Source organism: Paraburkholderia unamae, from assembly GCF_003096875.1.
Lineage (GTDB): Bacteria > Pseudomonadota > Gammaproteobacteria > Burkholderiales > Burkholderiaceae > Paraburkholderia > Paraburkholderia unamae.
In genome coordinates this window covers 1-56,040 of the sequence record NZ_QEOB01000022.1, presented here as the reverse complement: position 1 = coordinate 56,040, position 56,040 = coordinate 1, and the positions used below count along the sequence as shown (strand labels likewise).

The window sequence follows — 56,040 nt, the reverse complement described above, 5'->3', positions numbered from 1 at the left end:
CTCGCGCAGCAATACGCCGAAGTCGATGGACATGCCCACTGCAATGAAAAACAAGCCGAGCAGCAGCCCCTTGAATGGAGCCATGTCGACTTCTATCTGATGACGATGTTCCGAATCGGCGAGCAGTACACCTGCGACGAAGGCGCCCAACGACATCGAGAGATGGACGGTCTGCATCAGCAAAGCAATGCCAATTATCCAGAGCAGCGCAAACGCGGTGAAAATCTCGGGGACTTCGATGCTGCTGATCACGCGCAGCACCATATTCAGCAGATAGCGGCCGGCAAGCGCCACCGCGACAAGCATGACGAGCGCTTTCAACGCCAGCAGCCACCCCGGTTCCGATGCGGAAACGGCGACCTTCGGGGCGAGCAATGGCAGGAGAGCAATGAGTGGAATGGCTGCCATATCCTGGAACAGCAGAATGCCGAAGCCGGCCCGTCCGGTTGGCATGTCCATCAGTTCGCGGTCCTGAAGTTCCGACATGACCATTGCGGTGGACGACAGCGACAGCGCGAGACCGCCGGTCAACGCAATGCGCCATGGCAACCCCAACATCACGAAGACGCCCAGCAGCGCGGCGGCACACACGGTCATCTGCATCGTGCCGTAGCCAAATATGGTGCGACGCATTGCCCAAAGCGCGTCGACCCGCATTTCGAGTCCGATCACGAACATCATCAACACGATACCCAATTCCGAAAAATGGAGAATCGCGTCGATGTCGGTCACGAGCCTCAGCGCCCACGGACCGATCATGATGCCCGCCACCAGATAACCGAGCACGGCGCCAAAGCCGAGGCGCACGGCGAGCGGTACCGCAATCAGCGCGGACCCCAGAAAGATGACTACATCGATCAGCATCTTTGTCATGCGATGTCCCCAATCAATGCCGCCACATTGCCCCGATTCACGGCAGGCCGGCCATTTGAGTCAGGCAGGATCCAGGTGAACGGACCATCACATGCCTGAATGCATGTTCGCAAGCCAGTCACGTTCCGCCATGTTGCGTCCCGCGCATCCTGCTTTACGCCGATAAAGGAAATCCGACTCAACCGCCCATTCGGCATCAATATGTCAGCCATTCTATGATGGCACGGTCAGCCAGTTTTCAATTGGCGATCTTCACATCCCGAATGCCGCGCCCTTTTCGCCTGCGCGCCCCTGACGACGGAGTCAGTCATGCTACACAATCTACTAGCCGCCGCGCCGGCCATGATCCTGTGCCTGTTGCTGCAAGCCGTGGTGGTCGCGGTCTGCCTGCGCCGGTACGCGCGCTTCCGGCGCAACGTCAAGGGACAGGATTTGCTGTGGGTGGACGTCCTGCTATTGGTTACCGTGATGCTGCTGACCTTGCTCTGCAATTTTGCCCAAATGGCAATCTGGGCCGCGCTGTTCATGGTATTAGGCGAATTTTCTGATTTCGCCACCGCGCTATATCACTCCGCGGTCAATTTCATCACGCTGGGCTACGGCGACATCGTCATGTCCAAGGAATGGCGCATGCTCGGCCCAATTGAAGCGGCCAATGGCATCCTGATGTTCGGCGTTTCCACTTCGGTGATGACGGCTGCGGTCATGGATGTGATCAAGTACCACCATGCCCGGCTCCAGCAGGAATAGCCGGGAAAGCAGGCACGTGCCTGGCGCGGCGTGGAGATATCCCGTTCCCGCATGGGCCGTCATGCGTTGAAAGCTTCCCGCTAGTCAAGCTTCATGAGACCCATGTGCATGGCCGTGTCGGCGCACATCACGACCAGTTCGTCGTGGGATACGCCTTCGGTCAGCCGATGGTTGAGTACCTCGTCGAAGGTCCCGGCGCACTCGGAGACCGCGCTCATCGCGTCGCCCTCGGTGCGGTTATAGGCCCCCGCGATGAGCGATCGCGCGCGGCATTTGGCGGCGGCGATGGTTTCCTGAGTCGAGGCGCCGGAACTCGCGGCCTGACATTCCGGAACAGGGACAGGCTGGAACGCCAGCGCCAATGAAGGGATGAGAAAGGCAGCAGCAATGTATCGGCGGGACATGGCGTATCCTTTCGTGAGGATCTTCGTACCGACATTACCCGATAGTCACCAACTCTAGCCGCGAACGGCTCATCGCCGATCTTCCCCTGGCGTGAGCCTGTTAGCAATCTATCACCTCCACGACGCGGCGTCAGTGATCGGCCACTATGAGATACCCTCATTGGCCCTTTGCCCCGATTTGGCACGCTGCCCCGATTCGGTGCTTACCCTAAGCCATGATGTGGACGCCACCGTCCACATAGAGCGTCTCGCCAGACAATCGCCGTGCGTACGGCGTCGCGAGATAGGCACAGGTGAAGCCCACGTCCATGATGTCGACCAGTTCGCCAAGCGGCGCACGTTCGGCCGCCTGCGTGAGCAGCACGTCGAAGTCTTTCAAACCCGATGCCGCACGCGTTTTCAAAGGCCCGGGCGATACGGCGTGGACCCGGATCTGCTGCGGACCCAGTTCATACGCGAGATAGCGCGCGCACGCTTCCAGCGCCGCCTTGACCGGCCCCATGACGTTGTAGTTCGGGACCACCTTGTTCGCGCCGTAATAGCTCATTGCGAACAGGGAGCCGCCGTTCTTCATCAACGGCGCGGCGAGCCGGGCCATGCGCACGAACGAATGGCATGAAATGTCCATCGCCGCCGCAAAGCCCTCGGCGGAGCAGTTGAGCAGCCCTCCCTGCAAATCGCTCTTTGGCGCCCATGCGACGGAATGCACGAGTATGTCGAGTTCGCCCCATTCGTTCACAATCCGCTCGAATACCGCTTCCAGCTCATCTTGCCGCGACACATTGAGCGGCATGAAAATGGACGCGTTGAGGTCTTTTGCCAGCGGTTCGACGTATGCCCTGGCCTTTTCGTCGGCGTAGGTAATCGCGAGATCGGCGCCTACTTCATGGAACGCCTTCGCGCAGCCATAGGCAATCGAATGGTCGTTGGCGACGCCGGTCACAAGCGCTTTCTTTCCCGCCAGCACCGGATGTTGAATGCTCTTCATCGGACTCCTCCTCGGCGATCAGGCCATCTCACGCAATGCCCGCCACTTCCCGCGTATGACGGGCGATCATGAGTTCTTCGTTGGTCGGGATGACCCACACCGCGACTTTGCTCGACGCCGTGCTGATGCAGGGCGCACCGGCCTCGTTGGCGCTGCCGTCGATTTCCACGCCGCACCAGCGGGCCTGTTCGCAGGCCCGTCGCCGGATCTCCGGCGAGTGCTCACCGATACCCGCCGTAAACACCAGCGCATCGAGTCCCCCGAGCGCGGCGGCGAGCGACCCCAGCTCGCGCCCGATGCGATACGCGTATAAATCGATGGCGAAGGCCGCCCGCGCGTCGTCGCTGGCCAGCAGCGTGCGCATGTCGCCCGAAATACCCGATACGCCCAGCAGCCCCGAGTGGCGGTACAGCAAGTCCTCGACACCGCGCGTATCCATTTTCAGTTCGTCGAGCAGATAGAGAATCACGCCGGGATCGAGATTGCCGCTGCGCGTGCCCATCGGCAGTCCATCGAGCGCGGTGAAGCCCATCGTGCTCGCGACACTGCGGCCTGCGTTCAGCGCGCACATGCTCGCGCCATTGCCGAGGTGGGCAACGACCGTGCGGCCTCTCGCTGCCTCGGGCGCGATATCCGGCAACGTTCTCGCGATGTATTCATACGACAGGCCGTGGAAGCCGTATCGCCGCACGCCTTGCGCCGTCAACGCCGCCGGCAGCGCAAATGTGGACGCAAGCGCCGGCTGCGTCGCATGAAACGCGGTATCGAAACACGCGACCTGCGGCACATCCGGGTTGCGCTCCGCGATGACACGAATTGGCTTCAGGTTGTGTGGCTGATGCAGTGGCGCGAGCGGCGTGAGTTTCTCAAGTTCATCGAGCACGCCGGGTGTGACGGCCACGGGCTTCGAGAAGCCCTGGCCGCCGTGAACCACACGATGCCCGACCGCGACGAGCTGATTACCGTCGCGATGACCGCGCAGAAACTGGGCGATGTATGCGACCGCCTCCTCATGCCCGATGGGACTGTCGCGCCAGTTCGCCTCGCCGGTCTGACTGCCTTTCCCGTCGAACGCGACGAAATGCGGTGAAGAAAGCAGTCCCTCGATCTGCCCGCGCATGACAAGCGGCAGGTCTGCCGACCCTGCATTGAACGCACTGAACTTGATGCTCGAAGAACCCGCGTTGAGAACGAGAATGACATCGGCCATTGGCTTCCCCTTTATCCCATCAACCGCGCATCTTCCCGGCGCTTTTCGGCCACGAACCGGTCGCACATTGCGTGTTCGCGATTCACGATGCCTCCTTGAGGCCAGGCGCCACGCGCGCGGGCGGTGCATCCGGTGCCGGATGCTTCGAAGCGACAGATAGCGCCACCGGTCCGCTTTCCACAGGCAGGGACGAACGGATCTTGTCGAGCATGCCGAGTTGAGCGGCGGTCGGCCCCGCTTCCTGAACGCGCCTGTCGGCCAGAAGCTTTTCAGCCAGCTCTAACAGCTTCTCCCGGTCTTTGCGGTCTTTCAGCAGATCCGGCAGCGTCGCAAGCGCCTGCTCCGGCTCGTAGCGCACGATGATCTCCTGCTCGCCGCGCACGCGTCTCCACTGGTCGCCGGGAAGTTGGGGCAGCCAGGCGGCATAGTCCTTCGCAAGTTCGTGGCGCAGGGCAAGCCGCGCGAGCGGCAGCGGCTCGCCCCGGCGCGCGAGCAGGCAAGCGGCGCGCGCGAGCGCTTCCGTATAGCCGCCCTCGCTCATCGAGGCCAGCGCATCCCTCACGTAGGGCAGATTACGGTGATCGCCCGCCGGCTCCGCGGGACGGGCGCTCGCCTCTTCATCGTGTTCGACGCAATACAGGTTTCCGTACAGCGAGAAGAACGCGCTTTCCGTCATGGCGTCGCGCATCGCGCGGTAGAAGTCGAGCGATGCGCTGAGCATTTCCGAGCCACAGTGCTCGACCGCCCTCAACCGGGTGTCATCATGCGTTTCGGCATGCCGCTTCGCCCGGACCGCCTCGGCGGTCGGGCCGAGCCACGCGAGCCACGGATTCAGGTCGGAAAACGCCCAGCGTTGCGCGCGCAGCGGATGAAACTGACGCTGCAACTTCGCCGTCGTTTCGTTCGAGAACGCCCGCACCCACGGTTGCAGGAAGAGTTCGTACGCACGCTGGTTCAGTTCCGACACGCGCTTGACGGCCTCGAACGGCTGCTCATCGCTGCGCTCGAACCGGTTCAGGCGCGCGGCAATATCTTCGAGCCGATACTCCTGGAACGACACGTCGTATTGCGTTTTGCCGTCCTCACCCCGGCTCTCGGCAATCTCCATACCGTAGAGGCCGGGCGGGAAGGATTCGATCGCTTCGAGCACGGATGCGATCTGCTGATGCTCCTTCTTCGCCACCTTGCCCGAAACAAAAATGCCGAGATGACCGATGCTCTGGTGCACGAGCCCGACAATCACCTGACCGCGCGCCTTGATTTCCTCCGTGCTTCCGTAAATGTCGGCGACCCAGTTGAATGCCTGTTGGGGCGGCGTGATGTTGTCGCCGAGAGACGCGAACAGGACGATCGGCGACTTGATTTCCCGCAGATCGAACGCCGCACCGTCAAGACCGCGCACCTCGCCCGACCAGAGCTTGTTGCCCACGAACAGGTTGCGCGTGATCCACTCGATCTCCTCGCGGTTCATCAGGTAGTAGCCGCCCCACCAGCGCTCGAAGTCGAGAAAGCGCGGCGGTTCGGTATCGACGTTGTCGAACAGGTGATAGTACTTGTCCCACAGGCTGTTCGCGGGATTGAGGTTCTCGAAGTTCTGCACGAGATGCGCGCCGTCGAACTTGCCGTTGCCGAGGTCCGCCGTCAACGACGCGAGCCAGGTGCCTCCCAGCATGCCGCCGGAATAGCGCATCGGATTGTCGCCTTCGCCTTCGCTCCACGCGCCGCTCCAGTAGGACATTGGAGCGCCATTGATGACGAGCGGCCCCGTATGGTCCGGATCGGAACTCGCCAGCATCATCGCAGCCCAGCCGCCCTGGCAGTTTCCGACGATGGCCGGCTTCGGGCTGTCGGGGTGCAGTTCGCACACCTTTCTGATGAACTGCTCTTCCGCCGCGCACACGTCGAGCATCGTCTGGCCAGGTTCCGGATCGCGAAAGAAGATGACGAAATACACGCAGTGGCCGGCCTTTAGCGCCACGCCGGCCTGCGAGTCGTCCTTGAAACCGCCTATGCCGGGGCCGTGGCCCGCGCGCGGGTCGATGATCACGTAAGGACGCTTGCTAACGTCCACGACAACGCCTTCGGGCGGCAGCAGGCGAACGAGCGCGTAGTTGACTGGCCGGGCGAGCGTGCGGCCGTCGACAACGAGTTCATGGTCGAAATGCAGAACAGGCTGAAGACCGTGGCGCGCCTGGTCGACGAAGCCGTTTCCGCGCTGACGCAAGGTGTCCCAGAAGAGTACGGAACGCTCGGCGACATCCATTGCGTAGCGGTAGCCGGCCCAGGGATCCAACGCCGTTGCCCATGCCGGACTGCCCTGCGCGCGCTTGTCCGTGTCGTCCAGCCGCTCTGCCGCGTCCGCGACGCGCTGCCTGAATTGCGATTGCGCGAGTTCCGATCGTTTTGCGAGGAGCCGGGCAACCTTGCTTCCGACTTCCTGGCTACGTGCATATCGATTGGCTAGGTCTGTCATTGCATCACCTCGTGAACCGGGAACGAGTGGGACGGGACACGTCCGTGGTCTGAAGATTCAGGCGGACGAAGACATTTGCGGCTCGCACACGGCGAGCCGTTTCGCATAACCGGCGAGCTATCTACAGGAAATCGGGTGAAAAAGCAGCTAAATACAGATCGTTGACACGGCGATCAGGATCGCATCATGAAAATAGTGGAATCACAGGAATACTTACTAATATTTTTGATAAGAATTCTCATTGTTATTACAGCGACGAGGGGCGTCTCCCTCTGTCACACTGGCAGACCAGTGTGACAGATTCGTTACCGCATGCCATCTTTGACCGCCCGCCGGTTATGCGCCGCGACGTACGTTGAGAGCATGGAGACCGGCAGGCCAAAGAACCCCTGGCCGGTGTGCGGGTCCGCCTCAATTGTGCTGCGCCTGAGGGCATTCCGCCTGATACCAGCGATCGACCTGATGCTGCGCCGCATGCAGGTTTTGCGGATAGTGCGGATCGAACCTTCTCGGGTCATAGCCCGCCTTCCTCAGCGCGGCCAGTTCGCTCTGGTTTTGCTCTTTTGTGACAGGCGCGTGGCTCTTGATCGCGGCGAGATCGCGGCATTGCTTTTCGCTCAGATGGGTCGCGCCTTGCGCCATCCCCCCGGCGGCCATGCCAGCGAACGAGATCGTCAACGCGCAAATCATCGGCCAGATCTTCGGTGAATGCTTCATATCACGTCCCCTTTTTGTTAGGCCACGCAGCACAAACGATGATACCAGCGCCGACACGGCGGCTCATGCGCAGCTGTCGGTCTCGACGCACACACCGGCGCACAGCGTCCAGCCCAACCGCGCATTCGGCGCATAACGCCGTTAGCGCGTGGACCGACACGTGGCGATAATGGGGGCTTTGCTCCCGCACCGACGATACCCACATGAACGATTCAAGCGACATTCGTTTCCTGATGACGATACGAGAGGCCGGCAGCCTCGTTGCGGCGGCGAGAACACTGGGGATTTCGCCACCCACGGTCACACAGCGGCTGCAACAGATCGAACGGAAGCTCGATACGCGCCTCATCGACCGCACGGCTCGCCGGTTGCGCTTTACCGAGGAAGGCACGCTGTTGTGCCAGCGCGGCGCCGACCTCGTGCAGCAATTCGACGCGTTGTTCGACGATGTGCGCGCGCGCCAGGGCGGGCTCGCTGGCACCGTGAAGATTCGCGCGCCGCTAGGGTTCGGGCGGCGCCATCTCGCTTCCGTCGTTTCCGCCTTCCAGCGGGACAATCCCGATGTCGACATCGAACTGACCCTCACCGATCAACCCTTGAGCGAAACGGCCGAGCGCTACGACATCGTGGTTCACATCGGCGAGCTGCCGGCGTCGAATCTGATCGGTTATGCGATCGCGCCAAATGCACGCTTCGTCTGCGCCGCCCCGGCGCTTTTGAAGCGTTTCCCGAACCCCGAAACCCCGGACGATCTGCGGCAACTTCCCTGTATCGTGCTGCGCGAGAACAACGAAGACGCATCGCTCTGGCAGTTCCGCAAGGGCCGGACGACGCGCAGCGTCAGGGTGTCGTCGAAGCTGTGCTGCAACGATGGCGACGTGGTTCGGCAGTGGGCGTGCGAGGGCCGCGGCGTCATTCTCCGCTCGGAATGGGATGTCGCCGACGATCTCGCAAAGGGCGATCTCGTGCGCCTGCTTCCCGCCTGGAAAGCCGGCGACGCCGACGTGATCGCGCTCACCCGCAATCGCGCGGGCTTGCCCGCCCGCACCCGCCAGTTCATGCGCTATATGCAGGCGCGATTCAAACCGCAGCCGCCGTGGCGAAGCTAAACGGCGCATCAACCGGTATTCGGCTTTTGTGAATCATTGATTTCATCTGGCCAAATCGGCAATGCGTGTTCAAACTCTATACTGGGTGGCACGAACGACATCAAGGGAGTTGCCTCGCTCATGAGCCATCCATCCGTGCCGGACGCCTACCCGAAGGCGGTCCTCTTCGATCTGCTCACCGCGCTACTCGACTCATGGACGCTCTGGAACAGCGCCGCCGGTTCGGAGCAGGCGGGCAAGGTGTGGCGCGCCGAGTACCTGCGTTTGACCTACGGATGCGGCCGATATGTCGACTACGAACAACTCGTGCGGCAAGCGGCAACCCGCACGGGCCTGCCCGAGTCCGCAGCCTATGCGCTGGAAGCCAACTGGCTGAACCTGGCGCCGTGGAGCGGGACGGTCGAGGTATTGCGGCAACTGCAACCCCATTGCAAGCTCGCCATCGTCACCAACTGTTCGATACGGCTTGGCCGCCAGGCGGCGGCGCTCATGCCGGTCAAATGGGATGCCGTGGTCACGGCCGAAGAGGCCGGCACATACAAACCGGATCCGGCGCCATATCGCCTTGCGCTCGCCGCGCTTCGCGTGGCGCCTTCGGACGCGGCTTTCGTCGCGGGGTCGAGCTACGACATGTTCGGCACCGCCGCAGTCGGCCTGCGCACTTACTGGCATAACAGGGTCGGTCTGTCGTTGGTAGAGGGCGCGCCGCCGCCTGAAATCGAAGCGCCCACGCTTGATGCGCTGGTGCCCTGGTGCAAGCGTTTCGGCGCGCCAGCGCACACCAATCTGTCTGCCTGAAACCATGAAACTCGACGAACTCGATACCCCCGCCGCCCTCATCGATGTCGCACGGATGAACCGGAACATTCAACGCATGCAGTCGCGCATGAACGCACTCGGCGTGAGGTTCCGGCCGCATGTGAAAACGACCAAATGCCTGGAGGTGGTGCGCGCGCAACTGGCGGCGGGTGCGAGCGGCATCACGGTATCCACGCTAAAGGAAGCGGAAGCGTTCTTCGCGGCTGGCATCGCCGATATTCTCTATGCGGTCAGTATCGGGCGTTCGAAATTGCCAAGAGCGATGGCGCTGAAACAACAAGGCTGCGATTTGAAGCTGGTGGTCGATAACACACTCGCCGCAGCCGACGTCGCGAAGTTTTGCGCCGCGCAAGGGGAAACTTTCGAAGTCTGGATCGAGGTCGACACGGACGGACATCGTTCGGGGATCGACCCGGAGCAGGATGCGCTGCTGGAAGTCGGGCGCATTCTGCACGACGGCGGCATCAAGCTTGGCGGGGTAATGACGCATGCGGGGTCCAGCTACGAACTCCATACGCCTGATGCGCTATCCGCGCTGGCCGAGCGGGAGCGCTCAGGGTGCGTTCGCGCCGCACAGCGCCTGCGCGACGCGGGTTTTCCTTGCGAGACGGTGAGCGTCGGATCGACGCCCACCGCGTTGGCCGCAAGGAACCTCGATGGCGTGTCCGAGGTGCGGGCGGGCGTGTATGTCTTTTTCGATCTCGTCATGCACAACGTCGGTGTATGCTCGACCGACGATATCGCTCTGAGCGTGCTCGCGACCGTGATTGGTCATCAACCCGAGAAAGACTGGGTGATTCTGGACGCGGGCTGGATGGCAATGAGCCGCGATCGCGGAACGTCGAAACAAACGCGGGATTTCGGCTATGGTTTGCCCTGTACGCTCGATGGCACACCGTTGAACGACTGGATATTAAGCGGCGCGAATCAGGAGCACGGCATTCTGTCGCCGGTGCAGGGAACGCAGGGAAAGCGCCTGACGTCGCTTTTCCCGATCGGCACGAAGCTGCGCATCCTGCCCAATCATGCCTGTGCGACGGGTGCGCAGTTCCCGGCGTATCACGCGCTGTCCGACAATGACGAAACGACTTTATGGAGCCGCTTTCATGGCTGGTAACGAATCGGGCGCGCGCTTGCCGCGCATGGAAAACCCGGCAGGACTCGCAACGCCGGGAGGCCACTATAGTCACGTGGCGATCGCAAACGGGCTGGTGTTCGTGTCCGGCCAGTTGCCCATCGACGCGCAGGGCCGAAAGCTGACCGACGCGTCGTTCGAGGAGCAAGCCCGCCAGGTGCTCGCGAATCTCGAAGCGGCGCTGAACGGTGCGGGCAGCAGCATCGCGCAACTGGTGCAGGTTCGCGTGTATCTCGCCGATATCGAGCATTGGCCGGGCTTCAATCGGATCTACGCAGACTGGGCGGGCGAGGCGCGACCGGCCCGCGCGATCGTGCCGGTCGGCCCGCTCCACTACGGCTTCAAGATCGAGGTGGAAGCGACGGCGCTGGCATAAGCTCCTTCCGGCGCATGGACGCAAGCGCGCTCGCAACGCCAAAGTCGACGGAACAGGAAGGCTCAGAACCCCTGCGCGGTGCCCGTGGAGTGCGCGACCAGCAGCACGACCCCGAGTAGGCAAGCACCAATGAAAACCGCCAGCCCAACCGCCACGAATGGCAGCCAGCTGAAGTTCACATTGGCGAAGTCGGCTTCGTGGGCCGCGCTCTTGCGCACGCCGAAGAAGCTCCACAGAACAATGCGTACCATGCGCAGGACTTCCATCATTTTCTCCATTTCGCTCGATCGACTCGATCGTATGGAGCGATGTTGAACCCTCTCGGGGTACAGAAAAAGCAGCAGACACGAACGATTTGACCGGTGCAGCCGGGACGGCTTTGCCACCGCCACGAGACCGGGATCCTGCACATCATCTACGTACAGCCTCTGCTGCGCTCATTTAAGCGCCATCTGCTGCTTGAGGCGCCAGGTAGCGCGCGATAAGGTCTTGGCTCCGTGTTCACCCAGGGCCTAGCCTTTGCGCCGTCACCATGTACCGCTACAACGAATTCGACAAGGCCTTCGTGGCGAGCCGCGCGGCGCAGTTCCGCGATCAGATCGAGCGCTGGCAAGACGGCACGCTGAGCGAAGACGCATTTCGCCCGCTTCGCCTGCAAAACGGCTGGTATGTGCAGCGGCACGCGCCCATGTTGCGCGTTGCGGTTCCCTATGGAGAGCTGTCGAGCGCGCAGCTTCGGGTGCTCGCCCGCATTGCCCGCGAATATGACGCGCCTGAGGCCGAGGTCTACCGCAGTGCGCTTGCGGCCCAGCGCAAGCTCGGCACCGTGCGCCTGCCGACGCATCACGCGCACTTCACGACGCGCACCAATGTCCAGTTCAACTGGATTCCGCTGTCGAAAGCCGCCGATGTGATGGACCTGCTCGCCACGGTCGACATGCACGGCATCCAGACGAGCGGCAACTGCATCCGCAACATCTCCTGCGATGAGCGCGCGGGCGTGGCGCCCGACGAGATCGCCGATCCGCGCCCTTTTGCCGAGATCATGCGTCAGTGGACGACGCTGCATCCCGAGTTCGCGTTCCTGCCCCGCAAGTTCAAGATCGCGATGACAGGCGCCACGGAAGATCGCGCCGCGACGGGCTGGCACGACGTCGGCTTGCGTCTCCTGCACGACGAGAACGGCGAGTTGGGCTTTCGCGTAGCGGTGGGCGGCGGCATGGGCCGCACGCCGGTCATCGGCGTCGTGCTGCGCGAATTCCTGCCGTGGCGGCACATCATGAATTACATCGAGGCGGTCGTGCGCGTGTACAACCAGTTCGGCCGGCGCGACAACAAATACAAGGCGCGCATCAAGATACTCGCGAAAGCCGAAGGGCAACGCTTTATCGACGAAGTCGAAGAAGAGTTCCGGCAGATCGTGGAGTGCGACGGCGGTCCGCACACCATTCCGCAGGCCGAGTTCGACCGCATGAGCACGCACTTCGTCGTGCCGCCGCAGGTGGCCGCGTGCACGCCTGCCGACCCGGCCGCCGCTGCTGCGCTCGAAGCGGCCGCCCTCCAAACGCCTCAACTACGGCGCTGGCTGGAGCGCAACGTCGCGCCGCACAAGAACCCGTCGATGCGTATCGTCACCCTCTCCTTCAAGCGCCTGTTGCAGGCGCCCGGCGATGCGTCGGCGGAGCAGCTCGAACGCGTGGCGGATCTCGTGGACCGCTTCTCCGCGGGCGAAGCGCGCGTCACGCACACGCAGAACATCGTGCTGCCGTGGGTGCATGCCGACGACCTGCTGCCGCTCTGGCAAGCGGCTGTCGAAGTGCAGCTCGCGAGCGCCAACGTGCATCTGCTCACCGACATGATCTCGTGTCCCGGCGGCGACTTTTGCGCGCTCGCCAACGCGCGCTCGCTGCCCATCGCGCAGAGCATCATGGCGCGCTACCAGGACCTCGACGAACTCAATGACATCGGCGAGATCGATCTGCATATCAGCGGCTGCATCAATTCGTGCGGCCATCATCACAGCGGGCATATCGGTATTCTCGGCGTCGACAAGGACGGCGCGGAGTGGTACCAGATCACGCTTGGCGGCGCAGACGGCTCCGCGCGCAGCGGCGAGGCACGGCCCGGCAAGGTCATCGGCCCGTCGTTCGCCGCGCATGAAGTGACGGATGCCGTCGAAGCGGTGATCGGCTGCTATCTGGCGCTGCGCGAGCCGATTGGCGAGCGCCGCGAGACGTTCATCGAAACCGTGCGCCGCGTCGGGCTCGATCCCTTCAAGGCCGCCGCTGACACGGTGCGCGCAACGGCGGTGGAGGCTGTATGACGAAGGCTTCGCGTATTCGGCTTCTAGGCGCCGCAGGGCATGCCGACGATCACCCGGCAGTCGTCTTGACGCTGCCTAACAACGCGGACCCGCTCGCGCATGCCGCCGACATCTCGGGCGCCACGCGCGTCGAGTTGCAGTTCCCTGCCTTCACCGACGGGCGCGCCTTTACCCAGGCCTATCTCATCAGACGCCGGTTGGGTTTTCGCGGCGATTTGCGCGCAACGGGCGACGTGCTCGTGGATCAACTGCTTCAGATGGAGCGCATGGGCTTTTCCAGCGCGGTGTTGGGCGATGGCGTTCGCGTCGAGGATGCGCTTCGGCAACTGGAGCGCTTTCCGGCGTTCTATCAGGGCGATGTGCTGCGTGACGCGCCCTGGCGCTGGCCAGCGTCACGTTAGCGGCGTCTTCGTCTGGCTCGCGACGCGCAAGAGATCGTCGTAGCAGGTCTTGCGCGGCGGCGTTTGAGGATTTCAACGAAAAGCGGGCACAAGCTTCCACAAACGACGAGGCGCGGCAGTGCTCGCCGCACCGCCGCGCCTCATTCTCGAACGCCGTTGCTTTGTTAGTGCGCCGCGCTCACCTGGGTAGCCGGCTCACCGTGACGCGTCCGCTGCGACACCAGGATCGCGATGGCCGCGAGCACGGCCGGCACGGCCAGCATCGCGAGAATCGCACCGAACTGCCAGCCGAGGCCGAGCAGCGCGCCGCCAATGGCCGAGCCGAAGATGCTGCCGAAGCGGCCCATACCCAGCATCCAGCTCACACCCGTTGCGCGCGCAACCGTCGGGTAGCGGCCCGGCGCATAGGCGTTCAGGCCCGTTTGTGCGCCGCTCATGCAAAAGCCCGCCGCGAACACCAGCAATGCGAGCGACGAAGAGAGCGCCCCCATGCCCGCCAGCACCAGCACGCAGATGCCGCCGCCCAGGTACGCGGCGCTGATGACGCGCGCCGGACGCACCTTGTCCATGATCCAGCCCACCAGCACCGCGCCGATCGTCCCGCCAATCTGGAACATGGCCGTGACGTTCGCCGCCGCCGTGATCGACAGACCCGCGTCCTTGATGAGCGTGGGCAACCAGCCGGTGAGCAGGTAGATCACGAGCAGGCCCATGAAGTACGTGACCCACAGCGCGAGCGTCATCACGCCATAGCCTTCCGAGAACAGCACGCCAAGCGGCTTGCGCGTGGGGAGCGGCGGTTCGTTCGAGACGAAAGTCTCGGCGCCCGTGAAGTTCGCGCCCGTCACGCGGTTCAGAATCGCGCCAATGCGCATGCTCGGTGCGCCACGCACGGCGAGCAGGCGCGCCGACTCGGGCAGGAGCCACGCCTGGAGCGGCACGAGCACAAGCGGAATGGCGCCGCCGAAAATCAGCACGGCGCGCCAGCCGTGGTTCGGCACCAGCCAGCCCGCGGCGAAGCCGATCAGCGCGGAGCCCAGGTTAAAGCCCGTGAACATGATCGTGATGAGGAGCGCGCGCTTGCGCTGCGGCGAATACTCGGAGAGCAGCGTGGTGGAATTCGGCATCGCCGCGCCAAGACCGATGCCGGTCAGCACGCGCAGCACGGCCATCGAAACGGGCGATTGCGCGAACGCCGTGAGAATCGTGAACACGCCGAAAAGGAACACCGAGGTAATCAGCACCCATTTGCGCCCGACGCGATCCGAAGCCGGGCCTGCGGCCAGCGCGCCGATCACGAGGCCGATGGGCGCCGCGCTCATGACGAGCCCGAACTCGGGGCGCGAAATGGCCCACTCGTGAATGATGGAGGGCGCAACGAACCCCATGATGGCCACGTCCATGCCGTCGGCGGTCACCGCCAGAAAGCACAGCGCCACCAGGAGCCATTGATAGGCCGAAATGGGGCGTTCGTCGATGAACGCCTTGATATCGATTGTTTTGCTGCCAGACATCTGTAGTCTCCTGTCCGTTTTATGGTCAGCCGTTCGCTCGGGCCCGGGTCGCCCGGGTCGCTTACGTATCCGGACTGCGATCCGTCGATCGGGACGATAGGGGGACCGCTCCTCGCGTGAAAGTGCGGGTTAACCACATATTGGGTGCCGGCGCGCTCAGCCGGAGGCACTGGCGGCGGGCTCGCGCCGCCGCGATCGTGCCGCTGAGCCGCGCCGCGCCTGGGTCCGGCCAATTCCGTGCGCGCTGTGCCTGCCAGGGCGCGCGCGTGGAATCGGATCCGGCGGGATAAATAAAACGGATGCCGTCCGAAGGGATTCGCAAACGCGGCACAGGCACGGCACAAGCGCGGCACAAGCGCCCCGAAAACAACCGGGCGATCGCGCGGAGTCGGGCCGCCGCGCCAACGGCCACTGCCTTTCGGATTTTCCGTCAATCTCCATGCGATTTATTTATCGCATGCCTCCTGTACCACAGGATCGACACCGACCACCATGCCGCGCCGTGTCTTCGCGACGATCAAGCCTCGCGTCACGGCGTCGCGCATCGCCCGGTTGACCGTATTGACATGCACGCCGATGAAATCGGCCATATAGCGCTGCGAGGGCAAGCCGTCGCCGCTGCGAAGCTCGCCCGAACCAATGGCGGCTTCAAGCGCGCAGACGATTTGCCGCCATATCGGCATGCCGTCGCACGAAAGATACGGGATCCATTTGACACGAGCCGGCACGAGCGCTCTCCTTCCTTGTCCAGCAGGTAAAAAGCAAACCGGCCCCGCAGGGCCGGCCGGTTCAACATCTACTGTGGACTGCCCTTCACGGCGCCGCGACGCCCTGCGTAGCCGGCGAGTACGACGTGTAGAAGCTCGAGCCCGCCCAGGTGTGCGTGGGCTCGTTGTACAGCGGCGAGCCTTGCGTCCAGTTCGCGCCGCTGTGCCAGTCGCCCGTGCCCGAGAATTGCGCGACGGCCGGGTACGGATAAACCGGGCGGCTCGCCGTCACGTTGTTCGACGAGTCGGTCTGGTAGGTCATGACCGCGTTCGGCGCCGTGCCCTGCTCGGCCCAGGCCGTGATCTGCGAAACCAGGTCGATGTTCGGGAAGCCCTCGCCGCCGCCGCAGTGTCCCACGCCGGGCACGAGGTACATGCGCGCGAAGTCGCTCACGTTCGAGGCGCCCATGGTGTTCTGCATGGCCTCGAAATACTGGATCGTGAAGAGCGGCGAGATATGCTGGTCGGCCCAGCCGTGCCACAGAATCAGCTTGCCGCCCGCCTTGTGGAAGGCCGAGAGGTCGGGGCTCGTGGCGTCCATCAGCGGGTGATTCGCTTGCAGGTAGGTCGGGTAGAAGCTGGCGTCCGTGTAGCCGAACGTGTCGATGGTCGGCATGGTGGGCGAGCCCGTGAAGATCAGGTTGTAAGCGCCCGTCACGATCATGTAGCTGAACAGCTTCGTCACCGGCACCGGCGCGTCCGTCGAATTCGTCGTCGGCACTTCCACGCCCACCCAGTTCTCTTCCGAGCCCGGCTGCGGGGAGCCCGCGAGCATGCGCTCGCCCGTGGTCGCGTCCACCGGGCCGCCGTAGATCTTGCTAGCGGTGGCGACTTCGGCGGCGGTGAGGCAGCTGCTCGTGTTCGTCGCGCCTTGCGGACACTGGATCGAAGCCGGATCGAAATTGCAGGTGCGCGGATCGGCGATCAGGCCGTCGGGCACGCCTGCCTGACCGCCGCACGCCGCCACCACGGCCTTGTGCAGCACGAGCGCCTTGTCGGCGTAGAGCACGGCGTTGCCGGTGCTGTCGCCCGTGGTGCTTTGCGACTTCACGCTCCAGCCGTGATACAGCGAGTTCTGGATCTGGAAGTGCGCAGCCGGTGCGCCCGCGATGATGCCGTTATAGTCGTTCGGGTAGCGTTGCGCGGCCATGAGCGCTTCGCGCCCGCCGTCCGAGCATCCCACGAAGTACGCGTACTTCTGCGCCTGACCGTAGTAAGTCTTGATCAGTTTTTCCGCCGTGAGGGTCGTGATGTGCTGACCGCGATACGCAAAATCGGCCTGCTTTTGCGGGTCCGTGGCCCAGCTCGCGTCATTGCCCGAGTGGCCCATGTCGGTTGCCGCCGTCGCGAAGCCGCCTTGTTGCACGAGCGGGCACGTGTAGCTGAAGCTGAACGACGACTGCTGGGTCGGGTCGCTCACGTTGCCGCACAGGCCGCCGCAGCCCAGCGCGGCGAAGCGTTGCGTCCAGCCGCTCACCGGCAGCGCCACCTCGAAGGTATTCGAGGGCGCGAGCGTGCCTTTCACGGTACAGAAGTTGACCGAAGCGCCGTTCACGGTTGCCGTGGTCACCGTGGCCGACGTAATCGTGCTGCCCGCGCCGCCGATATCGGTGATATCGATCGCCGCCAGCTTCGAGCAATCCACCACGGGCGTCACGACCGCGAGCGGCGCTTTGGCGGCGTCGCTGCTACTGGTGCTGCCACTGCCGCCGCTGCCGCACGCGGCCACGAGCGTGGCCGTCGCGCACACGGCGAGCAGCCCGAGCAACGAAGCCGCACGGGCCCTTGCGCTCGCGAAAATTCGCTTTGAATGCAGATGACTCATCTTTGCCTCCTGACGTTGTCCATATCGTTGTCCGTATTCGAGTTGTCCCGATTCACTTTTCACGCCTCCACTTCTCTTTCTTTTAATTAGGATTTCTAATTACAACCGATGCATGAACCGGACGATGCCGCGTGTCCGATCCTCCTGCTGCGCCTTGCGTCTTGCCTCGCGCCGCCCTTTACGCGCGACGGCCTGCGATCAACCGCCGGCCGCCGTCATGCCAAATGCCCGTTTGGTCGCCTCGGCCTGATCCGAAGCGAGGAACGCCAGAAAGTCCCCGGCAGCCGTTTGCCGCGTGGAGACCGCACAAACCGCGGCGGAAAATACCGTCACGAGTTGCGCCTCACCCGGCAGCGGGCCGATCACGTCCACGCCCGGCACGTCCTTCAATTCGCTCAACTGCTGGAACCCAAGCTCGACCTCGCCGCTGGCAATCAGGCTCGCCACGGGCACGCCCGGCTGCGCCTTCACGAGACGCGGCAACATCGTTTCCGCCACGCCCCAGCGTTCGAGCAGGCCCACGAGATGGTCGCCGCTCGGGCCCGTCGAATAGCCGATGCGCGTGGCGCGCGACATCGCCTCACGCAGCGCGCCTTCGGTGCCGATGTCCGGATGCGGCACACCCGCGGCAACGGCCGCCGCCATGCCGGAGCGCACGATATCCACGCGCTCGCCCATGAGGCTGGCGCCGGCGAGCAGCCGGTCGATCGCGCCCGCGGCGAGCACCGCGAAGTCGAACGCCGCGCCGCCCTGCACGCGCCGCGCGGCCTCAACGCCGCCCAGCGACGTCACGCTCACGCGACACCCGGTTGCGCGTTCGTATAGATCGGCCAAGGCCGCCAGCACCTGGCGGGTCGCCATCGACCCGACGCCCCTGAGCGTGGCGTCATGCTTCACATCGTTCTCTGTCATTGACTGGCTTGTCCGTCGATATGGCGCGAGGCATGCCTCGCATGCGCTCAGCGCCTCTTTGCCTTGAGCCGCGCGTCGAGGCGCGGATACACCCGGCGCGCATTGCTCTCGTAAATCTTGTGCCGGTCCGCCGCATCGACATGCGCGGCCTCGATATAGCGCTTCGTGTCGTCGTAGTAATGCCCGGTTTCGGGGTCGATGCCACGCACCGCGCCGATCATCTCGCTCGCAAACAAGATGTTCTCGACCGGAATCACGCGCGTAAGCAAATCGATGCCGGGCTGGTGGTACACGCAGGTATCGAAGAACACGTTGTTCAGCACGTGTTCTTCGAGCCGCGGCTTCTTGAGTTCCTGCGCGAGACCGCGAAAGCGCCCCCAGTGGTACGGCGCCGCACCGCCGCCGTGCGGAATGACAAAGCGCAGCGTAGGAAAGTCGCGGAACAGGTCCGAAGTCAGGCATTGCATGAACGCGGTCGTGTCCGCATTCAGATAATGCGCGCCCGTGGTGTGAAAGCACGCGTTGCAGCTCGTGCTCACGTGAATCATCGCCGGAATGTCGTACTCCACCATCTTCTCGTAGATGGGATACCAGTGGCGATCGGAAAGCGGCGGGCTCGTCCAGTGGCCGCCCGAAGGATCGGGATTCAGATTGATCGCCACGTTGCCGTACTGCTCCACGCACTTCACGAGTTCCGGTATGCAGGTGGCCGGATCGACACCGGGACTTTGCGGCAGCATCGCGGCGGGCACGAAGCTGTCGGGGAAAAGCTCGCTCACGCGGTAGCACAGCTCGTTGCAGATCGCGGCCCACGTGCTGGAAATCTCGAAGTCGCCGATGTGATGCGCCATGAAGCTCGCGCGCGGGCTGAAGATCGTGAGGTCGAGGCCGCGCTCGCGCATCAGCCTGAGCTGATTGCGCTCGATCGACTCGCGCAGTTCGTCGTCGCCGATTTTCAGCTCCGACGTTTTCGGCATGCCGGACGGGTTGCCGATGGCCGCAATCTGGCGCTTGCGCCAGGCCTCCAGCGCATGGGGCGCCGTGGTGTAGTGGCCGTGAATATCGATGATCATTGAGACCCCTGCTACGGGTGCAGCGCCGCAAAGCCGCCACACGAATGGAACTGCGCAAAACACGATCGATACGGTACGAATTGAGGGCGCCACGCCAGAAGCCAGGGCTAATACCTGGATTTCGCAAGAATCATCGCTCATGGCCCCCCACGCGTCCACGGGCGGCGGCGCGCAAAGGCCGCCATTCTCACGTCCTGTGGGGTTCGCGCGGCGCGGCGGCGCTCAAGACGCGGGAAGAAACGCGCAATCGCGGTTCCGGTTGGAGATAAACAAAATGGATGCCTCGATAAACATCTGGTAAGCGGCGCCAGGAATTCGAAAGCGCTCGATGGCCGTCGCCGGCTCGCTCCGCCGAATTCGTCCATAATGGACCGCCCCAATACCGATGAGCCGCCATGCATATCGATCCATTCGAAATACGCGTGTCCGACGATGCGCTCGACGACCTGCGCCGGCGTTTGCGCGCCACGCGCTGGGCCGCCGCCACGCCCTCGCCCTCATGGCAGCAAGGCACCGACAACGCATGGCTGCGCGAACTGGTCGCCTACTGGGCGGATCGATATGACTGGCGCGGCGCCGAGCGCGCGCTCAACGCGCAGCCGCAATTCATTGCCGAACTGAGCGGCCAGCGCGTGCACTTCGTGCACCGGCGCGGCGTGGGCCCGAGCCCCTATCCGCTGGTCATCACGCATGGCTGGCCGGGCTCGTTCGCCGAATTCCACGCACTGCTCGAACGCCTGTGCGACCCCGCGGCGTTCGGCGGCGATCCCGCCGATGCGTTCGATGTCGTCGTGCCTTCGCTGCCGGGCTTCGGCTTTTCGCCGCCGGCGGCGCACCCCGGTTCATCGGCGTTCCAGGTGGCCGATCGGTGGGCGGCGCTCATGCGCGGACTCGGCTACGCGCGCTTCGGCGCCCAGGGCGGCGACCTGGGCGCGGGTGTTTCGATCGCGCTTGCCGCACGGCATGCGGACGCCGTGGAAGGCATCCACCTCAACTTCCTGCCTTCGTCGTACGAACCTACGCTCGATAAGCTCGATAAAGCCGCCGCCCCGCTCAGCCAGGCGGAGCAGGACTATCTGCGCGAGAAGACGGAATGGGCGGCAATGGAAGGCGGCTACGCGCACGTGCATGCGACGAAGCCGCAAACGCTGGCGGCGTCGCTCAACGACTCGCCCGCGGGTCTCGCCGCGTGGATCGGCGAAAAATTTCGCGCATGGAGCGACTGCGACGGCGTGATCGAGCGCCGGTTTTCGAAAGACGCACTGCTTACGAACCTTTCGATCTACTGGTTCACGCAGAGCATCGGCAGTTCGATGCAGATGTACTGGGAAAATCGCTTGCAACCGTTTCGCTTCGCAGCGGGGCAGCGCGTGCAGCCGCCCGTCGCGTTCGCGCGCTTTCCCAAGGAAATCAATCACCCGCCGAGATCATGGCTGGAGCGCGTGTTCGACGTCGCGCAGTGGACGGACATGCCGCGTGGCGGCCATTTCGCGGCCATGGAAGAACCCGACCTCCTCGCCGCCGACATTCGCCGTTTCTTCAAGCGGTTCCGGCAATGAACGGGAGCGAGCGTGCTCAGCGCGTCGCGCTATCTCCGAACGGATGCGCGGGCGCGTCGGTCACCCGCCACGCATAGCGCCTGAGCAGCGCGGCGTAGCCCCCAATCACGAAGCCGCCGCACTTGCGCCGATAGTCCTCGCGGCGCATGCGGTAGGCGCGCGGCAGGTGAAACCACGCCAGCCCCGGCAAGTCGTGATGCACGAGGTGATAGTTGTTGTTCAGGTACAGGAGCCGCATGACGGGCCCGGCCTCATTGATGGCGATGCGCGCCTTCGGATGGGCGGCCGCGCGGTGCTCGTACAGCGAGCGCACCATCGCGAGCCCGAGCGCGGGCCACGTGATCGCCGCGAGGTAGTACCACCACGGCACGCCCGCATAACGCTGCACGCACGCGAGCAACAGCGTGACGGCCGCAAGATGCGCAAGCCACATCGGCAGATGACGGCGCTCGCCGCGTTGCAGCGCACCCGCCGCGCCCCGCAGCATCGCGGCGACGCTCATCGGCGGCCCGATCACCATGCGCCCCACGAAACTCTTGCGCGCGAGCCACAACACGCGCTGCCAGCGCGGCAGTTGCGTCCACCGGCCGGGCAGCACGTAGTTCGTTTCGGGGTCGATGCCGGGCATCGTCAAGGCTTCGTCGCGATGGTGCGCCATGTGGCTCTCGCGATACAAGGCGTACGGAAACCACACGGCGAGCGGCGGCCAGCCGAGCGCCGCGTTCAGCCACGTGAGGCGCGTGGGATGGCCGTGCATCAATTCGTGCTGCAAGGACATATGCCAGGCGCACAGCACGACGAGAGGCGGCGTGGCGGCGGCAAGCGTGAGATGGCCGGCATGCAGGAGCGCCAGCACGCCCGCCCACCCGCCATAGATCACGCCGATGAGGAGCCACGTGGGCCACTCGGTGCGTGCGGTGAAGCCTGTTGCGAGCGAAGCGATTTCGCGCGCGTGGTCTACGTCGAAGTATTCGGCCATGCTCGTTGAATCCTGCTGCAATGATTCGACCCCATCGTTTTGGAGCGCGAAACATCCTGGGCCATCCAACATAACGAACGCGCCGCGCTTCACCAAACAATGGATTCGTATTTGCTTAGCTGCATGCGGCGTCAGGCAGGCGCGGCGCGCGGCGTAGAATGCGCCCATGAACCACTGGATCGCCTCGCTGCCGATGTACAACGTCACGCCGCAACACGCCGCGCTCTGGAGCGCGCTGCTGCGCGACTGCATGACGGCGTTCGCGCGCGCGGGCGGCCCCGGCGACGTGACGCTTGCCGAAAGCACCGACGTCGACTTGATGACGCACTGGCGTCGCGAAGACTTGCTGCTTTCGCAAACCTGCGGCTTCCCCTACCGCATGCTTGGACTCGCAAGCCACGTCCATCTGATCGCCACGCCGTGCTTCGATGCGCCCGGCTGCGAGGACCACCGCTATCGCAGCGCGCTCGTCGTAGGGGAGCAGGCGTGGGAGCGCGGTGCCACGACGCTCACCGCCTGCCAGGGCCTGCGCGCAGCCTGCAACAGCGCCGATTCGCACAGCGGCATGAACGCGCTGCGCCATGCCGTGGCGCCCTTTGCGCGGGACGGCCGTTTCTTCGCTTCGCTGCGATGGACCGGTTCGCATGCCGCCACGTTGCGCGCCCTGGCGAACGGCGAGGCCGACGTTGGAGCCATCGACTGCGTGACGCTTGCGTTGCTGCGCGATGCACACCCTGAAGCCCTGCGCGGCGTGCATGTGCTGGGCATGACGGCTCCGGCTCCAGGCCTGCCGTTGATCGCCTCGCGCGCGCTCGCCGAACCGCAGGCCGAAGCGCTGCGCGCGGCGCTCGATACCGCCCTCGCAGCCAATGTCGAGCGAGCACGCGCGCTGCGCCTGCGTGGCTTCGCGAGACTCGGCGGCGACGCCTACGCCGAAATCGAACACATGGCGCACGCCGCCGCGCAACTCGGCTACGCCGAGTTGCGTTGAGCGAGCGGTGGGATCAGCGCGCAACAGCGGCGGCGGGTTCGTCCGCGTAATCCTCGCTGTCGATGTCGTAACCCGACGGCTCCCAGCGGATTGCGAACAGCACCAGCAGCGACGTGAGCGGTGCGATGGCGATCACCCAGAAGACCTTGGTGCCGAGTGCGGCGGCGAGCACCGGGAACAGGAAAAGCGAAATGGTCGAGGCCGAGCGCACGAGCGTTTGATTGAAGCCCACGCCAATGCCGCGCAGCGAAGTCGGATAGCTGAGCGACGCATACGTCATGCTATGCGAGCCGGGGCCGAATCCCTGCCCGAACAGATAGCCGCCCAGCAGCAAAATGGCAAGGATGACGAAGAAACCGTTGCCGGGATGGCCGATCAACGCGAGCCCGATCAACGAGACGAACTGCAAGGCGTGGCCGAGCGCGGTCATCTTCCATGCGCCGACGGTGGGCGCGGTGCGCACGCCGATCAGCCCGCCGACGAACGCGAACAGCAGGTTCAACGTGAGCGCGGCCACGATGGTCGTGAGCGGCCCTTGCTGGAGGAAGCTCGCGATGATCACGGGCAGGCCGAAGATGATCGCGTTGTAGCCGAACGAGGACGCCGCGCCGATCGTCGCGGCGAGTATGGTGCGACGACGGTAAGTGGCGTTGAAGAGCACGCCGTAGTTGCGCCACGAGGCGGCGCGCGGTGCGCGCACCGGGGCCTCGCTTTTCTCGACCACGGCGTCCACGCCATACGAGCGCTTGAGGATGCGCGCGGCGCCCTCCAGGTCGCCCTGATTGGCGGCCCATACGGGCGACTCGCTGATATAGCGGCTGCGCACCGCGATGATGACGAGCGCCGGCACCGCGCCAAACGCGAGCGTGAGCCGCCAGAGCCAACCAAGCTGATGCTCGGGCAGGATCGCATAGAGGCCGAGGATCAGCAGATAGCAGGTGCTCGTGGCCGCGTACCACGCGGGGCACCATGCGGCCACGCTCGCCGCCTTGTTGCCTTTGCCCGCCACGCGCGAGAACTCCGCGAGAAACGCCATGGCCACGGGCAAGTCCAGCCCGACCCCGAAGCCCATGAGAAAACGCGCGCCGCCCAGCACCCACGCGTTGGGCGCAAGCCCGGCCGCGATGGCCGCCACGACGAAAAACAGCATGTCGGCCATGAACACGCGGTAGCGGCCGATACGGTCGGTCAGATAGCCGCCGAACAGCGCGCCGAGAATCGCGCCAAATGTAATGGCCGCCGAAACGAAGCCCACCTGCACCGGCGAAAGCGCGAATTCGCGCGCGATGTCCTTCACGCCATAGGCGAGCGAAGTGAGGTCGTAGGCGTCGAGAAACACGCCGCCCAGCGCGATGGCGATCACGATGCGCGCGTTGCTGCCCTGCGCGGCTCCCGCGTTGACGATACGGGCGACGTCCTGCGCGGAACGAATCACCGCGTGCTGCGAAGCGGCCGCAGCCTCTGGCTCGGAATCTTCGCGGGCTTCCGGTACCGGAACGGCGAGTGTGGACATGACGGGTACTCACTGAATGATTGCAATCGCTGCATCGTAGCCACACCGTTGTGCATGGCAAAACGACGTTTTTAGCTAAGCAATGCTGCCGAAATTGGTTGTCCACCCGTGGCGCGCTCTCTAGCATCGCCTCATCCACAACTCATCGAACGATGGACCTATGAATAAAAGAACATGGCTGGGAACCGCGCTGGCTTCGCTCGCGCTGGGCGTGAGCCTCGGGGGCGCGTCGCTTGCTCAGGCGGCGGACAATACGGTGCGCGTGGGCATCATGTCGGGCGAGGACGAGGACGTGTGGCGCGTGGTCGCCGCCAACGCCGCGAAGCACGGGGTCACCGTGAAGGTGACGACGTTCTCCGAATACACGCAGCCCAATGAGGCGCTTTCGGTTCACGACCTCGACGCCAATTCGTTCCAGCACAAGCCCTATCTCGACGCGCAGATCAAGGCGCGCGGCTACCACATCGTGCCGGTGGGCTTCACGTACGTTCAGCCGATCGGCCTTTACTCGCGCAAGGTGAAGTCGGTGGCGGACCTGCCGCAAGGCGCCGCCATCGGCGTGCCGAACGACCCGAGCAACGAAGGCCGCGCGCTGCTGCTGCTCCAGGCGCAAGGGCTCATCACGCTGCGCGCCGACGTGGGCCTCTTGCCCACCGCGCGCGACATCGCGAAGAATCCGAAGAACATCCATATCAAGGAACTCGACGCGGGCATCATCGGCCGCTCGATCGGCGATCTGGACGCGGCCGTGGTCAACACGGACTGGGCGGTCAAGTCGGGCATCAAGATTCCGCAGGAGCGCATTGCGCAGGAGCAGGTGCCGGGTAATCCGTATCGCAACTTCATCGCCGTGAACGATAAGGATGCCAACGCACCGTGGGTGCACACGCTGGTGGAGAGTTACCAGCAGCCCAACGTGGCCGCCGAGATTCTCGCCGTTTATCACGGGGCTACGTTGCCCGCGTGGAAGGACGCGCCGCAGCAGTAATGACCACTGCGAAAGTAATTCGGTTGCCGAATCACTTTCGCTTTCCCTTGTGTTTTCCGATCGGGCCGCCCGGCGATTCACGCCGCGGCGGCCCGCTTTCATTTACACCGCTTCCGGCACGCGCCGAAACCCGGCGCCCGCGTGCCGCTCGGGCAACTCCGCACCTTCGCCAAAGAGCTTCTCGCGCAACGTGCCCGGCGCATAGGCCGTCTTGTAGCGCCCGCGCGTCTGCAATTCCGGCACCACGATATCCAAGAAGTCCTCGTAGCTTTCGGGCACCACCGTGCGGCTCAGGTTGAAGCCGTCCACGTCGGCCTCGTCGATCCACGCCTGCAACTCGTCGGCGATCTGCGACGCGCTGCCGACGATAGCCGGGTAGCGCCCGCCCAGTTCGAACATCTCGAGCAGCTTGCGCCGCGTCCAGCCGTTCTGCTTCGCGGTGCGCGTGGCGGACTCGATCGCATTGCCCGGCGTGTAATCGACCGGTTCGTCGAGATCGTATTGCGCGTAATCGATGCCGGTGCTCGACGCGAAATGCGCGAGCCCCGCCTCGCGGCTCGCATACTGGCGGTAGTCCGCATACTTTTCGCGCGCTTCGCGCTCGGTTGTGCCCGGCACCACGGCCGCGCCCACGAACACTTTCACGTCGTCGGGCCGGCGCCCGGCACGCACAAGCTGCTCGCGCAGCGCACGCACCGTTTCGCGCGCGGCGGCACGGTTCGGCGGCGAAATGAACACGCATTCGGCGTGGCGCGCGGCGAAGCGCTGGCCGCGCCCCGAGCTGCCCGCCTGGAACAGCACCGGCGTGCGTTGCGGCGAGGGCTCCGCCAGGTGGTAGCCGTCCACGCGATAGTACTGCCCCTCGTGCTGCACGCGATGCAGCTTTGCCGGGTCGGCGAACACGCGCGCGGCCTTGTCGCGCCGCACGGCGCCGGATTCCCAGCTTCCTTCCCAGAGTTTATAGAGGACTTCCAGGTATTCGTCGGCGCGATCGTAGCGCTCGTCGTGCGGCAGTTGCTGCTCCAGTCCCATCGCGCGCGCGGCGCTGTCCAGATAGCCCGTCACGATGTTCCAGCCGATGCGGCCCTGCGTGAGGTGATCGAGCGTCGAAAAGCGCCGCGCGAGCAGATAAGGCTGCTCGTAAGTGAGGTTCACCGTCACGCCGAAGCCCAGGTTCTGGGTCACGGCGGCCATGGCCGGCACGAGGAGCGTGGGGTCGTTCACGGGCAACTGGATCGATTCGCGCAGCGTCACGTCCACGTTGCGCTGATACACGTCGTACACGCCCACGATGTCGGCGAGAAAGAGTCCGTCGAAGAGGCCGCGCTCCAGCGTGCGCGCGAGATTCGTCCAGTAGGCGATCGTCCGGTAGTCGGTCGAGCGGTCGCGCGGGTGCGTCCACAGCCCGTGATTGATGTGCCCAACGCAATTCATGTTGAACGCGTTGAGCAGGATGGGCTTGTTCGCCTGGTGGGTTCGGTTTGATTCGGCCATCACAATGCTCCGTGCCGCGGCGGCAGCGTGTCGTTGAGGTAGAAGTTGCCCACCGCGTGATACTTCCAGCGCACAGGGTCGTGCAGCGTGTGGGTGCGCGCGTTGCGCCAGAAGCGGTCGAGTCCGAGGCCGTCGAGCGTCGCGGCCGTGCCCGCCAGTTCGAACAGGCGCGAACCGGCGTCGAGCGAGATCGTCGTCGTCAGGGCACGCGCTTCGGCCACGGCAATCGAGGCCTCGGCCACCGTGCGCTCGCCGGGGGCGGACTGGGCGGCGTCCACGAAGCGGCCCGCGCGGCGCACGAGCGCTTCGGCGGCGGCGAGGCGCGCCGCCAGATCGCCGAAGTGAAAGATCGCGAGCGGGTCGTCGGCCGCGCGCTCGACCTTGGCGTCGATCCAGGGACGCGAGCGCTCGCGCACGAATTGCAGCGCCGCTTCGAATGCGCCGCGCGCCTGACCGAGGTCGATTGCGGCGTGAATGATCTGCGCGAGCGGGCCGATGGTCGTGGGACGCTCGAACGAGCGCTGGAACGGCACGATCCATTCGGGCTCGACCCGCACGCCGTCGAACTGCACGGAGCCGCTGCCCGTCACGCGCTGGCCGAAGCCGTCCCAGTCGTCGGTGATCGTCACACCTGCCGCGTCGCGCGGCACGAATGCAAGGTACGTCACGTCCTGGCCTGCCTCCTCGGCAACCACGAGCGTGGGGATCCAGTGCGCGTAGAGCGCGCCCGTGCAATAGAACTTGCGTCCGTCGATGCGAAAGCCGCCCGCATCGCGCGTAAGCCGCGTGCGGCGCCTGAAATCCTTCTGGCCGATCTCGGCGAGCGCATTGCCAAAGCGCTCCCCCGCGAGCACGCGGTCGTAAAAGAAACGCTGCTGCTCGGCGCTCCCGCCCACGCGCAATACTTCGAGCGCGTAAAAGTGGTTTTGCGGGATCTGCCCGAGCGAGCCGTCCGCTGCGGCGATGATCGCGGTCACTTCGGCAAGCGTGCCATTACGCACGCCGGGGCCGCCGTATTCGCGCGGCACGGTGATCGCCCACAGGCCGCTCGCGACGAACGCATCGAGTTCGTCCCAGGGCAGACGGCGCTCGCGGTCGCGCAACGCCGCTTCGGGCGTGAACTGCGCGGCGAGCCGTTGCGCAGCGGCGAGCGCCGCTGCGTCGTCGGCCAGACGCGTCGGCGCGTGCGGTGGTGCGGCACGCCGTGGCGCGCCGCCGGTTTCAGCTTCGGAGAAGCCTTCGGTGATGGGAAGTTCAGTGCTCATGGGGCTCAATTCCAGGCGTGGCGCGCGGGCAGTTCGTGGTTCAGGTGATAGTTGCCAAGCAGATGCAGTTTCCAGCGCAACGGATCGTGGAGCGTATGCGTGCGCGCATTGCGCCAGTGGCGATCGAGGTTGTGCGCGGCACGCGTGGCGGCGGAGCCCGCCAGTTCGAACAGTTTCTCGCTCGCTTCCAGCGCGAAGCGCGTGGTCAGCACCTTCGCCTGCGCCACGGCAACCGATGCGCGTGCGCTCGCCTGTGCATCGACGGGATGCGCGGCGATGGCGTCGAGCGTATGGCCCGCGTCGCGCAATACCTCCTGAGCGGCGTGCAAGTCGATCTGCAAGCGGCCGATATCGGCAATCACATAGGGGTCGTCCGCCGCGCGCGCCGCGCCCGAGTCGATCCAGGGGCGCGCGTGCTCGCGCACGAAGGCAATGGTGTCGGCCACCGCCGCCTCGCCGATGCCGAGATCGATGGCGGCTTGAATCAGTTGCGAAGCGGGGCCCGAGAGGCCGGGGCGTTCGGCGAGTTGCCAGATCGGCAGCACGTCGGCGGCGCTCACCGGCACGTTCTCGAAGATCACCGTGCCGCTCGCCGTGGTTCGTTGTCCAAACGAACTCCAGTTGTCGATGACGCTGAGACCCGGCGCGTCGCGAGGCACCCAGACCTGCACGGCGCGGCCGGCGTCGTCGGTTGCGCGCGTCGGCACGCGGTGCGCGAAGAGTGCGCCCGTTGAATAGAAGCGCTGGCCGCTCAGGCGCAGACCCTGTGGCGTCGAAACGAGCCGCGTGGTGCCTTGCACAATGGTAGTGGCCGCCGCCGAGCGGCGCTCCGGACCGGCGTTGCCGAGCCTGCGGCCCGCCAGCACTTCGCCATACAAGCGCGTTTTCTGCTGTGCGCTGCCGACTTCGCGCAACACGCCCAGCACACCGAAATGATTTTGCGGGATCTGCCCGAACGCGGGGTCGGCCGCGCACAGGATCGAAAAAACTTCGGCCAGCGTGGCGTACGAGACATTCGGGCCGCCGTATTCGCGCGGCACCGTGATCGCGCCGAGTCCGCTTTCGGACCACAGATCGAGTTCGTCCCAGGGCAGCGCGCGCTCGCGGTCGCGCTGCGCCGCGCCCGGCGCGACCGCAGCCGCCAGCGTGCGCGCGGCGGCGAGGGCTTGGGCGTCGTCGGCAATGCGCCGCACGCGGGCGGCGTCGGGAAGACGCGGCAGCGGCGCGGCGTCAGCAGGGTAAGCAGGGGTCGACATGACATTCCAGGGCAAGCCAGTTGCATCCCCTGTTCGAACGCCACAACGGAGCGCGCCGACGCTTTGACCCGGCGAGCGCCGCTCGGGCGTCGAGCAGGACCAGCCCCCCATTGGAACAGCCCGGGTCGCAATCCCCTACCAGTTAATTCGCAATTGCATATCAGCAATGCCGATGTGGCGCGCGCCTCAGGCCTCCACGGCCGCCGGGACCACCACGCGCGGTTCGTGCCTGAGCGCGAGCAACGACGCCGCCACGATCAGCAGGCCGCCCAGCCATGCCGAGAGCGTGAGCCGCTCGCCCAGCCACACACACGCGAACAGCGCGCCGAACACGGGCTCGCTGCCCATGAGCAAGGCCACGCGCGTCGGGCTGCTGCGCGCCACCGCGTAGTTCTGCACGAAGAAGGCGAACAGCGTGCAGCCCGCGACGAGATACAGCACGCTGCCCCAGAACGCGGCGTGGGCGTGCCAGTGCGGCAGCGGCTGCCACTGCTCGGGCGCAACGGTCAGCGCCAGCACCGCGCAGCCGCACGACACCACGGCGGCTTGCACCGCCGTCATCGTGAGCGGCGGCACCGTGCCCGACTTCATCACGCGCTTGGCCGCGCAACTCGTGAGCGCACGCAGCAGCGCCGCGACGAGGACCAGCAGGTCGCCCGGGCTCGCCGCAAAATGGCCGCCCGTGAGCAGGAACGCACCGAGCAGCGACACGGCGGCCGCCATCCATTCGACGGCTCGCGGCGCACGCCGCAGCCACGCCCACTCCACGAGCGGCGTGAGGACCACGCACAGGCTGATGAGAAACGCCGCGTTCGACGCATTCGTGAGCGATACGCCAAACGTCTCGGCCAGAAAGATGCCCAGCAGCAGCAGGCCGACGCCGAACACGCCGAAACGCTCGCGCCAGTTCGCATGAAGGAGGCCGCGCAGTGCGGGCGAAAGCACGACGAAGGTAATGCCGAAGCGCAGGGCGAGCAGACCCAGCACGGGGTAAATGAGCAACGCGCCCTTCACCACGCCGTAACTCGTGCCCCAGACGAGCGCGACGGCAACGAGCAGCAGGTCCACGGTGCGGGGCGAGCGGAGCAAGGCGTTCATATGAGGAAGTGGGCGGAAAGGCGTTGATGGTGCGCTCATTGTCCAATAGTGCCCGCAAGGCGATAATCCACCTGACCTGAACATCATTTATGTCGCCAATGCACAGATGAAATTAGACCGCCAACGATGAACCCCACCGACCTCCTGCCCCTGCTGCCCGACCTCGCCACCTTCGCGCGCGTGGTCGAGGCCGGCAATTTCTCGGTCGCGGCACGCCAGCTCGGCAGCACGCCTTCCACCGTGAGCCGCCAGATGCAGCGGCTCGAACGCGCGCTCGGCACGCGGCTGCTGGAGCGCTCCACGCGCAGCCTGCGGCTCACGGAAGCGGGCGCCGAGGTCTACCGGCACTGCGCGGACATGGTCGAGGCAGCGGCCGGCGCGGCCGACGCCGCCAGCCGGCTCACCGGCCGCCCGCATGGGCGGGTGAGCATCAGCGCGCCCATTTCGTTCGCGCAGAGCGTGATTCATCCCCTGATTTCGGGCTTCCTGCGCGCCTATGAGGAAGTCGCGGTGCAACTGATGTTCACGGACCGCGATGTCGACCCGGTGCGCGACAGCGTAGACATCGTGATCCGCCCCACGCCCACGCCGCCGCCCGGCCTCGCGGCACGGCGGCTTGGCACGCTGCGCTGGATGCCGTGCGCCTCGCCGGCCTACCTGCGCGCGCGCGGCACGCCCGCGCACCCCAGGGATCTCGCGCGGCACGACTGCCTCTATCTCGGCGAAACGCCCGACGACAACCGCTGGGCGTTCCGCCGCGGCGCGCAAACGCACGTGGTGGAGGTGAAGGGCCGCTATATCGCCAACGACGTGGGCGCGCGGCGCGACGCGGCGCTGCACGACCGGGGCATTGCGAGCCTGCCCGAATTCGCGGCGGCGCAGGCGCTGCGCGAGGGTTCGCTCGTGCACGTGCTGCCCGAATGGTCGCTCGAGCCGCGCGCCTATAGCGGCCCGGTGTGGTTGCTCTACCCGCCCAACCGCTACCTGCCGCCCAAGGTGCGCGTGCTCATCGACTGGCTCGCACAGCAGTTGCCGGACTGACATGCGCCGCCCGTGAGACGATCGGGCATGAACTTGAGCCGCGCCGACATTCAACGGTGCGCGCGGACCGCCTAGACTGGGTTATGGACATTGCCGGGGAAGCAGCGCCTCGGCGCCACTCGCTTTGCCATCCTGATCAACGAGACCGGATACGCCCAGAAAACCATGAAAGCCCTCGTCCTCAGCCAATACGAAGGTCCGCTCGAACTGACCACGCTCGATCGCCCGCAACCTCAGGCGGGCCAGGTGCTCGTGCGCGTGCACGCGGCGGGACTCAACCCGCTCGACGTGAAGATCCGCGCCGGCAAGGCCGCTCACGCGCAGCATCCGCTTCCGCTCGTGCTGGGCATCGACATGGCCGGCGTGGTGGAGGCCGTGGGCGCGGGTGTCACGCGCTTCGCGCCCGGCGACGAGGTATACGGCATGACGGGCGGCGTGGGCGGCATTCAGGGCTCGCTTGCGCAATACGCCGCCGTCGATGCCGACCTGCTCGCGCGCAAGCCCGCGAATCTCTCGATGCGCGAAGCGGCGGCGTTGCCGCTCGCCTTCATCACGTCATGGCTCGGGATAGTGGATCGCGCGCATTTGCAGGCCGGGCAAAGCGTGCTGGTGCAAGGCGGCGCGGGTGGCGTGGGCCACGTGGCCATACAGATCGCGCGCGCGCTCGGGGCCGAGGTGTTCGCCACGGCCAGCGCCCGCAAGCTCGCGCTGATCGGGCAGCTGGGCGCGACGGCGATCGACTATGGCGCGCAAAGCGTCGAGCAGTACGTTCAGGCGCATACGGGCGGCGCGGGCTTCGATCTCGTGGTCGACACCGTGGGCGGCGCGACGCTCGATGCCTCGTTCGCGGCCGTGAAGCATTACGGGCACGTGGTGAGCGCACTGGGCTGGGGCACGCATGCGCTCGCGCCGCTGTCCTTTCGCGAGGCGACCTATTCGGGCGTGTTCACGTTGTACCCGCTGTTGAGCGGCGTGAACCGCGCGCATCACGGGGAAATGATGGCGCAGGCCACGCGCCACGCCGAAGCCGGCCAGCTCGCGCCGCGCGTCGACGCGCGCCGCTTCGCGCTGAGCGACGCGGAGCGCGCCTACGAAGCGGTGGCCGATGGCAGCGCGGGGAGCAAGATCGTCGTGGATGTCGACTGAATCCGAGCGCAGCGTTTAGTGCTGCACGCCCCAACGGCGCACGGTCAGGCGTTCGAGCGTGTCGAATACCAGATGCTCGACGAGCAGCCCGATCACGATCACGGCCGCGAGGCCCGCGAACACGCGGTCGGTATAAAGCTCGTTGCGATTCTGGAAGATGTACCAGCCAAGACCGCCCTGCCCCGCGCTCGCGCCGAACACGAGTTCGGCCGCGATCAGCGTGCGCCACGCGAAAGCCCAGCCCACGCGCAGCCCCGCGATGATCGAAGGCAGCGCCGCCGGCACGAGAATCAGCACGACCTGGCGCAGGCCGCTCAAGCCATAGTTGCGGCCTGCCATGCGCAGCGTGGCGGGCACGCCGAGAAAACCCGTGTACATGTTGAGCGCGAGCGGCCACAGCACCGCGTGCACGAGCACGAACAGCAGGCTGCCCGTGCCGAGCCCGAACCAGAGCAGCGCAATAGGCAGGAGTGCGATGGAAGGCAGCGGATTGAACATCGCCGTGAGCATCGAAAGCACATCGCGGCCGACTCTCGTGGACACCGCGAGCGAGGTGAGCACGAACGCCAGCACGACGCCGATCGCGTAGCCGCGCAGCAGCACGGACAGCGAAATACCTGTCTTCACGAGCAACTCGCCGCTCGTGATCCCTTGCACGAACGCAGCGAGCGTGGCGCCGAATGTCGGCACGAGCAGATCGTTCGCAACGATGCGCGCCGTGATCTCCCAGCCCGCGATCAGCACGAGCGCGATGAGCGTGCGGCGCAGCCAGCCCGCGTCGAGCACGCGCCGCGCGAGCGGCAACGGCGCCGAATCCGCGCCCGCCTGCACGGGCAGCAAGGGCCGCTCGTACTCGGCGCGCACGGGCGGCAGCGGCGGCAATGTGGAGTGTGGCGTGCTCATCGGTGGGCCTCCCTTGCCGCTTCGGGATGGGTATCGAACAACAGGCGATGGATGTGCGCCACGCTCTCGCGAAAGTCCACGCCGCCCATGCTCGCATGCGAATACGCGTGACTGTTGACCTCGGCGCGCACGCGCCCCGGATGCGGCGAGAGCAGCAAGATGCGATTTCCCACCACGAGCGCCTCCTCGATCGAATGCGTGACGAAGAGCAGCGTGAAGCGCGCGTCGTCCCAGAGGCGCAGCAGTTCTTCCTGCATCTTGCGGCGCGTGAGGGCGTCGAGCGCGGCGAACGGCTCGTCCATCAGCAGCACGCGCGGCTGCATGGCGAGCGCGCGCGCAATCGCCACGCGCTGCTTCATGCCGCCCGAGAGCGTGTGCGGATAGGCGTCGGCGAAGGCGGCGAGCCCCACCTTGTCGAGGTAATGGAGCGCACGCTCGCGGGCCTCGGCGCGCGACAGCTTGCGCGCCACGCGCAGCGGAAAGGCCACGTTTTCGGCCACGGTTTTCCAGGGCGGCAGCTGGTCGAATTCCTGGAACACGACCACACGGTCCGCACCGGGGCCGCGCACCGGCTCGCCCGCGAGCGAGATCGTGCCCGAGACCGGTTCGATAAAGCCCGCGATGGCCTTGAGCAAGGTGGACTTGCCGCAGCCCGAAGGGCCAAGCAACACGAAGCGGTCGGCGCCGTAGACGTCGAAGCTCACGTCCTGCGTGGCGCGCACGATGCGCTCGCGACTGCGGTATTCGAGGCTGACGTTGTCGATGGCGAGCAGGCGCTCGCTGCGCGGGCCTGCTTCGGATTGCGGGGCGGCTTGAGCATTGTGAGCGGCGCGCTCAGCGTGCGCGTCGCGCTCGCCAACGACGGCGCGTTGCACCGCGCCCGCTTCGCGGCGCGCAGCCGGGGTGCGCTCCCAGAATCTGGAGGTAGTGACGTTCACGTTTGGCAATCCAGCGGATAAAACGTCAACATAAAGGCACCCGCCGCGCGGCCCAACCAATGAATCCACATATTCAAACCAGGCTCGCATATAAGCCTTCGTCCGCGGTACAAACACGCGCCGACAATGCAAACGGGCCCGCAAGGGGCCCGCTTTCCGGCTGAAAACCGCTGCGTACTCAACTACCGTTGGCCACGGCGGGATCGTCGAAGAAGTAATCGCGCCACGACTTCGGCTCGTTGCGGATCGCGCCCACGCGATACATGAACTGCGCAAGGCCCAACGTATTCTGCGGCGCGGTCTTGAACTGCACCTGCGGATCGCGCAGGATCTTCAGCAACAGATTGCGGTCGATCTTCGAGTCGTTCACGCGGATATAGATATCGGCGGCCTGCTCGGGATGCGCGGCGATGAAGCCGGCCGCGTCGGCCAGCGCCGCCACGAACGCGCGATAGGTTTTCGGGTTCTCGTCGCGGAACTTTTGCGTCGCGTAGAGCACCGTGGCCGAACTCGGGCCGCCCAGCACGTCATACGAGTTGAGCACGATATGCGCTTTCGGGTTGCCCGCAAGCTCCTGCTGCTGGAACGGCGGATTGCCGAAATGCGCGGTGACGACACTGCTGTTCGCAATGATCGCGGCCGTGGCGTCGGGATGCGGAATGGCCTGCGTGTAGGCGTCGAGGCGGTCGAACTGCTTGTCGCCCCATTGCTTCGCCGCCGCGTATTGCAGCACGCGCGACTGCACCGAAACCCCCACGGCAGGCACGGCAATGCGATCCTTTGCCGTGAAGTCGGCAATCGTCTTCACGTTCGGATTGTTGCTGACGAGGTAGTACGGCAGGTTGCCGAGCGAAGCCACGCCCTTCACGTTCTGGCGGCCATGTGTGCGATCCCACACCGTGAGCAACGGACCCACACCCGCGCCCGCCACGTCCACGGCGCCCGAAAGGAGCGCGTCGTTGACGGCAGCGCCGCCCGAAAGGCGCACCCAGTCCACCTTGATATCGACGCCGGCCTTGCGGCCTTCCTGTTCGATGAAGTGCTGGTCGCGCGCGACGTTGAGCATCAGATACACCACGCCGAACTGCTCGGCCACGCGAAGCTGGCCTTCGGCGCGCGCGGGAGCCGCCACGCCCAGGCCTAGGCCCAGCGCACCGAGTGCGATGGCAAGGGAAGCGGCGCCCGTGCGGCGCAGGATCGCCGAGGCGACAGAAAACGACATATCAGGATTCCTTGTTATTGTGCTGGCTGGCGCCCGGAACACAGGCGCCGCGCTTTAGAACGGCGTGTCGCCTTCGATGGTGGTGCGATAGAGCTTGCGGCGCAGATGATCGGGCGTGCCCGCCGCGAGATGCATGAGCGAGCGGTTGTCCCAGAACACGAGGTCGTGCTCGCGCCAGACGTGCCGGTAGAGATGCGCTTCGCGCACGCTGTGCGCGAACAACTCGTCGAGCAACGCGCGGCTTTCGTCCTCGGGCAACCCGACGATGCGGGTGGTGAAATGCTCGCTCACGAACAGCGCCTTGCGGCCCGTTTCCGGGTGCGTGCGCACGATGGGGTGAACGACGGGCGCGACCTGCGCGATCTGTTCGGCGGAAAGATTCGGCCGCCACGGGCTGCGCGCCTGCAATTCGGCATAGCGCGCGAGATAGGTATGTTCGGCGCCCTTGTCCTGCACGGCGTTACGCAAATGCGCGGGCAGCGTGTCCCACGCGAGATGCATGTTGGCGAACAGCGTGTCGCCGCCTTCCGAGGGCAGTTCCTGCGCATGCAGGAAAGAACCCAGGCTCGGCTTTTCCTTGTACGAGAGATCGGAGTGCCAGAAGTGGCCGGCGTCGCCGAGTCCAACAGGCTTGCCGTTCTCCACGATGTTCGAGACGATCAGCACCTCGGGGTGGCCCGCCAGCGCGAACTGGTGCAGCACGTGGATCTGCAACGGCCCGAAGCGGCGGCTGAACGCCACCTGCTCGTCGGGCGTGATGCGCTGATCGCGGAACACCAGTACGTGATGATCGAGGTGCGCGCGATGAATGCGCGCGAAATCCTCGCTCGACAGCGGTTTCGCGAGATCGAGGCCGATGACTTCCGCGCCGAGCGGCGCGTCGAGCGCGACGATATCGAAGCGTTGCGGCTCGCCTTGTGCTGCGTTGTGGGTTGCGTGGTATGTTGCCTGCGCGCCGGATGCGGGCGCGATAGACGAAGCGGACGAAGCAGCGGTGGAGGTCACGCTAGAAACCTTTCTGGTAAGCAATGGCTTCAATCTACGTGCCCGCACGCCGCCTGGCAACGAAGCAAATCCGATACGTTTATCCGTTCGAGTCATAAAGGCGCCGCTATCGCGTACGGCCACCGCCGCGCCCCGCTTCCTTTTTGGCTTCCATGCCCGAATCGCCCGTCTGGCGACGCTTCACGTGGTCGATGAAGGCGCGCAGCTTGGGCAACATCTGGCGGCGGTCCGGGTAGCAGAGAAACACGCCCGGCATGACCGGCGCATACGCGTCCAGCACCTCCACCAGCTTGCCCGCTCGCAAGCCCTCGGCGGCCAGCGGCGCGGGAAGCTGGGCAAGGCCCACGCCTTCGAGCGCCGCGCCGAGCATGGTGGGAAAGTCACTGGCGATGAAAGGTCCGCTCACCGCGATCTCGAGCGCCTCGCCGTTGTCGTTGAACGACCAGAGCGCGAGCGCGCCGCTCGAGCGCCGCCAGCGCAAACATGCGTGATGACGCAGATCGTCGGTGTGTCGCGGCGGGCGGTGCTCCTCGAAGTACGCGGGGCTGCCCACCACGATGAGGCGAAACGGCGGCGTCATCGGCACGGCGACCATGTCGGCGGCGACGAACTGGCCCAGGCGAATGGCGGCGTCGAAACCTTCGGCCGCGAGATCGACCACTTCCTTGCTCGCGGCGATCTCGACCTCGACTTCGGGCCACGCCTTGCAAAAGGACGCGACCAGCGGCTCCAGCAGGATCGGGATGACCGCGCGCGGCACGGACAAGCGCAACAGCCCGGAGGGGCGCTGGCCGAGATCGCGCGCCACCTCGCTTGCGGCCACCAGTTCTTCGAAGGCGGGCTTGGCGCGCGAGAGAAACCGCTCGCCCGCTTCGGTCAGGCCGACGCTGCGCGTCGTACGGACGAAAAGCGCGGCGCCGATGCGCGTTTCGAGCACACGCACCGCCTGGCTGATGGCCGACGGCGTGACCCCGAGCTCGGCCGCCGCCTTGCGAAAACTGCGATGCCTGGCCACGCTCAGGAACGCCTCCACGCCATCGAGCGCACCCTGCCTGACTGTGAAGTTCTGCTTCATGGCCCGTCAACGTTGTGATGAATAGTCGCTCGCGCGAATCGATGGTACACCTGGCGTGCCAGTCAGGCGTGACGAAATTCGCAGCGCACGATGCCCCGGGAAGCGTTCGCGAACCGGCTCGCGCATGCCGGCCGAGCGAGCGCGACGTCGCGCACTCATCTGGAGAGCACACGATGAACACTCCCGCTGTTCCCGCCGGCATCGCTGCGCCGCCGCCCGCCTGGCGCAGCCTGTTCTGGATCGCCCCGCCCACGCTGCTATGGATCGCGTTGATTTACTGGCTGCCGGTCATTCCGGGCAGCGGCGTGCAAACGACGGCGCATCAATTGATCGCCCAGGCGTTGATCGCGGTTGGCCTGTGGCTCGGCCTCGAACGCGCGGACCTCGCGCCGCGCCAGCGCCTCGCGACCTGGCTTGCGGTCGTGCTCACGCACACGCTCTGGTTCGCGCTTGCGTGGAGCGCCGCGATTCACGGGGTTTTTCTGCTCGCCAAAGCGCCGCCGCCCGTGCCGTGGCTGCCGCTCGCGATCTTTCTGCCGGTGATCCTCTGCACGCCGCTGCTGCTGGTCTCTAAGCGCGTGGCGCAGGTGCTCGACGTGACGCCGGCGGCCTGGCTCGTCGCGCTCCAGTTCTACCGGATATTCGGCAGTTGGGCGATCGCCGCGTGGCTGCATGGCGTGGCGCCCGGCATTTTCGCGTTGCCGGCGGGAATCGGCGACGTGCTGACCGGTCTGTTCGCCATTCCCGCGGCGATTGCGGTGGCGAGCGGCACGGCGCAGGGACGCAGAACCGCGATCGCGTGGAATCTCTTCGGCCTCGCCGATTTCGCCGTCGCGCTCACGCTCGGCATGATCACCGCACCTGGCCGCTTCCAGTTGATCGCGACAGGCATGCCCGCCTTTAACCCAGGCGCGTATCCCTATGTGCTGACGCCGGCTTTCGTGGTGCCGAGCTCGATCCTGCTGCACGTGCTCTCGCTGCGCCAGTTGCTCCGGCGGCGCAGCGGCTGATCGCTTGCGCTTGCGCTTGCGCTTGCGTTTGCGCTTGCCTGAGCGCATCCACGCCGGACCACTTTCCTCAGGAGGCCACATGTCGCCGAAGCTGCTCTTCCAGTTGCATCTCGTTCTGGGTTACGTCGCCTGGCTGCTTTGCTTTGGCGCGTATATCTGGCCACGGCTCAAGTCGATGGACCCGTTCGATGCGCAGCGCGCCATCGCCACGCTGCACAGCTTCCGCTTTTTCGGGCTGGTTTTCATGTTGCCCGGCGTGGTGAGTCCCGATCTGCCCGCAAGCTTTGCGGTATTCGCGGCATATGGCGATCTCGCGACCGGCCTGCTCGCGATGCTGGCGCTGCTCACGGCACGCATACGCGCCCTCTTCTGGTCGTTCGTCGTCGCCTTCAATCTCGTGGGCGCGGCCGACCTCATCCTCGACTACTACCACGCCATTCAGGCCGATCTGCCCGCCCATGCGGGCGAACTCGGCGCGATGTACGCGATTCCTGTGATCTACGTGCCCTTGCTGGCGATTACGCACGCCACCGCTTTCTATTTGCTGCTGCGCCCGCAGTTCAAGGCGGCGCCCGTCTTTTGAGCTTTGCGCAAGGCGTTATTCAGCCGCCACGTTGCCTGACTCGATCAAGCCGTGGCGGCTTCCATTCACTTCGCAGTGCTTTCTGTCCCTGCATTTCGGCCACCTCGCCCTTGCGCGCGCATACTGCGTGCAATGGTGCGACAGCTCGCCTCTTTTCCCTCTTCGTAAGCGACCTCACATCAATCATACGAATCGGTCACTTTGAGAGGGAGAAGGCTCATGTGGAAGAAAATAACGGGTGGTGTGGTCCTGGCGGCGATGGTGGCCGCTTCCGTCACGCCTGCGTTCGCAAGCGGGCTCAATAACGCCGTGGGCGGCGCGCTTGGTGGCGTAGCGGGCGCGGCGATCGGCGGCGCGGTGGGTGGCGGCACCGGCGAGATCGTGGGCGGTGCGGTGGGCGGCGGTGTTGGCGCGGCCGCTACGTCGAACCATCACGAACGCACCGGCGCGGTGGTGGGCGGCGCGGTTGGCGGGGGCGCGGGCGCCGCCGTGGGCAACGCCATGGGCGGCAGCGCGGGCGGCCTGGTTGGCGCGGCGCTGGGCGGCGGCGCGGGAGCCGCGCTTGGCGGCAACCTGTCCGACGACAGGCATGACGGGCACGACGCCCATGACCGCGGCCATCATCCGAATCCGCCTCATCATCGCGCACCGCCGTCGGGGCACCGTCACTGAGGGTCCGGCCCGAAGCGCGCATGATAATATTCGCATGCGAATCATTATTTCATGAGCGTCGCGGCACGCGAACGCGTTTCGAGGGACTGGGAATGGATCATCGGCTCGTCTATCTGCTGAACGTCGGCCAGCGGCGCCTGCACAGATGGTCGCAGGCGCGCACGGCCGCCGGCGGAGTCACGCCCGCGCAGGCCGGCCTGCTCTTTTTTCTGGCGAAGAACGACGGGGCCTTGACGAATGAGGCGGCCGCCGCGCTCGATCTCAAGGCGCCGGGCATGAGCGGCCTGGTCGATCGTGCCGAGCGCGCGGGCCTCATCGAGCGTCATGCCGACGAGACCGACCGGCGCGTGTCGCGGTTGTGGCTGACGAAGGATGGCCGCACCGCGCTCAAGCGCACAAAATCGGGCCTCGCCGACTTGAACGCGCGGCTCACGGAGGGCTTCACGGCTTCTGAAATCGATGTCGTGGCCCGCTGGCTGGGCAGCTTGCAGGACAAGTTTCCCGCCGTCGACGAGGACTCCGAATAATCACCGAGGGCGCGATGACTGCCGAACGATCTTCGTGAAATCGGGCTGGCGCTTTTGGGCAAACGCCATAAAGGCTTCCCTCGCCTCCGCGCTTGCCAGCCGCTCCACGAACACGGCGCTTTCGTCGTCCATCTGCGTGACCAGCCGCTCGGCGTCACGCATCAGCCGCTTCATTGCCGTGAGCGATCCATTCGGTCGCGCAGCCAGTTTCCCGGCAATGCGACGCGCCTCCGTGTGCAGTTCCGCCACGCCGGTGATCCTGTTCGCCATTCCCCACGTCACGGCCGCGTCGGCGGGAACGGGGTCGCCGAGCGCGAACATTTCGAAGGCCCTCGCATGGCCGATACGCAGCGGCAGCAGGTAGCTCGACGCCGCCTCGGGCACGAGCGCGAGGTTCACGAACGGCGTGATCAGTAGCGCGTCTTCGGCAAGCAGCACGTAGTCGCAGTGAAGCAGCATGGTGGTGCCCACGCCCACGGCCTTGCCCTGCACGGCGGCCACAACCGGCACCGTGGCCGTGGCCAAAGCACGCAGAAAGCGCAGCACATGGCGCTCGTCGGGTCCGTTGCCCGTGGCCTGCGCGGCGAATTCGGCGATGTCGTTGCCGGCCGTGAATGTGTCCCCTTCGGCCTGAATCAGGAGCACCCGGATTTCGTCGTCCTCGTTCGCCCTCGCCACGGCGTCGGCCAGCGCGCCGTACATCTCGTTCGTGATCGCGTTCTTTTTGTCCGGGCGCGAAAGGGTTGCGATCAGTACGCCGTCCGAAAGCGCCACCTTGATTTCCTGGGTCATTGCCTTGGCTCCAAAATTGGGACGACGCTCCACAGGAACGCCACCTCGTTAAACAGTTCGCATGCGAAGTTTATATTTATTCGCATGCGAAGTAAACGAAGTGGAGGAAGCCCTCGAACCGCGTGCGCGGCGCGACATCGGCAAGGTCATCAGCAAGGTGCGACTTGGCGCCCGGTTACTCCGGAGCGTTCGTGCACATGCGCCGGTAGGTTGCCGGCGTCATGCGGTAAGCGCGCCGAAACCAGCGGCCAAGATGGCTTTGGTCGGCAAAGCCCACTTCGGCGGCGACCTGGGCCGGGGTGTGGCCCGCCGCCAGCAGCCTGCGCGCCGCGCGCAGACGCAAGCGCACCAGGTACGCGTGAGGCGACGTACCGAACGCGCGCTGGAACAGGCGCGTGAGCCGGAAGCGGTCGATGCCGGTCATTTCAACGAGTTCGTCGAGCCCGATGTTCGCGCTCATGTGTTCGTGCAGCAGGTCGCGCACCCGGGCGACGGCGGGCGGCGCGGCAAGGCTGCCCGCCGTGGGGGCGTCGAGCAACTGGCCGCCCAGGCGCGCGAGCAGACGGTCGAGCGCCTGGTCGCGTGCCAGGCGCCCTTCGTTGCCGTAGATGGCAAGGAACGCCTGGCGAATGGCATGTACGAGACCGGGGTCGTCCACGAGCGTACTGCCGAAAGCGGACTCGACGCCGCCCAGGCCCGCGAGATCGAGGCGGCGCGCCGCGCGCTCGACCCACGGTTGCGGCAGGTACAACATCGCATAGGTGAAGCCGCCCGGCTCGGGCGCGTGGCCGTCGTGCAGCGCACCCGGCTCGATCAGGATCGCCCGGCCGGGCACGCTCGTATGCAGCGAGCGATGGCACTGGAAGCGCTGGACGCCCTGCTCGGTGTAGCCGATCAGCATGTCGTCGTGATCGTGCGGATCGTAGGCGTGGCCGCCGAAATGCGCGCGCAGGCCCTCGATGCCCGTTTCCGCATCGCGACGCGCGACAAGCCAGTGATCGTGCCGGTTGTCGCGCACCGTCGCATTCGTCATCACTTGCCTCGCTCCTCGCTGTCTTGCGCCATGTCCCGCAGGCAGTGTACGTCAGCGGCCACGCGCGTTTGAGTCACCGCGCATCTATCCCCTGCTAGCCACAGGGTTTCTTGTCTGAGGATTTGGCACGAAAATTCGCCAAAGCGCTCGCGCGCCATACACGGTTCGCAAGCACCGCCAATCCCCTGCCCCGCCCGCCCGCGCGGGGCTTTGCCGCAGCGGGCCGTGCCCGCGTGCTATGCGCATTGGGCAGGCACGATAGTTCGATATCCTCATCGACCGCCGATTCACCCTTGCCATCGGCGAGCGACTTACCTATGATCCTCAAACGCGAATCACTCTCATTCGCATCGCATCCCTACCCGCCCGCGCAAACGGTTGCGCGAACGGGCTCGTGAACGTCCTCGCCTTCTTCATCCTTCGATGAGGTATCTCAACATGGTCCTTTCGGCCCCAAGTGAAAGTTCAATCATGAGTAGAACTAACGTCGTATCCGGCGCGCATGCGCCGGTGCTCGACTTCATCGCCATCGGCCTTGGGCCGTTCAATCTCAGTCTCGCGTGCCTGGCCGATCCGATACGCGATCTGCACGGGCTGTTCCTCGAACGCAACGAGGACTTCGACTGGCACCCCGGCATGCTGATCGACGACACCACGCTGCAAAACCCGTTTCTGGCCGACCTCGTGAGCCTCGCCGACCCGAAGAGCAAGTTCAGCTTTCTCAACTACTGCAAGCAGGAGGGCAAGCTCTATGCGTACTACATTCGCGAGCGCTTCTATTTGAGCCGCGCGGAATACAACCGCTACTGCAAATGGGCGATCAGGCAGCTTTCGAGCATTGCGTTCGGCTCGAACGTGGAGAGCGTGGAATACGACGCGCAGCAGCGGCATTACGTGGTGCGCGGCCGCCATGTGCGCACCGGCCAGCCGTTCATGCATCGCGCGGCGCGGCTCGTGATCGGCGTGGGTTCCGTGCCGCAATTGCCGCCGTGCTGCGACACGCTGCGCGAGCGCTGCATCCATAGCGCCCACTACGTCGCGCGCAAGAGCGAGCTACAGCAAAAGCGCTCGATCGCCGTGATCGGCAGCGGCCAGAGCGCCGCCGAGATTTTCCACGACCTGCTCAAGGCAAGCGACGAGCACGATTACACGCTCACGTGGATCACGCGGTCGCCGCGCTTCTTCCAGATGGAGAACACCAAGCTCACGCTGGAAATGATCTCGCCCGACTACATCGACTACTTCTACAACCTGCCCGACGGCGTGCGCGAAAGCATCATCGCGAAGCAGGACAGCCTCTATAAGGGCGTGAATGCCTCGCTCATCAACCAGATCTACGACCTGCTCGACGACCGGCGCGGGCGCGGCTGCCATAGCGCGCGGCTCATCACGAACTCGGAGCTGACCGCCTGCCATCACGACGGCGCGCACGACCGCTTTCACCTGCACTTCGTGCAACGCGACGAAGGCGTGCAGTACACGCACATCACCGAAGCCGCGGTCTTCGCAACCGGCTACGGGCAGAACGTGCCGGGCTTCATCGACGGCATTCGCGAGCGCATACGCTGGGACGACAAGGGGCGCTACCGGCTCTCGCGCAACTACGCCATCGACGTGAACGGGGGCGAGATATTCGTGCAGAATGCGGGCCTTTACAGCCATGGCCTCACGAACCCGGACCTTGGCATGAGTTGCTATCGCAACTCGTGCATCCTGCGCGAGCTGACCGGCGTGGAGCACTACAAGATCGAACGGCGCATCGCGCTACAAGACTTCTCTGTGCCCGACACGGACGCGTTCGTGAAGGTTCCGCTGGAGGCGCAATGAGGCTGCGCAGCACGATCATCTTGATGACGACATTCGCCGTTGTCAGCGACGCGATTCTGATTCCGTTCTACCCGCAGTTCTTCGCGGCGCGCTATGGCGTAACGAGCCCCGTGCATGCGGGCGCCTACGTGGCGTTCATCTCGATCGTCGTGATGCTCACGCTGCCGCTCTGGGCGCGCATCGCGAAGCGCCTCGACGCCATGCATCTGCTCGTGTACACGCAGTGCGCCGCGGGCGTGCTCTCCGTGGCGAGCTATTTCGCCCCCACCGTGGCGCTTTTCTGGGTGCTCTCGCTCGCCATGTTCATGTGCAAGAGCAGCTACTTGCTGATGTACCCGTACATGATGCGGCTCGAACCGAAGGCGTCGCACGCGCACACCATCGGCGTGCTTTCGGTGGTGGTGCACTTCGGCGCGATTGCCGGTGCAGTGGCAGGCGGCTTCGTCATGCAGGTGTGGGACGCGCACCACTGCATCTTCGCCATGGCCGCCGGGGATTTCGTGCAGATGGCCATCTGCCTGTCGTTGATCCGCTCGCATGGCATTGCGCGGCGCTGCCGCTTTGCGGACGAAGCCAACGAAGGCGCGGCGCCTATGACGAAGCGGGGGCTGCGCGAACGCATGCCGATCCTGCGGCTTGCGCTGCTCATGCTCGCGTTCGACTTCTGCGTCTACCTGATCCGTCCGTTCATGGCGTCGTACTGGCAGGCCGTCACGCACACGGCCGGAGAACTGGTGCCGGGCCTCGTATTCGCCATTCCCGGCATGGTCGCGCTGTTCGCGTTGCGCCTGAACAAACGCCTCGCCGGGCTTGGCAAGCGCGTGCCCGACCATATGCTCGCGAACCTCTTCATCTGCACCGTGGGCATGCTGCTGCAAGGCGTGGAAGCGCCACTGTGGATCATCGTGGGCCGCGTGATGTTCGGCTGGGCGCTGTTCCAGATCGTCGTGAAGCTCGACGTGACGATGTTCGCGCTCAGCACGCCCGCTTCGTATGCCGCCGACTACAGCGTCATCAACTTCTTCCAGAACCTCGGCGTGCTGCTTGCGTCGTTCGCGGCGGGCGCCATTGTCGACGAAGCCGGGTTGCGCGCGCCGTTCTTCATCGCCTCGGCAGGACTCGTCGTCACCGCGCTTGCCAGCCTCTGGCTGCTCGTGCCCCCCCGCGCCGCAGGCGCGCCGCTTTCCAGCCCCCTTGCCGAAACAGGAGTCACCGCCCGTGCGAACTGATATCGCCGCCGATGAAATCGCGTTGCGTCATGCCCCGGCCACGCGCCTTGTCGCGCACCGTGACTTTCACATCCGTGCGCTCGACGCGCAGCGCGACGCGCCCACGCTGCACCGCTGGTTCATCGAGGAACGCGCCGCGTTCTGGAACATGCGCGACAAGAGCGTGCGGGAAGTGGCCGTGTTCTATCAGGATATCGAAGATTCCGGTCATGCGCAGGCCTGGCTCGGCATGCAGCACGGCGCACCTGCCTTCCTGTTCGAAAGCTACGACCCGGTTCACGAGGAAGTGGGCGAGCACTACGACGTGTGTGCAGGCGACATCGGCATGCACCTGTTCGTGGGCCCCGCCACCACGCGTACGCCGGGCTATACGCGGCGCGTTTTCGAGTCGCTCATGATGTTTTTGTTCGAGCGGCTCGGCGCGCGGCGCATCGTCGTCGAACCCGATTCGCGCAACACGCGCATACACGCGCTGAACCGCGCGATGGGCTTTACCTACGCGAAGGACGTCACGTTCCGCGAGAAAACCGCTTCGCTTGCGTTTTGCACACGCGCCGATTTTTACGCCGCCATTGCGCAGGATAACTAACCTCACCAGGGAACTCATCGTCATGAATCAATTCGCCGCTCAAACCTCCATGCAACACACGCTGTTGACGCCGGCCGAAGCCGCCGCCCATCTCACCCCCGAAGTGTGGCGGCACGCGAATCGCATGCTGGTGCGCAAAGCCATTGCCGAATACGCGCACGAACTGATCGTCGAACCTCGACGCGTGGGCGATGCGCCCGGCGAGAACTACGCGCGTTACGCGCTGGAATCCGACGACGGCACCCGCGTCTACTCGTTCGAAGCACGCCTGCTCGCGCTGCGCCACTGGAGCATTCGCGCCGAAACGATCGTGTGCGAGGAGCAAGGCACGCAACGACCGCTCGACGCGCTCGCTTTCATTCTCGACGTGAAGGCGCGCCTTGGCATCAAGGAGGAAATGCTGCCGATCTACCTCGACGAGATCAGCAGCACGCTATACGGCGCGGCCTATAAGGCCGTCAAGGAAGGCCCCGACACACCGGCGCTGCTGTACGCCGATTTCCAGGCCGTCGAAACGGCGATGAGCGAAGGCCACCCCGGCTTCGTTGCCAATAACGGCCGTCTGGGCTTCGACGCGGGCGACTATCGTGCGTTCGCCCCCGAGGCGGGCTCGCCCATCCAGGTCGTGTGGCTGGCCGTGCACAAGGAAAACGCCGCCTTCCACAGCGCGGCCGACCTCGACTACGAGCAGTTGATGGAAGAAGAACTCGGCGCACAGACCATCGCGCGCTTTCGCACGACCGTCGAGGCGCGCGGCGCGAACTTCGACGACTATCGCCTGATGCCCGCGCATCCGTGGCAGTGGTTCAACAAGCTCTCCATCGCGTTTGCGGCCTACGTGGCGACGAACCGCATCATTTGCCTCGGCTACGCCGACGACCGCTATCTGCCGCAGCAATCGATCCGCACGTTCTTCAATCTCTCCGACCGCTCGAAGCGCTATGTGAAGACCTCGCTGTCGATCCTCAACATGGGCTTCATGCGCGGACTTTCGCCTTACTACATGTCGGGCACGCCCGCCATCAACGACTTCATCAAGGGGATGGTCGCAAGCGATCCGTATCTGCGCGACCAGGGTTTCACCATCCTGCGCGAAGTGGCTTCGATGGGCTTTCGCAATCGCTACTACGAGGCCGCGGTGCAAGCGGACAGTCCTTACAAGAAGATGTTTTCCGCGCTATGGCGCGAGAACCCGCTCGCGCTTGCGCAAGAGGGCCAGCGGCTCATGACGATGGCCGCGCTGCTGCATACCGACCGTCATGGCGCGGCGCTGCTGCCCGCGTTGATCGAGGCGTCGGGGCTCGGCGCGCAGGCATGGCTCGAACGCTACATGCAAGCGTATCTCGCGCCGCTCGTTCATTGCTTCTACGCGCACGATCTCGTGTTCATGCCGCACGGCGAGAATCTCATTCTCGTGCTCGAGAATCACGTGCCGGTGCGCGCGATCATGAAGGACATCGCGGAAGAATCAGCCATCCTGAACAAGGACGCGCAACTGCCGGAGACCGTCAAGCGGCTCGCCGTCGATGTGCCCGAGCGCGTGAAACTGCTCGCGATCTTCATCGACGTGTTCGACGGCTTCTTCCGCTATATGAACCAGATTCTCGTCGAGCACGGCTGCTGCACCGAAGACGTGTTCTGGAACGCCGTGGCGCGCTGCATCGCCCGCTATCAGGCCGAGCATCCGCAGTTCGCGGGGAAATACGCCGAATACGACCTGTTCGCGCCCGAGTTCCTGCACTCGTGCCTGAATCGCCTGCAACTGGGCAACAACCTGCAAATGGTCAATCTCGCCGATCCCGCGGGCAACCTGAAGATGGCGGGCAATCTCCAGAATCCGCTCGCGGGCAGGCGCGACGTGTTGCGCGACGCTTTGCCCGACGCATTGCCCGATGTGCCTGCGGCCGATGGCGTACGCGCGCAAGCGATCGCGGCATAAGCATGGCGGCGAACCGCGCGCTCGAAGACATGCTTCACCTCGCCGCGCGGCTCGTGCCGGGCTTGCGCGGCGAGGTGGCCTCGCGCGAGCTTGCGCGACCCGCGCAGGCGTTCGTGCATGCGCGACCCGCGCCGCGTGGCGACGACGGAAATCGCGCGGCGCTCGACGCCCTGCTCACTTACTGGTCGCATGCGTACCCGGAGGCGGGACGCGCCTACTGGTCGTCGCGCTGCTGGGGCATCCTCATCTGGCAGCCGCTTTATTTGAGCGTGATTGGCGTGCACGCCTCGGGCGCCGCGCTCTCGCTACAGAACATCGAACAGCCCATTGCCGACGGCTGGACCAGTGAGGTGCGCTTGCGAGACCACGCGCCACTGCAAGGCGAAACGTCCGCGCTGATCGAACACGCCGCGCGTGAGATTGCCGCGTGCTGCGCGCAGATGCACGACGAACTCGCGCCTGTGATCCGGCTGAATACGGTCGCCGTACGCGGCACCCAGGCCGACGTCGTGCTCGCCGCGTTGCTTGCGGCACGCAAGGCGCGACCCGAATGGAGCGACGCGCAAGTCGAATCGCTTGGCCGGCAGTGGCTGGGCGCGCTCGGACTGGAAGGCCTTGGCGGTTACTTCGCATTCGAATGCGCCAACCGCGCTCGCGCGCTCGCGCTCGATCGCCGGACTTGCTGCTACCACTTTCGCCGCCGCGACGGCGAGATGTGCAGCACCTGCCCGCGGCTCACGCGGCAAGCGCGCATCGAACGCCTCCAGGCGCAACACGACGCCGCGCTCGAAGCCTGAGGACGCTTCGCGCGCGGCGCGCAACAGCATGAAGAACGGGACGGAATGAATCGATGAACGATATCAGTGACCTCGCGCACCTCGCGTTGCCGCCGGACACGGACGAAGCGCAATCGCAGTTGCCCGCGAGCGCCTATTTCGACGAGGCGCTGTTCGAGCGGGAGATGGCGCGCATTTTCGCGCACTCGGCACAGTATGTGGGCCACGAGCAGTCGGTGCCCGAGCCCGGCGACTGGCGGCGGCTGCCGCAGGACGAAGGCGGCCGCGTGCTCGTGCGCGGCGCGGGTGGCGTGCAGTTGCTTTCGAACGTGTGCCGCCACCGCCAGGCGCTCATGCTGGGCGGCGTGGAAGGCCATGACGGCGGCAATCTCGCCGCGACGGGCGGCAACATCGTGTGTCCGCTGCATCGCTGGACCTACGATGGCGGCGGCAAGCTGATCGGCGCGCCCGAGTTCGAGCGCAAGCCCTGCCGCAATCTCGAACGCTTCGAGCTACACCATTGCCACGGCCTGCTCTACGAAGGTCCGCGCGAGCCGGCGCGCGACATGGCAAGCGTATTCGCGAGGCCCGAATTCGACTTTTCGGGCTACGTGCTCGACCACGTGGAAACGCACACCTGCCGCTACAACTGGAAAACTTTTATCGAGGTGTATCTGGAGGACTATCACGTCGCGCCGTTTCACCCAGGGCTCGGACGCTTCGTGACCTGCGAAACGCTCGACTGGGAATTCGCCGACACATACAGCATGCAGCGCGTGGGCGTGCACGCCGCGCTCGCGCAGCCGGGTTCGGAGATTTATCGCGCGTGGCACGATCGGCTGCTCGATTATCGCGGCGGCGAAGCACCCGATTTCGGCGCGATCTGGCTCGCGTATTTCCCCACGCAGATGATCGAGTTGTATCCGCATGTGCTCGTCGTCTCGACCCTGTATCCGAAGGGCCCGCAGGAAACGCTCAACGTGGTGGAGTTCCACTACCCCGAGGATATTGCGGCGTTCGAGCGCGAATTCATCGAGGCGCAGCGCGCCGCCTATCTGGAAACGATGATCGAAGACGACGAAATCGCCGAGCGCATGGACGCGGGACGCCTGCGCCTGCACCGGCGCGGGGTGAGCGACGCCGGGCCGTATCAGTCGCCGCTGGAGGACGGCATGCGGCACTTCCATGCGTGGTATCGCCGCGCGCTGGCCGCGCCGCTGGATTGACGCATGCTCGCCATCAGGGGTGGAGCCCGAACATCCCGTGCCAGAGCGTGCTGAAGATATTCGCATGCGAAGGTTCAGCCTCCGCTTGCGGTTCGCCGGATGGGCGCGGCGCGGTTGTGTCGGCCTGCGCCTGGCGCGACGCATGCAGCGCGATCGCACCGTCGGCAATGCGGCGCGCCAGTTGCGCTTCGCAATCGCGGCCGAGCAGCACGCCGAACACCACGTCGCGATTGTGCCCCTGTTCGGCAAAGCGCATGGCAAGCGCAACGTGGCGCGCATATTCCGCCTCGCGCGCGGCTTCGCGCACACGCGCCTCTTCTTCCTGCTCGCGCGCGAGGCGCGTGATCTCCTCGGCATACACGGCGTCGTAGACGCGGCGTTGTTCGGGGTCGGAAAGAATGGCGTACGCTTCCTTGATTTCCTGGAACTGCACATGCGCGTGCACTTCGCGCCCCACATTCCGGTCGGGGTGCGCTTTCATCGCGGCGCGGCGGTAGGCACGCTTGATTTCCTCGTCGCTCGCGTCGTCGCGTACATTCAGCAGGTCGTACAACGTCGCCATGGCTCGCATAGATCGAAGTGGAGTGTGCTCGATCGTAGCACGCGGTTTATGACGGCCGTTGCACGGCGGCGCAGGCTCGTGGCTTCACCCGTTGAATCCGCCAGTCGCATTCAGTCGTCAAACTCGCCGGCCTGCAAGGCCTCGTCGAAATCCGTGAGCCACGGAGCGAAGTGGTCGGTTTCGTAAGTCGCCGTCTTGCCGTTGGCGATACGCGTTACGGAAATTGTCCTGATCGCCGCTTTGCCGCCTTCGGGGGCCGCCGCGCCGTTGTCCGTGATCGTGAACTCGTGGAGTTCGCGTCCGCGGCTCGCAAGCACAGCCTTGACGTCCTCCTGCTCGTCCCAGGAAAACTGCGCGAAGTCGTGGGCTGCCATGTTCTCTCCTTCAAGGACTGCACGGCGCGACGGGCAGTCCCTCGGCCTTCCAGCGCAGCATGCCGCCCGCGAGATTCGCCACCTTGTCAAAGCCCGCCTTGGTCAGCAGCACGCTGGCCTGGGCCGAGCGCACGCCCGAGCGGCAGACCGCCACGACCGGCCGCTCGCGATCGAGTTCGTCGAGGCGCGACGTCAGTTCGGAGAGCGGCACCAGCTTCGCATCGGGCAGGTGGCCAAGGCGATCGATGAACTCGGGCGCCTCGCGCACATCGACGATCTGCATTTCGGCCGCATGCTCCAGCAACGCCATGGGCTCGATTTCCCAAACGCCGCTAAAACGCAGCGTGAGCGGCGCCCAGTCGGGCGTCGCCTCGATCGGGGCCGCGTTTTCGGGCTGGCCGCAGCGCAGGTTGGCGGGCACCGCGACGGCCATCAGCTTGGGGTGCGGCAAGTTCAGGTTGTTCATGTAGCCGGCAAAGTCGCCGAGATCGACATCGCCGCCCAGGCGCGGATTGAAACGCCGCTCCTCGACCACGCTCGTCACCGTGATGCCGCGATAATCGTGCGCCGGGTAAAGGAGGCAGTCGTCGGGCAGTGTGAGGATCTGCTCGCGCACGGAGGCGAAAAGCTGCTCCGCGCTGCCGCCCTGAAAATCGGTGCGGCCGCAGCCGCGTATCAGCAGGCTGTCGCCGGTGAAGGCCATGCTCTCGTCGTCGAGCACATAGGTGAGGCAGCCGCTCGTGTGGCCGGGTGTGGCGCGCACGTCCACGTGGCGTTTGCCGAATGCCACGCGATCGCCATGCCGCAGCGGGCGATCCACGCCCTCGGCGCCAACCACCCCGGCGAGCGCAATCCGGCTGCCGCAACGCTCGCGCAGCCGCCACGCGCCTGTCACATGATCGGCGTGCACGTGGGTGTCGAGCGTCGCCTGTAGCCGCAGGCCCAGCTCCTGCAAGAGCGCGAGGTCGCGCGGCGCATGCTCGTAGACGGGGTCGATCAGCAGCGCCTCGCCGCTTTCGGCGTCGCCGAGCAAGTAGGTATAAGTCGACGATACGGGGTCGAAAAGCTGGCGAAAGATCATCGCGGCTCTCTCCGGGAGCGAAAGCCGCCGCGCGCTTCGCGGGTTCTGGCGCGCTGCGGGCGTAGCGGTGCGTCGGTCAATCATGCCCGCCCAATATACCCGCGTTTGTGCGCCAGCGAACGCAACGCGGGGAACCTGGCGGCAGCCCCCTGCGCGCAGCGCGAGCGCACCGATGGCAGGCTTGCGCCGTCGCAGGAGAAAAAGCCGTGCGTAAAGAATGGAGGGATGGAGCGTTTGCCATGCCGTGGGCCTGCTGCTGCGGCGTGAAGCCGGCACGCGTGTGCTCAGGCGGGATGGTCCTCGCCGTGGTCCGCGGGGTGGTCCTGATTACGCATCGCAATGCGCCCATCGCCGTACTCGCGCATGACCCTGGCGATCACGACCCGATAGCCCTCCAGCCAGCGCGCCTGCCTGGCCTTCGCTTCGGCATGAACGGGATGCCGGATCAGTTGCAACAGCGCCTCTTCCGACTCCCAGTAGTAGACGTTCTGGACCAGGCCTTCGCTGGCGTTTTCCCATGTTTCCTCGCCCAGATAGCCTGGAATGACGCGCGCCGCTTCTGCAATCTGCTGGTCGAGGCGATGAAATTCTTCGTCATACTGACCGGCCCGGAAAATGAAGGTCGATGAGTACATTCAGTTCCCCTGATGAATTCCAGGCAATGCGCGACGCGTCATTGCGACTTCTGCGCGAGCGCGTCGAGCATGGCTTCGCCAATCGGCGACTCGCCGCCTGAGAGCAGCGCCTCGCCCGCCCCGCGAATATCGCGCGCTTCCTTGTTCTGGCTGAGCTTGCTCTTGCCGACGAGACGCGTGATCTCGACCTGCACGCCGACAATCGCCTTGACCATGGCGTCCGTGAAATCCTTCGGGGCGTCGGCCATCTTCCAGGGCTTGGGCTGCGAGGCTTCGTGAGTGCGCGTGAGGCGGCCGATCACGCCGCGCACGTAGCGTTCGTCGTCGAGGATCGTGATGCGTCCGTGCGCGTGGACGACCCTGTAGTTCCAGGTCGGCACCTGCTTGTGCAGTTCGTGCTTGCTCGGGTACCAGGTCGGCGAAATATAGGCGTCACCCGCCTGGAAAATCACGAGCACTTCGTCGCCGTTCGCCACATCCTGCCAGACGGGATTGGCACGGGCGACGTGAGCGCGCAGCACGCCCAGCTCGCCTTCGCCCGCATCGAGTTCGAACGGAATGTGATTGGCGTCGAGCCCGCTTTTCCCGTGCGTGACCAGGGTGCCGAACGGATGTTGGGCAATGCTCGCGTGCAGGACTTCCTTGCGGGTTTCGGCGAAATGGGCAGGTACGTACATGCGGATATCTCGGCTGTGGCGGTTGGCGCAATTGAGCGAATGAAGCGGCTATCGACCCAGTGTGACCGAAAAGTGGTTTATCCTGTAGATCCACTTTGTTGCATTTTTGATGAGCCAGAATCATGGCGAGAACCGCGCGTGTCGCTGAAATGCCGTCGCTCGGGGCACTGGACCGGGCCGCCGGCAATCTGAGCCGCCAGGTTGCGCAGGCGTTGCGCGACACGGTGCGCAAAGGCGATATCAGGGCCGGAGATGCGCTGCCTTCAACGCGTTCGCTGGCCGCTTCGCTTCAGGTCGCGCGCGGTACGGTGATCGAGGCCTACGAGCAATTGGTCGCGGAGGGCTTTCTCGAGTCGAAAGCCGGCGCAGGGACGCGTGTCGCGCAGGCGCTGGCCGAGCCGCCGCCTGCCAACGCGCCTGGCGTGGCGCCGCAGTCGGTGGCACAGAGGGCGGCGCCGGGCCTGCCCGAGCGAGCAGAGGCATTCGCGCAGATCGCGCGGGAATTCAGGCCGCTGGCCCCGGTGCCGTTCGCCATTTCCGTGCCCACGGACTTGACCGCGCCGGGCGACATCTGGCGCCGCCTTGGAAACCGCTTGCGGGCGCGAGGACCGGGCGCGCCCACGGGCTACGCCGATCCGCTTGGCGCGCTACCGTTGCGCGAGGCGATTGCGGGTTACGTGCGCAAATCCCGGTCGGTGCGCTGTGAGGCCGATCAGATCATCGTGACGAGCGGGACGCAGCAGGGCCTCTTTCTCGCGAGCCAGGTGCTGCTCGGTCCGCGCGATCAGGCGTGGGTCGAAAACCCCGCGTACCGTGGCGTGACCGCCGTACTGGAGAGCACGCATTCGCCCGACGCCATGGTGCGCGTGCCGGTCGACGCCGAAGGTCTCGACGTCGAAGCCGGCATCCGTATGGCGCCGCATGCGCGCGCGGCGTTCGTCACGCCGTCACACCAGTACCCGCTGGGCATGCCGTTGAGCATGGCGCGGCGCACGGCGTTGCTCGCGTGGGCGCACGCCAGCAACGCCTGGGTCGTCGAAGACGATTACGATAGCGAAGTGCGGTACGAGGGTTATCCGTTTCCCGCGCTTCAGGGACTGGATCCGGACCGCGTGGTTTATCTCGGCACCTTCAGCAAGATCCTGTTTCCTTCGCTGAGGCTCGGTTATGTCGTGGTGCCGCGCAATCTCGTCGATGCGTTCTGCGGCGCGCGGGTACTCATGGACCGCCATGCACCCACCGCCGATCAGCACGTTCTGGCCGCGTTCATGGCGGAAGGCCACCTCGAGCGGCACATACGCAAGGTTCGCAATGTCTATGCGGAACACCGGTCAGGCTTGATCGAAACACTCGAAGCCCTGTTACCCGACGATCTTGCGTGGGTCGAGCCCGGCGATCAAGGCATGCACCTGGTGCTCTGGCTGGCGAGCCGTCTGGACGATAAGCGCGTCGTTCAGCTCGCGGCCGAGGCGGGCGTGGCGGTGCGCGCGGTATCGCCGATGTTTGCGCCCGGCACCGCTCGTCCGGGGCTGGTTCTGGGTTTTGGTGGATTTAGCAGCGCGCAGATGAAAGATGCGGCACACCGTCTTGCAGCGGTGATTGCCGATAGCGCGCTACGGGAAAAATAACGTTGTGGGAGTTCAGCATCATGAAGCGTGTTTGCTTCGCAGCGGTCCTCGTCGTGTTCGTCGCGGGCTGCGCATCGACATCGACATCCGCGAATTCAGACGAATCGCAGAGCTATATGCTGCATGGCGCCGGAGGTGGATCGGCCAGTGGAGCAGCGTCAAAACCACCGCGGCTCACCGTCGGGACCAGTTATCCCGATACGCAGTTGATTCTCCCGTGGTTCCTCAACGACATCATCAACTTCGTGAATTATCGGTAGCGGTGTGATGTGAATGCCGTTGTCGTTCGCGCACGCGCATTTCAGACCCGTAAACGCCAGAACCCCGGCTCTCTTTCGGAGACACCGGGGTTCTGGACTTTACAGCATAAGGAGCCTGACGATTACCTACTTTCACACGGGCAATCCGCACTATCATCGGCGTGGAGTTGTTTCACGGTCCTGTTCGGGATGGGAAGGGGTGGGACCAACTCGCTATGGTCATCAGGCATGACGGGTTGCTGCGTCGCGCGGGTTGGTTCAACCTGGCGCCACAGCCAATCGGGAAGAAGCGTAAAGAGGTGTTGCTCAATTGGGGTTGTGTTGTTTCTGGCACAACACATGATCTCAACCTGTGCGATCTTCTCTTCACATCGGAAGGAAGACACACCTGTTATAGGATCAAGCCTTACGGGCAATTAGTATCAGTTAGCTTAACGCATTACTGCGCTTCCACACCTGACCTATCAACGTCCTGGTC

General features: G+C 65.2%; 53 protein-coding genes and 2 rRNA genes (1 of these 55 only partly in view). 23 read left to right on the top strand and 32 right to left on the bottom strand.

Translation table 11 applies throughout. From position 1 onward, the window contains the following. Window positions 1-873, bottom strand: partial view of a monovalent cation:proton antiporter-2 (CPA2) family protein gene (locus tag C7402_RS35350; RefSeq protein WP_112176672.1) — the 5' portion only. Its footprint begins 300 nt before the window's first position; 873 of the gene's 1,173 nt are visible here — the first part of the coding sequence; the start codon lies at window positions 871-873; the stop codon falls past the left edge of the window. Window positions 874-1,182: 309 nt separating this feature from the next. Here C7402_RS35350 and C7402_RS35345 point away from each other — a divergent pair, with 309 nt between their 5' ends. Then, the gene (locus C7402_RS35345) at window positions 1,183-1,623 is read left to right on the top strand and encodes a potassium channel family protein (RefSeq protein ID WP_112176673.1); all 441 of its coding nucleotides are present in this window, start codon (window positions 1,183-1,185) and stop codon (window positions 1,621-1,623) included. 80 nt (window positions 1,624-1,703) lie between these two features. Here C7402_RS35345 and C7402_RS35340 read toward each other — a convergent pair whose 3' ends face one another. The 5 genes from C7402_RS35340 to C7402_RS35320 all read right to left on the bottom strand — a co-directional run bounded on the left by C7402_RS35340 (window position 1,704) and on the right by C7402_RS35320 (window position 7,415). Beyond that, complete coding sequence (locus tag C7402_RS35340) at window positions 1,704-2,027, bottom strand: hypothetical protein (RefSeq protein ID WP_116613869.1); 324 nt, start codon at window positions 2,025-2,027, stop codon at window positions 1,704-1,706. 208 nt (window positions 2,028-2,235) lie between these two features. Next, window positions 2,236-3,015, bottom strand: a complete 780-nt coding sequence (fabI, locus tag C7402_RS35335; protein ID WP_116613868.1) for an enoyl-ACP reductase FabI — start codon at window positions 3,013-3,015, stop codon at window positions 2,236-2,238. 28 nt (window positions 3,016-3,043) lie between these two features. Then, a complete protein-coding gene (locus tag C7402_RS35330) occupies window positions 3,044-4,225 on the bottom strand; it encodes an acetate/propionate family kinase (RefSeq protein WP_116613867.1) in 1,182 nt (393 codons plus the stop codon). Window positions 4,226-4,307: 82 nt separating this feature from the next. After that, a complete protein-coding gene (locus C7402_RS35325; RefSeq protein ID WP_116613866.1) occupies window positions 4,308-6,698 on the bottom strand; it encodes a DUF3141 domain-containing protein in 2,391 nt (796 codons plus the stop codon). 411 nt (window positions 6,699-7,109) lie between these two features. Next, on the bottom strand, window positions 7,110-7,415 hold the full coding sequence (locus tag C7402_RS35320; protein ID WP_116613865.1) for a DUF4148 domain-containing protein: 306 nt from the start codon (window positions 7,413-7,415) through the stop codon (window positions 7,110-7,112). 203 nt (window positions 7,416-7,618) lie between these two features. Here C7402_RS35320 and C7402_RS35315 point away from each other — a divergent pair, with 203 nt between their 5' ends. The 4 genes from C7402_RS35315 (at window position 7,619) to C7402_RS35300 (ending at window position 10,854) form a co-directional block, all read left to right on the top strand. Further along, window positions 7,619-8,524 carry a LysR family transcriptional regulator gene (locus C7402_RS35315; RefSeq protein ID WP_116613864.1) on the top strand — a complete coding sequence of 302 codons (906 nt, stop codon included), beginning with the start codon at window positions 7,619-7,621 and terminating at the stop codon, window positions 8,522-8,524. Between the two features lie 120 nt (window positions 8,525-8,644). Continuing rightward, on the top strand, window positions 8,645-9,322 hold the full coding sequence (locus C7402_RS35310) for an HAD-IA family hydrolase (protein WP_112176680.1): 678 nt from the start codon (window positions 8,645-8,647) through the stop codon (window positions 9,320-9,322). A gap of 4 nt (window positions 9,323-9,326) precedes the next feature. After that, window positions 9,327-10,460, top strand: a complete 1,134-nt coding sequence (locus tag C7402_RS35305) for a DSD1 family PLP-dependent enzyme (RefSeq protein WP_116613863.1) — start codon at window positions 9,327-9,329, stop codon at window positions 10,458-10,460. Further along, window positions 10,450-10,854, top strand: coding sequence for a RidA family protein (locus tag C7402_RS35300; protein ID WP_112176682.1), 405 nt, complete (start codon window positions 10,450-10,452; stop codon window positions 10,852-10,854). The genes C7402_RS35305 and C7402_RS35300 overlap by 11 nt, the downstream gene beginning before the upstream one ends. A 62-nt stretch (window positions 10,855-10,916) precedes the next feature. Here C7402_RS35300 and C7402_RS35295 read toward each other — a convergent pair whose 3' ends face one another. Continuing rightward, window positions 10,917-11,120 carry a DUF2970 domain-containing protein gene (locus tag C7402_RS35295; protein WP_112176683.1) on the bottom strand — a complete coding sequence of 68 codons (204 nt, stop codon included), beginning with the start codon at window positions 11,118-11,120 and terminating at the stop codon, window positions 10,917-10,919. Window positions 11,121-11,386: 266 nt separating this feature from the next. On the opposite strand from C7402_RS35295, the gene C7402_RS35290 reads away from it, so the two are divergent. Then, complete coding sequence (locus tag C7402_RS35290; protein ID WP_116613862.1) at window positions 11,387-13,177, top strand: nitrite/sulfite reductase; 1,791 nt, start codon at window positions 11,387-11,389, stop codon at window positions 13,175-13,177. Continuing rightward, entirely contained in the window at window positions 13,174-13,578 is a 405-nt protein-coding gene (locus C7402_RS35285; protein ID WP_116613861.1) for a DUF934 domain-containing protein, read from the top strand. The genes C7402_RS35290 and C7402_RS35285 overlap by 4 nt, the downstream gene beginning before the upstream one ends. A gap of 164 nt (window positions 13,579-13,742) precedes the next feature. On the opposite strand, the gene C7402_RS35280 is transcribed toward C7402_RS35285, so the two are convergent. The 5 genes from C7402_RS35280 to C7402_RS35260 form a co-directional block, all read right to left on the bottom strand. Next, window positions 13,743-15,092 (bottom strand): MFS transporter, encoded by a 1,350-nt coding sequence (locus tag C7402_RS35280; RefSeq protein WP_112176691.1) that lies wholly within the window; start codon window positions 15,090-15,092, stop codon window positions 13,743-13,745. A 446-nt stretch (window positions 15,093-15,538) separates the two neighbouring features. Continuing rightward, entirely contained in the window at window positions 15,539-15,820 is a 282-nt protein-coding gene (locus C7402_RS35275) for a GntR family transcriptional regulator (protein ID WP_224042383.1), read from the bottom strand. A gap of 85 nt (window positions 15,821-15,905) precedes the next feature. Continuing rightward, window positions 15,906-17,684 carry a tannase/feruloyl esterase family alpha/beta hydrolase gene (locus C7402_RS35270; RefSeq protein ID WP_112176692.1) on the bottom strand — a complete coding sequence of 593 codons (1,779 nt, stop codon included), beginning with the start codon at window positions 17,682-17,684 and terminating at the stop codon, window positions 15,906-15,908. Between the two features lie 198 nt (window positions 17,685-17,882). Further along, a complete protein-coding gene (locus C7402_RS35265) occupies window positions 17,883-18,596 on the bottom strand; it encodes a substrate-binding domain-containing protein (RefSeq protein ID WP_224042378.1) in 714 nt (237 codons plus the stop codon). Window positions 18,597-18,643: 47 nt separating this feature from the next. Then, window positions 18,644-19,669 carry an amidohydrolase family protein gene (locus C7402_RS35260; RefSeq protein ID WP_116613860.1) on the bottom strand — a complete coding sequence of 342 codons (1,026 nt, stop codon included), beginning with the start codon at window positions 19,667-19,669 and terminating at the stop codon, window positions 18,644-18,646. A gap of 395 nt (window positions 19,670-20,064) precedes the next feature. Between C7402_RS35260 and C7402_RS35255 the strand changes: the two genes are divergently transcribed. Continuing rightward, window positions 20,065-21,228 carry an epoxide hydrolase family protein gene (locus C7402_RS35255; RefSeq protein WP_116613859.1) on the top strand — a complete coding sequence of 388 codons (1,164 nt, stop codon included), beginning with the start codon at window positions 20,065-20,067 and terminating at the stop codon, window positions 21,226-21,228. Window positions 21,229-21,244: 16 nt separating this feature from the next. Here C7402_RS35255 and C7402_RS35250 read toward each other — a convergent pair whose 3' ends face one another. Further along, entirely contained in the window at window positions 21,245-22,207 is a 963-nt protein-coding gene (locus C7402_RS35250) for a fatty acid desaturase (protein ID WP_112176695.1), read from the bottom strand. Window positions 22,208-22,373: 166 nt separating this feature from the next. On the opposite strand from C7402_RS35250, the gene C7402_RS35245 reads away from it, so the two are divergent. Beyond that, window positions 22,374-23,198, top strand: coding sequence for a phosphate/phosphite/phosphonate ABC transporter substrate-binding protein (locus C7402_RS35245; RefSeq protein ID WP_165842067.1), 825 nt, complete (start codon window positions 22,374-22,376; stop codon window positions 23,196-23,198). 13 nt (window positions 23,199-23,211) lie between these two features. Here C7402_RS35245 and C7402_RS35240 read toward each other — a convergent pair whose 3' ends face one another. Then, entirely contained in the window at window positions 23,212-24,711 is a 1,500-nt protein-coding gene (locus C7402_RS35240; RefSeq protein ID WP_116613858.1) for an MFS transporter, read from the bottom strand. A 160-nt stretch (window positions 24,712-24,871) separates the two neighbouring features. Here C7402_RS35240 and C7402_RS35235 point away from each other — a divergent pair, with 160 nt between their 5' ends. After that, complete coding sequence (locus C7402_RS35235; protein ID WP_112176697.1) at window positions 24,872-25,699, top strand: MetQ/NlpA family lipoprotein; 828 nt, start codon at window positions 24,872-24,874, stop codon at window positions 25,697-25,699. A 102-nt stretch (window positions 25,700-25,801) separates the two neighbouring features. Here the strand turns inward: C7402_RS35235 and C7402_RS35230 are convergent, their stop codons facing one another. From C7402_RS35230 to C7402_RS35215, 4 genes are all read right to left on the bottom strand, one after another. Next, the gene (locus tag C7402_RS35230) at window positions 25,802-27,193 is read right to left on the bottom strand and encodes an LLM class flavin-dependent oxidoreductase (RefSeq protein WP_116613857.1); all 1,392 of its coding nucleotides are present in this window, start codon (window positions 27,191-27,193) and stop codon (window positions 25,802-25,804) included. Next, the gene (locus tag C7402_RS35225; RefSeq protein ID WP_116613856.1) at window positions 27,193-28,458 is read right to left on the bottom strand and encodes an SfnB family sulfur acquisition oxidoreductase; all 1,266 of its coding nucleotides are present in this window, start codon (window positions 28,456-28,458) and stop codon (window positions 27,193-27,195) included. Before C7402_RS35225 ends, C7402_RS35230 begins: the two co-directional genes overlap by 1 nt. A 5-nt stretch (window positions 28,459-28,463) precedes the next feature. Further along, the gene (locus C7402_RS35220; protein ID WP_116613855.1) at window positions 28,464-29,714 is read right to left on the bottom strand and encodes an SfnB family sulfur acquisition oxidoreductase; all 1,251 of its coding nucleotides are present in this window, start codon (window positions 29,712-29,714) and stop codon (window positions 28,464-28,466) included. Between the two features lie 186 nt (window positions 29,715-29,900). Further along, window positions 29,901-30,812 (bottom strand): DMT family transporter, encoded by a 912-nt coding sequence (locus tag C7402_RS35215; RefSeq protein WP_116613854.1) that lies wholly within the window; start codon window positions 30,810-30,812, stop codon window positions 29,901-29,903. A 126-nt stretch (window positions 30,813-30,938) separates the two neighbouring features. Here C7402_RS35215 and C7402_RS35210 point away from each other — a divergent pair, with 126 nt between their 5' ends. Beyond that, window positions 30,939-31,853 (top strand): LysR family transcriptional regulator, encoded by a 915-nt coding sequence (locus tag C7402_RS35210; protein ID WP_116613853.1) that lies wholly within the window; start codon window positions 30,939-30,941, stop codon window positions 31,851-31,853. 165 nt (window positions 31,854-32,018) lie between these two features. Then, complete coding sequence (locus C7402_RS35205) at window positions 32,019-32,999, top strand: zinc-dependent alcohol dehydrogenase family protein (protein WP_116613852.1); 981 nt, start codon at window positions 32,019-32,021, stop codon at window positions 32,997-32,999. Between the two features lie 15 nt (window positions 33,000-33,014). Here C7402_RS35205 and C7402_RS35200 read toward each other — a convergent pair whose 3' ends face one another. The 5 genes from C7402_RS35200 to C7402_RS35180 form a co-directional block, all read right to left on the bottom strand. Continuing rightward, window positions 33,015-33,902: an ABC transporter permease gene (locus C7402_RS35200; protein ID WP_116613851.1), complete on the bottom strand. Its 888-nt coding sequence runs from the start codon at window positions 33,900-33,902 to the stop codon at window positions 33,015-33,017. After that, window positions 33,899-34,840, bottom strand: a complete 942-nt coding sequence (locus tag C7402_RS35195) for an ABC transporter ATP-binding protein (protein WP_112176705.1) — start codon at window positions 34,838-34,840, stop codon at window positions 33,899-33,901. The genes C7402_RS35200 and C7402_RS35195 overlap by 4 nt, the downstream gene beginning before the upstream one ends. A gap of 178 nt (window positions 34,841-35,018) precedes the next feature. After that, window positions 35,019-36,062, bottom strand: a complete 1,044-nt coding sequence (locus C7402_RS35190; RefSeq protein WP_116613850.1) for an ABC transporter substrate-binding protein — start codon at window positions 36,060-36,062, stop codon at window positions 35,019-35,021. A 54-nt stretch (window positions 36,063-36,116) separates the two neighbouring features. Then, window positions 36,117-36,956, bottom strand: coding sequence for a TauD/TfdA dioxygenase family protein (locus tag C7402_RS35185; protein WP_208949059.1), 840 nt, complete (start codon window positions 36,954-36,956; stop codon window positions 36,117-36,119). Between the two features lie 217 nt (window positions 36,957-37,173). Further along, window positions 37,174-38,142 (bottom strand): LysR family transcriptional regulator, encoded by a 969-nt coding sequence (locus C7402_RS35180; protein WP_116613848.1) that lies wholly within the window; start codon window positions 38,140-38,142, stop codon window positions 37,174-37,176. 173 nt (window positions 38,143-38,315) lie between these two features. On the opposite strand from C7402_RS35180, the gene C7402_RS35175 reads away from it, so the two are divergent. The 4 genes from C7402_RS35175 to C7402_RS35160 all read left to right on the top strand — a co-directional run bounded on the left by C7402_RS35175 (window position 38,316) and on the right by C7402_RS35160 (window position 40,934). Beyond that, the gene (locus tag C7402_RS35175; protein ID WP_116613847.1) at window positions 38,316-39,152 is read left to right on the top strand and encodes an MFS transporter; all 837 of its coding nucleotides are present in this window, start codon (window positions 38,316-38,318) and stop codon (window positions 39,150-39,152) included. Window positions 39,153-39,231: 79 nt separating this feature from the next. Beyond that, entirely contained in the window at window positions 39,232-39,735 is a 504-nt protein-coding gene (locus C7402_RS35170) for a hypothetical protein (protein WP_116613846.1), read from the top strand. Between the two features lie 219 nt (window positions 39,736-39,954). Beyond that, the gene (locus C7402_RS35165) at window positions 39,955-40,407 is read left to right on the top strand and encodes a hypothetical protein (RefSeq protein WP_116613845.1); all 453 of its coding nucleotides are present in this window, start codon (window positions 39,955-39,957) and stop codon (window positions 40,405-40,407) included. Window positions 40,408-40,499: 92 nt separating this feature from the next. After that, a complete protein-coding gene (locus C7402_RS35160) occupies window positions 40,500-40,934 on the top strand; it encodes a MarR family winged helix-turn-helix transcriptional regulator (RefSeq protein ID WP_112176712.1) in 435 nt (144 codons plus the stop codon). On the opposite strand, the gene C7402_RS35155 is transcribed toward C7402_RS35160, so the two are convergent. After that, a complete protein-coding gene (locus C7402_RS35155; RefSeq protein WP_116613844.1) occupies window positions 40,935-41,726 on the bottom strand; it encodes an enoyl-CoA hydratase in 792 nt (263 codons plus the stop codon). Between the two features lie 175 nt (window positions 41,727-41,901). Beyond that, window positions 41,902-42,759: an AraC family transcriptional regulator gene (locus tag C7402_RS35150; protein ID WP_116613843.1), complete on the bottom strand. Its 858-nt coding sequence runs from the start codon at window positions 42,757-42,759 to the stop codon at window positions 41,902-41,904. A 471-nt stretch (window positions 42,760-43,230) separates the two neighbouring features. On the opposite strand from C7402_RS35150, the gene C7402_RS35145 reads away from it, so the two are divergent. From C7402_RS35145 to C7402_RS35120, 6 genes are read left to right on the top strand one after another with little or no spacing between them, the layout of a single operon-like run. Beyond that, window positions 43,231-44,586 (top strand): lysine N(6)-hydroxylase/L-ornithine N(5)-oxygenase family protein, encoded by a 1,356-nt coding sequence (locus C7402_RS35145; RefSeq protein ID WP_165842066.1) that lies wholly within the window; start codon window positions 43,231-43,233, stop codon window positions 44,584-44,586. After that, window positions 44,583-45,815, top strand: a complete 1,233-nt coding sequence (locus C7402_RS35140) for an MFS transporter (protein WP_116613842.1) — start codon at window positions 44,583-44,585, stop codon at window positions 45,813-45,815. Before C7402_RS35145 ends, C7402_RS35140 begins: the two co-directional genes overlap by 4 nt. Further along, window positions 45,805-46,404: a GNAT family N-acetyltransferase gene (locus C7402_RS35135; protein ID WP_116613841.1), complete on the top strand. Its 600-nt coding sequence runs from the start codon at window positions 45,805-45,807 to the stop codon at window positions 46,402-46,404. Before C7402_RS35140 ends, C7402_RS35135 begins: the two co-directional genes overlap by 11 nt. Before the next feature lie 22 nt (window positions 46,405-46,426). Then, window positions 46,427-48,343 (top strand): IucA/IucC family protein, encoded by a 1,917-nt coding sequence (locus C7402_RS35130; RefSeq protein WP_116613840.1) that lies wholly within the window; start codon window positions 46,427-46,429, stop codon window positions 48,341-48,343. A gap of 2 nt (window positions 48,344-48,345) precedes the next feature. Further along, window positions 48,346-49,140 carry a siderophore ferric iron reductase gene (locus C7402_RS35125; RefSeq protein ID WP_116613839.1) on the top strand — a complete coding sequence of 265 codons (795 nt, stop codon included), beginning with the start codon at window positions 48,346-48,348 and terminating at the stop codon, window positions 49,138-49,140. A 53-nt stretch (window positions 49,141-49,193) separates the two neighbouring features. Then, entirely contained in the window at window positions 49,194-50,345 is a 1,152-nt protein-coding gene (locus tag C7402_RS35120) for an aromatic ring-hydroxylating oxygenase subunit alpha (protein ID WP_116613838.1), read from the top strand. Between the two features lie 13 nt (window positions 50,346-50,358). On the opposite strand, the gene C7402_RS35115 is transcribed toward C7402_RS35120, so the two are convergent. The 5 genes from C7402_RS35115 to C7402_RS35095 all read right to left on the bottom strand — a co-directional run bounded on the left by C7402_RS35115 (window position 50,359) and on the right by C7402_RS35095 (window position 53,674). Beyond that, window positions 50,359-50,907 (bottom strand): J domain-containing protein, encoded by a 549-nt coding sequence (locus C7402_RS35115; protein ID WP_116613837.1) that lies wholly within the window; start codon window positions 50,905-50,907, stop codon window positions 50,359-50,361. Window positions 50,908-51,017: 110 nt separating this feature from the next. Beyond that, window positions 51,018-51,281 (bottom strand): hypothetical protein, encoded by a 264-nt coding sequence (locus C7402_RS35110; protein WP_112176721.1) that lies wholly within the window; start codon window positions 51,279-51,281, stop codon window positions 51,018-51,020. A gap of 10 nt (window positions 51,282-51,291) precedes the next feature. Continuing rightward, a complete protein-coding gene (locus C7402_RS35105) occupies window positions 51,292-52,362 on the bottom strand; it encodes an MBL fold metallo-hydrolase (RefSeq protein WP_112176722.1) in 1,071 nt (356 codons plus the stop codon). A 284-nt stretch (window positions 52,363-52,646) separates the two neighbouring features. Further along, window positions 52,647-52,997: an antibiotic biosynthesis monooxygenase family protein gene (locus tag C7402_RS35100; RefSeq protein WP_116613836.1), complete on the bottom strand. Its 351-nt coding sequence runs from the start codon at window positions 52,995-52,997 to the stop codon at window positions 52,647-52,649. Window positions 52,998-53,035: 38 nt separating this feature from the next. Next, window positions 53,036-53,674 carry an FMN-binding negative transcriptional regulator gene (locus C7402_RS35095; RefSeq protein ID WP_116613835.1) on the bottom strand — a complete coding sequence of 213 codons (639 nt, stop codon included), beginning with the start codon at window positions 53,672-53,674 and terminating at the stop codon, window positions 53,036-53,038. Window positions 53,675-53,796: 122 nt separating this feature from the next. On the opposite strand from C7402_RS35095, the gene pdxR reads away from it, so the two are divergent. Next, window positions 53,797-55,302: a MocR-like pyridoxine biosynthesis transcription factor PdxR gene (gene pdxR, locus C7402_RS35090; protein WP_116613834.1), complete on the top strand. Its 1,506-nt coding sequence runs from the start codon at window positions 53,797-53,799 to the stop codon at window positions 55,300-55,302. Between the two features lie 373 nt (window positions 55,303-55,675). On the opposite strand, the gene rrf is transcribed toward pdxR, so the two are convergent. Together rrf and C7402_RS35075 are read right to left on the bottom strand one after the other, a co-directional pair. Then, window positions 55,676-55,789 (bottom strand): 5S ribosomal RNA (gene rrf / locus C7402_RS35080). Window positions 55,790-55,957: 168 nt separating this feature from the next. After that, window positions 55,958-56,040, bottom strand: a 23S ribosomal RNA gene (locus tag C7402_RS35075); the annotation flags it as partial.

Excerpts from the sequence above, each read along its gene's own strand:
- C7402_RS35345 (WP_112176673.1), top strand. The coding sequence starts at position 1,183 with ATGCTACACAATCTACTAGCCGCCGCGCCGGCCATGATCCTGTGCCTG.
- C7402_RS35340 (WP_116613869.1), bottom strand. The coding sequence starts at position 2,027 with ATGTCCCGCCGATACATTGCTGCTGCCTTTCTCATCCCTTCATTGGCG.
- fabI (WP_116613868.1), bottom strand. The coding sequence starts at position 3,015 with ATGAAGAGCATTCAACATCCGGTGCTGGCGGGAAAGAAAGCGCTTGTG.
- C7402_RS35330 (WP_116613867.1), bottom strand. The coding sequence starts at position 4,225 with ATGGCCGATGTCATTCTCGTTCTCAACGCGGGTTCTTCGAGCATCAAG.
- C7402_RS35325 (WP_116613866.1), bottom strand. The coding sequence starts at position 6,698 with ATGACAGACCTAGCCAATCGATATGCACGTAGCCAGGAAGTCGGAAGC.
- C7402_RS35320 (WP_116613865.1), bottom strand. The coding sequence starts at position 7,415 with ATGAAGCATTCACCGAAGATCTGGCCGATGATTTGCGCGTTGACGATC.
- C7402_RS35315 (WP_116613864.1), top strand. The coding sequence starts at position 7,619 with ATGAACGATTCAAGCGACATTCGTTTCCTGATGACGATACGAGAGGCC.
- C7402_RS35310 (WP_112176680.1), top strand. The coding sequence starts at position 8,645 with ATGAGCCATCCATCCGTGCCGGACGCCTACCCGAAGGCGGTCCTCTTC.
- C7402_RS35305 (WP_116613863.1), top strand. The coding sequence starts at position 9,327 with ATGAAACTCGACGAACTCGATACCCCCGCCGCCCTCATCGATGTCGCA.
- C7402_RS35300 (WP_112176682.1), top strand. The coding sequence starts at position 10,450 with ATGGCTGGTAACGAATCGGGCGCGCGCTTGCCGCGCATGGAAAACCCG.
- C7402_RS35295 (WP_112176683.1), bottom strand. The coding sequence starts at position 11,120 with ATGGAAGTCCTGCGCATGGTACGCATTGTTCTGTGGAGCTTCTTCGGC.
- C7402_RS35290 (WP_116613862.1), top strand. The coding sequence starts at position 11,387 with ATGTACCGCTACAACGAATTCGACAAGGCCTTCGTGGCGAGCCGCGCG.
- C7402_RS35285 (WP_116613861.1), top strand. The coding sequence starts at position 13,174 with ATGACGAAGGCTTCGCGTATTCGGCTTCTAGGCGCCGCAGGGCATGCC.
- C7402_RS35280 (WP_112176691.1), bottom strand. The coding sequence starts at position 15,092 with ATGTCTGGCAGCAAAACAATCGATATCAAGGCGTTCATCGACGAACGC.
- C7402_RS35270 (WP_112176692.1), bottom strand. The coding sequence starts at position 17,684 with ATGAGTCATCTGCATTCAAAGCGAATTTTCGCGAGCGCAAGGGCCCGT.
- C7402_RS35265 (WP_224042378.1), bottom strand. The coding sequence starts at position 18,596 with ATGACAGAGAACGATGTGAAGCATGACGCCACGCTCAGGGGCGTCGGG.
- C7402_RS35260 (WP_116613860.1), bottom strand. The coding sequence starts at position 19,669 with ATGATCATCGATATTCACGGCCACTACACCACGGCGCCCCATGCGCTG.
- C7402_RS35255 (WP_116613859.1), top strand. The coding sequence starts at position 20,065 with ATGCATATCGATCCATTCGAAATACGCGTGTCCGACGATGCGCTCGAC.
- C7402_RS35250 (WP_112176695.1), bottom strand. The coding sequence starts at position 22,207 with ATGGCCGAATACTTCGACGTAGACCACGCGCGCGAAATCGCTTCGCTC.
- C7402_RS35245 (WP_165842067.1), top strand. The coding sequence starts at position 22,374 with ATGAACCACTGGATCGCCTCGCTGCCGATGTACAACGTCACGCCGCAA.
- C7402_RS35240 (WP_116613858.1), bottom strand. The coding sequence starts at position 24,711 with ATGTCCACACTCGCCGTTCCGGTACCGGAAGCCCGCGAAGATTCCGAG.
- C7402_RS35235 (WP_112176697.1), top strand. The coding sequence starts at position 24,872 with ATGAATAAAAGAACATGGCTGGGAACCGCGCTGGCTTCGCTCGCGCTG.
- C7402_RS35230 (WP_116613857.1), bottom strand. The coding sequence starts at position 27,193 with ATGGCCGAATCAAACCGAACCCACCAGGCGAACAAGCCCATCCTGCTC.
- C7402_RS35225 (WP_116613856.1), bottom strand. The coding sequence starts at position 28,458 with ATGAGCACTGAACTTCCCATCACCGAAGGCTTCTCCGAAGCTGAAACC.
- C7402_RS35220 (WP_116613855.1), bottom strand. The coding sequence starts at position 29,714 with ATGTCGACCCCTGCTTACCCTGCTGACGCCGCGCCGCTGCCGCGTCTT.
- C7402_RS35215 (WP_116613854.1), bottom strand. The coding sequence starts at position 30,812 with ATGAACGCCTTGCTCCGCTCGCCCCGCACCGTGGACCTGCTGCTCGTT.
- C7402_RS35210 (WP_116613853.1), top strand. The coding sequence starts at position 30,939 with ATGAACCCCACCGACCTCCTGCCCCTGCTGCCCGACCTCGCCACCTTC.
- C7402_RS35205 (WP_116613852.1), top strand. The coding sequence starts at position 32,019 with ATGAAAGCCCTCGTCCTCAGCCAATACGAAGGTCCGCTCGAACTGACC.
- C7402_RS35200 (WP_116613851.1), bottom strand. The coding sequence starts at position 33,902 with ATGAGCACGCCACACTCCACATTGCCGCCGCTGCCGCCCGTGCGCGCC.
- C7402_RS35190 (WP_116613850.1), bottom strand. The coding sequence starts at position 36,062 with ATGTCGTTTTCTGTCGCCTCGGCGATCCTGCGCCGCACGGGCGCCGCT.
- C7402_RS35180 (WP_116613848.1), bottom strand. The coding sequence starts at position 38,142 with ATGAAGCAGAACTTCACAGTCAGGCAGGGTGCGCTCGATGGCGTGGAG.
- C7402_RS35175 (WP_116613847.1), top strand. The coding sequence starts at position 38,316 with ATGAACACTCCCGCTGTTCCCGCCGGCATCGCTGCGCCGCCGCCCGCC.
- C7402_RS35170 (WP_116613846.1), top strand. The coding sequence starts at position 39,232 with ATGTCGCCGAAGCTGCTCTTCCAGTTGCATCTCGTTCTGGGTTACGTC.
- C7402_RS35165 (WP_116613845.1), top strand. The coding sequence starts at position 39,955 with ATGTGGAAGAAAATAACGGGTGGTGTGGTCCTGGCGGCGATGGTGGCC.
- C7402_RS35160 (WP_112176712.1), top strand. The coding sequence starts at position 40,500 with ATGGATCATCGGCTCGTCTATCTGCTGAACGTCGGCCAGCGGCGCCTG.
- C7402_RS35155 (WP_116613844.1), bottom strand. The coding sequence starts at position 41,726 with ATGACCCAGGAAATCAAGGTGGCGCTTTCGGACGGCGTACTGATCGCA.
- C7402_RS35150 (WP_116613843.1), bottom strand. The coding sequence starts at position 42,759 with ATGACGAATGCGACGGTGCGCGACAACCGGCACGATCACTGGCTTGTC.
- C7402_RS35145 (WP_165842066.1), top strand. The coding sequence starts at position 43,231 with ATGAGTAGAACTAACGTCGTATCCGGCGCGCATGCGCCGGTGCTCGAC.
- C7402_RS35140 (WP_116613842.1), top strand. The coding sequence starts at position 44,583 with ATGAGGCTGCGCAGCACGATCATCTTGATGACGACATTCGCCGTTGTC.
- C7402_RS35130 (WP_116613840.1), top strand. The coding sequence starts at position 46,427 with ATGAATCAATTCGCCGCTCAAACCTCCATGCAACACACGCTGTTGACG.
- C7402_RS35125 (WP_116613839.1), top strand. The coding sequence starts at position 48,346 with ATGGCGGCGAACCGCGCGCTCGAAGACATGCTTCACCTCGCCGCGCGG.
- C7402_RS35120 (WP_116613838.1), top strand. The coding sequence starts at position 49,194 with ATGAACGATATCAGTGACCTCGCGCACCTCGCGTTGCCGCCGGACACG.
- C7402_RS35115 (WP_116613837.1), bottom strand. The coding sequence starts at position 50,907 with ATGGCGACGTTGTACGACCTGCTGAATGTACGCGACGACGCGAGCGAC.
- C7402_RS35110 (WP_112176721.1), bottom strand. The coding sequence starts at position 51,281 with ATGGCAGCCCACGACTTCGCGCAGTTTTCCTGGGACGAGCAGGAGGAC.
- C7402_RS35105 (WP_112176722.1), bottom strand. The coding sequence starts at position 52,362 with ATGATCTTTCGCCAGCTTTTCGACCCCGTATCGTCGACTTATACCTAC.
- C7402_RS35100 (WP_116613836.1), bottom strand. The coding sequence starts at position 52,997 with ATGTACTCATCGACCTTCATTTTCCGGGCCGGTCAGTATGACGAAGAA.
- C7402_RS35095 (WP_116613835.1), bottom strand. The coding sequence starts at position 53,674 with ATGTACGTACCTGCCCATTTCGCCGAAACCCGCAAGGAAGTCCTGCAC.
- pdxR (WP_116613834.1), top strand. The coding sequence starts at position 53,797 with ATGGCGAGAACCGCGCGTGTCGCTGAAATGCCGTCGCTCGGGGCACTG.